This window comes from Sulfurovum sp. (assembly GCF_041562805.1).
GTDB lineage: Bacteria > Campylobacterota > Campylobacteria > Campylobacterales > Sulfurovaceae > Sulfurovum.
In genome coordinates, this window is record NZ_JBFFOH010000001.1 from 1 (window position 1) to 57,671 (window position 57,671).

62 protein-coding genes (1 of these 62 running past the window's edge) are annotated in these 57,671 nt (G+C 36.0%); 24 read left to right on the forward strand and 38 right to left on the reverse strand.

The genetic code is table 11. The annotated features are described in order from the left end of the window. Window positions 1-904 precede the first annotated feature (904 nt). The 3 genes from ABYK33_RS00005 to ABYK33_RS00015 are packed head-to-tail and all read left to right on the forward strand — an operon-like array spanning window position 905 to window position 2,834. Window positions 905-1,558 carry a TetR/AcrR family transcriptional regulator gene (locus ABYK33_RS00005; protein ID WP_373030841.1) on the forward strand — a complete coding sequence of 218 codons (654 nt, stop codon included), beginning with the start codon at window positions 905-907 and terminating at the stop codon, window positions 1,556-1,558. 29 nt (window positions 1,559-1,587) lie between these two features. Next, entirely contained in the window at window positions 1,588-2,196 is a 609-nt protein-coding gene (locus ABYK33_RS00010; RefSeq protein WP_373030842.1) for a class I SAM-dependent methyltransferase, read from the forward strand. A gap of 35 nt (window positions 2,197-2,231) precedes the next feature. Next, window positions 2,232-2,834 carry a DUF2238 domain-containing protein gene (locus tag ABYK33_RS00015; RefSeq protein ID WP_373030843.1) on the forward strand — a complete coding sequence of 201 codons (603 nt, stop codon included), beginning with the start codon at window positions 2,232-2,234 and terminating at the stop codon, window positions 2,832-2,834. 45 nt (window positions 2,835-2,879) lie between these two features. Here ABYK33_RS00015 and ABYK33_RS00020 read toward each other — a convergent pair whose 3' ends face one another. The 4 genes from ABYK33_RS00020 to ABYK33_RS00035 form a co-directional block, all read right to left on the reverse strand. Then, the gene (locus ABYK33_RS00020; RefSeq protein WP_373030844.1) at window positions 2,880-3,158 is read right to left on the reverse strand and encodes a hypothetical protein; all 279 of its coding nucleotides are present in this window, start codon (window positions 3,156-3,158) and stop codon (window positions 2,880-2,882) included. A gap of 37 nt (window positions 3,159-3,195) precedes the next feature. Further along, the gene (locus ABYK33_RS00025) at window positions 3,196-3,474 is read right to left on the reverse strand and encodes a hypothetical protein (protein WP_373030845.1); all 279 of its coding nucleotides are present in this window, start codon (window positions 3,472-3,474) and stop codon (window positions 3,196-3,198) included. A 383-nt stretch (window positions 3,475-3,857) separates the two neighbouring features. Then, complete coding sequence (locus ABYK33_RS00030; protein WP_373030846.1) at window positions 3,858-3,980, reverse strand: hypothetical protein; 123 nt, start codon at window positions 3,978-3,980, stop codon at window positions 3,858-3,860. 75 nt (window positions 3,981-4,055) lie between these two features. Beyond that, window positions 4,056-4,274: a hypothetical protein gene (locus tag ABYK33_RS00035; RefSeq protein ID WP_373030847.1), complete on the reverse strand. Its 219-nt coding sequence runs from the start codon at window positions 4,272-4,274 to the stop codon at window positions 4,056-4,058. 185 nt (window positions 4,275-4,459) lie between these two features. Here ABYK33_RS00035 and ABYK33_RS00040 point away from each other — a divergent pair, with 185 nt between their 5' ends. Further along, a complete protein-coding gene (locus tag ABYK33_RS00040) occupies window positions 4,460-4,900 on the forward strand; it encodes a hypothetical protein (RefSeq protein ID WP_373030848.1) in 441 nt (146 codons plus the stop codon). A 95-nt stretch (window positions 4,901-4,995) separates the two neighbouring features. Here ABYK33_RS00040 and ABYK33_RS00045 read toward each other — a convergent pair whose 3' ends face one another. The 3 genes from ABYK33_RS00045 to ABYK33_RS00055 all read right to left on the reverse strand — a co-directional run bounded on the left by ABYK33_RS00045 (window position 4,996) and on the right by ABYK33_RS00055 (window position 7,345). Further along, complete coding sequence (locus tag ABYK33_RS00045; RefSeq protein ID WP_373030849.1) at window positions 4,996-5,463, reverse strand: tetratricopeptide repeat protein; 468 nt, start codon at window positions 5,461-5,463, stop codon at window positions 4,996-4,998. A gap of 84 nt (window positions 5,464-5,547) precedes the next feature. After that, the gene (locus tag ABYK33_RS00050; protein ID WP_373030850.1) at window positions 5,548-6,483 is read right to left on the reverse strand and encodes a methyltransferase domain-containing protein; all 936 of its coding nucleotides are present in this window, start codon (window positions 6,481-6,483) and stop codon (window positions 5,548-5,550) included. A 175-nt stretch (window positions 6,484-6,658) separates the two neighbouring features. Further along, entirely contained in the window at window positions 6,659-7,345 is a 687-nt protein-coding gene (locus tag ABYK33_RS00055; protein WP_373030851.1) for an EF-hand domain-containing protein, read from the reverse strand. 193 nt (window positions 7,346-7,538) lie between these two features. On the opposite strand from ABYK33_RS00055, the gene ABYK33_RS00060 reads away from it, so the two are divergent. The 4 genes from ABYK33_RS00060 (at window position 7,539) to ABYK33_RS00075 (ending at window position 11,296) form a co-directional block, all read left to right on the forward strand. After that, window positions 7,539-8,015, forward strand: a complete 477-nt coding sequence (locus ABYK33_RS00060; protein ID WP_373030852.1) for an LptA/OstA family protein — start codon at window positions 7,539-7,541, stop codon at window positions 8,013-8,015. Between the two features lie 95 nt (window positions 8,016-8,110). After that, on the forward strand, window positions 8,111-9,343 hold the full coding sequence (locus ABYK33_RS00065) for an NAD(P)/FAD-dependent oxidoreductase (RefSeq protein WP_373030853.1): 1,233 nt from the start codon (window positions 8,111-8,113) through the stop codon (window positions 9,341-9,343). Between the two features lie 102 nt (window positions 9,344-9,445). After that, on the forward strand, window positions 9,446-9,928 hold the full coding sequence (locus tag ABYK33_RS00070; RefSeq protein ID WP_373030854.1) for a DsrE family protein: 483 nt from the start codon (window positions 9,446-9,448) through the stop codon (window positions 9,926-9,928). Window positions 9,929-10,057: 129 nt separating this feature from the next. After that, the gene (locus tag ABYK33_RS00075) at window positions 10,058-11,296 is read left to right on the forward strand and encodes a DEAD/DEAH box helicase (protein ID WP_373030855.1); all 1,239 of its coding nucleotides are present in this window, start codon (window positions 10,058-10,060) and stop codon (window positions 11,294-11,296) included. Between the two features lie 25 nt (window positions 11,297-11,321). Here the strand turns inward: ABYK33_RS00075 and ABYK33_RS00080 are convergent, their stop codons facing one another. From ABYK33_RS00080 to ABYK33_RS00100, 5 genes are all read right to left on the reverse strand, one after another. After that, on the reverse strand, window positions 11,322-11,957 hold the full coding sequence (locus ABYK33_RS00080) for a tetratricopeptide repeat protein (protein WP_373030856.1): 636 nt from the start codon (window positions 11,955-11,957) through the stop codon (window positions 11,322-11,324). A gap of 467 nt (window positions 11,958-12,424) precedes the next feature. After that, entirely contained in the window at window positions 12,425-13,438 is a 1,014-nt protein-coding gene (locus ABYK33_RS00085) for a ribonucleotide-diphosphate reductase subunit beta (RefSeq protein WP_373030857.1), read from the reverse strand. Between the two features lie 139 nt (window positions 13,439-13,577). Beyond that, a complete protein-coding gene (locus tag ABYK33_RS00090; protein WP_373030858.1) occupies window positions 13,578-13,961 on the reverse strand; it encodes a hypothetical protein in 384 nt (127 codons plus the stop codon). A 47-nt stretch (window positions 13,962-14,008) separates the two neighbouring features. Further along, window positions 14,009-14,563 (reverse strand): hypothetical protein, encoded by a 555-nt coding sequence (locus ABYK33_RS00095; RefSeq protein ID WP_373030859.1) that lies wholly within the window; start codon window positions 14,561-14,563, stop codon window positions 14,009-14,011. A gap of 51 nt (window positions 14,564-14,614) precedes the next feature. Continuing rightward, entirely contained in the window at window positions 14,615-14,881 is a 267-nt protein-coding gene (locus ABYK33_RS00100) for a hypothetical protein (RefSeq protein ID WP_373030860.1), read from the reverse strand. 161 nt (window positions 14,882-15,042) lie between these two features. Here ABYK33_RS00100 and ABYK33_RS00105 point away from each other — a divergent pair, with 161 nt between their 5' ends. The 7 genes from ABYK33_RS00105 to ABYK33_RS00135 are packed head-to-tail and all read left to right on the forward strand — an operon-like array spanning window position 15,043 to window position 23,354. Next, the gene (locus ABYK33_RS00105; RefSeq protein ID WP_373030861.1) at window positions 15,043-16,122 is read left to right on the forward strand and encodes an AI-2E family transporter; all 1,080 of its coding nucleotides are present in this window, start codon (window positions 15,043-15,045) and stop codon (window positions 16,120-16,122) included. 27 nt (window positions 16,123-16,149) lie between these two features. Next, on the forward strand, window positions 16,150-16,821 hold the full coding sequence (locus tag ABYK33_RS00110) for a potassium channel family protein (protein WP_373030862.1): 672 nt from the start codon (window positions 16,150-16,152) through the stop codon (window positions 16,819-16,821). After that, on the forward strand, window positions 16,822-18,990 hold the full coding sequence (locus ABYK33_RS00115) for an FUSC family protein (protein ID WP_373030863.1): 2,169 nt from the start codon (window positions 16,822-16,824) through the stop codon (window positions 18,988-18,990). It begins immediately after the preceding gene. Next, a complete protein-coding gene (locus ABYK33_RS00120) occupies window positions 18,990-20,618 on the forward strand; it encodes a TolC family protein (protein ID WP_373030864.1) in 1,629 nt (542 codons plus the stop codon). Before ABYK33_RS00115 ends, ABYK33_RS00120 begins: the two co-directional genes overlap by 1 nt. Next, a complete protein-coding gene (locus tag ABYK33_RS00125) occupies window positions 20,611-20,826 on the forward strand; it encodes a DUF1656 domain-containing protein (RefSeq protein WP_373030865.1) in 216 nt (71 codons plus the stop codon). Before ABYK33_RS00120 ends, ABYK33_RS00125 begins: the two co-directional genes overlap by 8 nt. A 9-nt stretch (window positions 20,827-20,835) precedes the next feature. Continuing rightward, on the forward strand, window positions 20,836-21,720 hold the full coding sequence (locus tag ABYK33_RS00130; protein WP_373030866.1) for an HlyD family secretion protein: 885 nt from the start codon (window positions 20,836-20,838) through the stop codon (window positions 21,718-21,720). A 53-nt stretch (window positions 21,721-21,773) separates the two neighbouring features. Then, on the forward strand, window positions 21,774-23,354 hold the full coding sequence (locus tag ABYK33_RS00135; RefSeq protein ID WP_373030867.1) for a SulP family inorganic anion transporter: 1,581 nt from the start codon (window positions 21,774-21,776) through the stop codon (window positions 23,352-23,354). 20 nt (window positions 23,355-23,374) lie between these two features. Here the strand turns inward: ABYK33_RS00135 and ABYK33_RS00140 are convergent, their stop codons facing one another. Continuing rightward, the gene (locus ABYK33_RS00140) at window positions 23,375-24,100 is read right to left on the reverse strand and encodes an NAD-dependent deacetylase (protein ID WP_373030868.1); all 726 of its coding nucleotides are present in this window, start codon (window positions 24,098-24,100) and stop codon (window positions 23,375-23,377) included. A 200-nt stretch (window positions 24,101-24,300) separates the two neighbouring features. Between ABYK33_RS00140 and ABYK33_RS00145 the strand changes: the two genes are divergently transcribed. From ABYK33_RS00145 to ABYK33_RS00155, 3 genes are all read left to right on the forward strand, one after another. Beyond that, entirely contained in the window at window positions 24,301-24,993 is a 693-nt protein-coding gene (locus tag ABYK33_RS00145) for a rhodanese-like domain-containing protein (RefSeq protein WP_373030869.1), read from the forward strand. An 81-nt stretch (window positions 24,994-25,074) separates the two neighbouring features. Then, entirely contained in the window at window positions 25,075-25,761 is a 687-nt protein-coding gene (locus tag ABYK33_RS00150; protein ID WP_373030870.1) for a rhodanese-like domain-containing protein, read from the forward strand. 126 nt (window positions 25,762-25,887) lie between these two features. Beyond that, window positions 25,888-26,580, forward strand: coding sequence for a rhodanese-like domain-containing protein (locus tag ABYK33_RS00155; protein WP_373030871.1), 693 nt, complete (start codon window positions 25,888-25,890; stop codon window positions 26,578-26,580). Window positions 26,581-26,641: 61 nt separating this feature from the next. Here ABYK33_RS00155 and ABYK33_RS00160 read toward each other — a convergent pair whose 3' ends face one another. From ABYK33_RS00160 to ABYK33_RS00220, 13 genes are all read right to left on the reverse strand, one after another. After that, a complete protein-coding gene (locus ABYK33_RS00160) occupies window positions 26,642-27,388 on the reverse strand; it encodes a carbonic anhydrase (RefSeq protein ID WP_373030872.1) in 747 nt (248 codons plus the stop codon). A gap of 318 nt (window positions 27,389-27,706) precedes the next feature. Then, complete coding sequence (locus ABYK33_RS00165) at window positions 27,707-27,916, reverse strand: hypothetical protein (protein ID WP_373030873.1); 210 nt, start codon at window positions 27,914-27,916, stop codon at window positions 27,707-27,709. Between the two features lie 25 nt (window positions 27,917-27,941). Beyond that, window positions 27,942-28,475: a molybdopterin adenylyltransferase gene (mog, locus tag ABYK33_RS00170; RefSeq protein ID WP_373030917.1), complete on the reverse strand. Its 534-nt coding sequence runs from the start codon at window positions 28,473-28,475 to the stop codon at window positions 27,942-27,944. A gap of 65 nt (window positions 28,476-28,540) precedes the next feature. Continuing rightward, window positions 28,541-30,250, reverse strand: a complete 1,710-nt coding sequence (locus ABYK33_RS00175; protein ID WP_373030874.1) for an EAL domain-containing protein — start codon at window positions 30,248-30,250, stop codon at window positions 28,541-28,543. After that, the gene (locus tag ABYK33_RS00180) at window positions 30,243-31,634 is read right to left on the reverse strand and encodes a sensor histidine kinase (protein ID WP_373030875.1); all 1,392 of its coding nucleotides are present in this window, start codon (window positions 31,632-31,634) and stop codon (window positions 30,243-30,245) included. The genes ABYK33_RS00175 and ABYK33_RS00180 overlap by 8 nt, the downstream gene beginning before the upstream one ends. Before the next feature lie 99 nt (window positions 31,635-31,733). Next, entirely contained in the window at window positions 31,734-32,552 is an 819-nt protein-coding gene (locus ABYK33_RS00185) for an SDR family NAD(P)-dependent oxidoreductase (protein ID WP_373030876.1), read from the reverse strand. Window positions 32,553-32,669: 117 nt separating this feature from the next. Continuing rightward, window positions 32,670-33,587 carry an MBL fold metallo-hydrolase gene (locus ABYK33_RS00190; RefSeq protein WP_373030877.1) on the reverse strand — a complete coding sequence of 306 codons (918 nt, stop codon included), beginning with the start codon at window positions 33,585-33,587 and terminating at the stop codon, window positions 32,670-32,672. Beyond that, window positions 33,587-34,039 (reverse strand): hypothetical protein, encoded by a 453-nt coding sequence (locus ABYK33_RS00195; protein ID WP_373030878.1) that lies wholly within the window; start codon window positions 34,037-34,039, stop codon window positions 33,587-33,589. Before ABYK33_RS00195 ends, ABYK33_RS00190 begins: the two co-directional genes overlap by 1 nt. Then, window positions 34,017-35,597: a hypothetical protein gene (locus ABYK33_RS00200; RefSeq protein WP_373030879.1), complete on the reverse strand. Its 1,581-nt coding sequence runs from the start codon at window positions 35,595-35,597 to the stop codon at window positions 34,017-34,019. Before ABYK33_RS00200 ends, ABYK33_RS00195 begins: the two co-directional genes overlap by 23 nt. Next, window positions 35,591-36,202, reverse strand: coding sequence for an ABC transporter ATP-binding protein (locus tag ABYK33_RS00205; RefSeq protein ID WP_373030880.1), 612 nt, complete (start codon window positions 36,200-36,202; stop codon window positions 35,591-35,593). The genes ABYK33_RS00200 and ABYK33_RS00205 overlap by 7 nt, the downstream gene beginning before the upstream one ends. Further along, complete coding sequence (locus ABYK33_RS00210) at window positions 36,203-37,273, reverse strand: ABC transporter permease (RefSeq protein WP_373030881.1); 1,071 nt, start codon at window positions 37,271-37,273, stop codon at window positions 36,203-36,205. It abuts the gene before it with no gap. Between the two features lie 9 nt (window positions 37,274-37,282). Next, the gene (locus ABYK33_RS00215) at window positions 37,283-37,810 is read right to left on the reverse strand and encodes a YceI family protein (protein WP_373030882.1); all 528 of its coding nucleotides are present in this window, start codon (window positions 37,808-37,810) and stop codon (window positions 37,283-37,285) included. Window positions 37,811-37,905: 95 nt separating this feature from the next. Beyond that, window positions 37,906-38,937: a hypothetical protein gene (locus ABYK33_RS00220; protein WP_373030883.1), complete on the reverse strand. Its 1,032-nt coding sequence runs from the start codon at window positions 38,935-38,937 to the stop codon at window positions 37,906-37,908. A gap of 149 nt (window positions 38,938-39,086) precedes the next feature. On the opposite strand from ABYK33_RS00220, the gene ABYK33_RS00225 reads away from it, so the two are divergent. Then, window positions 39,087-39,749 carry a response regulator transcription factor gene (locus ABYK33_RS00225; protein ID WP_373030884.1) on the forward strand — a complete coding sequence of 221 codons (663 nt, stop codon included), beginning with the start codon at window positions 39,087-39,089 and terminating at the stop codon, window positions 39,747-39,749. Window positions 39,750-39,754: 5 nt separating this feature from the next. Here the strand turns inward: ABYK33_RS00225 and ABYK33_RS00230 are convergent, their stop codons facing one another. From ABYK33_RS00230 to ABYK33_RS00270, 9 genes are all read right to left on the reverse strand, one after another. Continuing rightward, a complete protein-coding gene (locus ABYK33_RS00230; protein ID WP_373030885.1) occupies window positions 39,755-41,842 on the reverse strand; it encodes an ATP-binding protein in 2,088 nt (695 codons plus the stop codon). Next, complete coding sequence (locus tag ABYK33_RS00235; RefSeq protein ID WP_373030886.1) at window positions 41,839-42,252, reverse strand: hypothetical protein; 414 nt, start codon at window positions 42,250-42,252, stop codon at window positions 41,839-41,841. The genes ABYK33_RS00230 and ABYK33_RS00235 overlap by 4 nt, the downstream gene beginning before the upstream one ends. Window positions 42,253-42,263: 11 nt before the next feature. Next, window positions 42,264-43,262, reverse strand: a complete 999-nt coding sequence (locus ABYK33_RS00240) for a hypothetical protein (protein ID WP_373030887.1) — start codon at window positions 43,260-43,262, stop codon at window positions 42,264-42,266. Between the two features lie 52 nt (window positions 43,263-43,314). Continuing rightward, window positions 43,315-43,860: a pimelyl-ACP methyl ester esterase BioV gene (gene bioV, locus ABYK33_RS00245; protein WP_373030888.1), complete on the reverse strand. Its 546-nt coding sequence runs from the start codon at window positions 43,858-43,860 to the stop codon at window positions 43,315-43,317. Window positions 43,861-43,876: 16 nt separating this feature from the next. Continuing rightward, window positions 43,877-45,553, reverse strand: coding sequence for an AAA family ATPase (locus tag ABYK33_RS00250; protein ID WP_373030889.1), 1,677 nt, complete (start codon window positions 45,551-45,553; stop codon window positions 43,877-43,879). Further along, window positions 45,528-46,775, reverse strand: coding sequence for a tRNA (N(6)-L-threonylcarbamoyladenosine(37)-C(2))-methylthiotransferase MtaB (gene mtaB, locus ABYK33_RS00255; protein ID WP_373030890.1), 1,248 nt, complete (start codon window positions 46,773-46,775; stop codon window positions 45,528-45,530). Before mtaB ends, ABYK33_RS00250 begins: the two co-directional genes overlap by 26 nt. A 2-nt stretch (window positions 46,776-46,777) precedes the next feature. Beyond that, window positions 46,778-48,475, reverse strand: a complete 1,698-nt coding sequence (locus ABYK33_RS00260; RefSeq protein WP_373030891.1) for a mechanosensitive ion channel domain-containing protein — start codon at window positions 48,473-48,475, stop codon at window positions 46,778-46,780. Beyond that, window positions 48,472-49,524 (reverse strand): 3-dehydroquinate synthase, encoded by a 1,053-nt coding sequence (aroB, locus tag ABYK33_RS00265; RefSeq protein WP_373030892.1) that lies wholly within the window; start codon window positions 49,522-49,524, stop codon window positions 48,472-48,474. Before aroB ends, ABYK33_RS00260 begins: the two co-directional genes overlap by 4 nt. Before the next feature lie 94 nt (window positions 49,525-49,618). Then, window positions 49,619-50,857, reverse strand: coding sequence for a COG3400 family protein (locus ABYK33_RS00270; protein WP_373030893.1), 1,239 nt, complete (start codon window positions 50,855-50,857; stop codon window positions 49,619-49,621). Between the two features lie 357 nt (window positions 50,858-51,214). On the opposite strand from ABYK33_RS00270, the gene tgt reads away from it, so the two are divergent. Beyond that, window positions 51,215-52,333, forward strand: coding sequence for a tRNA guanosine(34) transglycosylase Tgt (gene tgt, locus ABYK33_RS00275; RefSeq protein WP_373030894.1), 1,119 nt, complete (start codon window positions 51,215-51,217; stop codon window positions 52,331-52,333). Between the two features lie 19 nt (window positions 52,334-52,352). Here the strand turns inward: tgt and ABYK33_RS00280 are convergent, their stop codons facing one another. Next, on the reverse strand, window positions 52,353-52,955 hold the full coding sequence (locus ABYK33_RS00280; protein WP_373030895.1) for a hypothetical protein: 603 nt from the start codon (window positions 52,953-52,955) through the stop codon (window positions 52,353-52,355). Window positions 52,956-53,074: 119 nt separating this feature from the next. Continuing rightward, window positions 53,075-53,965: a 5'-nucleotidase gene (locus ABYK33_RS00285; RefSeq protein WP_373030896.1), complete on the reverse strand. Its 891-nt coding sequence runs from the start codon at window positions 53,963-53,965 to the stop codon at window positions 53,075-53,077. Between the two features lie 88 nt (window positions 53,966-54,053). On the opposite strand from ABYK33_RS00285, the gene ABYK33_RS00290 reads away from it, so the two are divergent. From ABYK33_RS00290 to ABYK33_RS00300, 3 genes are read left to right on the forward strand one after another with little or no spacing between them, the layout of a single operon-like run. Further along, window positions 54,054-54,404 (forward strand): gamma-glutamylcyclotransferase, encoded by a 351-nt coding sequence (locus tag ABYK33_RS00290; RefSeq protein ID WP_373030897.1) that lies wholly within the window; start codon window positions 54,054-54,056, stop codon window positions 54,402-54,404. A 44-nt stretch (window positions 54,405-54,448) separates the two neighbouring features. Beyond that, window positions 54,449-55,012 carry a LemA family protein gene (locus tag ABYK33_RS00295; protein WP_373030898.1) on the forward strand — a complete coding sequence of 188 codons (564 nt, stop codon included), beginning with the start codon at window positions 54,449-54,451 and terminating at the stop codon, window positions 55,010-55,012. Between the two features lie 3 nt (window positions 55,013-55,015). After that, window positions 55,016-56,881, forward strand: coding sequence for a DUF2207 domain-containing protein (locus ABYK33_RS00300; protein WP_373030899.1), 1,866 nt, complete (start codon window positions 55,016-55,018; stop codon window positions 56,879-56,881). Window positions 56,882-56,916: 35 nt separating this feature from the next. Here the strand turns inward: ABYK33_RS00300 and ABYK33_RS00305 are convergent, their stop codons facing one another. Further along, complete coding sequence (locus tag ABYK33_RS00305; RefSeq protein ID WP_373030900.1) at window positions 56,917-57,150, reverse strand: hypothetical protein; 234 nt, start codon at window positions 57,148-57,150, stop codon at window positions 56,917-56,919. 302 nt (window positions 57,151-57,452) lie between these two features. Between ABYK33_RS00305 and ABYK33_RS00310 the strand changes: the two genes are divergently transcribed. Further along, window positions 57,453-57,671: the 5' portion of a hypothetical protein gene (locus ABYK33_RS00310; protein WP_373030901.1), read on the forward strand. Its footprint extends 30 nt past the window's final position; only the first 219 of its 249 coding nucleotides appear in the window; it begins with the start codon at window positions 57,453-57,455; its stop codon lies beyond the right edge, outside the window.

Sequence of the window (57,671 nt, forward strand, 5' to 3'; positions counted from 1 at the left end):
ATTTTACATTGACAAAATTACATCAACTTCCACAGATGGGTATTTCAAATAATACATCCAATAATGAGAATGATGTTGAAGTGGTAGATACTGACATTGTGGAAAAAGATACTTAACAATACAGGATTCTGTCATTGCTTAACAAAGGGTATTGTAATTATATACTTTGGTTAACATAATATAAATTCTATCAAAAAAGTAAATCTATCCTCCTTCATGTATTTGTATCTACGTTAAGTGAATTTTGAAAATGTAAAAAATGTCAAAATGAAGGTAAATATTGAAAATGAAATAAAATCTTTTAACCGTTGTTTTTTGCTAAAAAGTTAGAAATCTACAAAAAACAATAAAATCTATAAATCTCACTATTCTACATAAAGTCTATATTGTCAAAAAAAGTGCAGTTTAAAATTTAGCCTCTTTCTGTAAGCACATTTTTAAAATTAATTTAGGCGATCAAAAAATAAAAAATCTCATTTGGTGTTTGATCAATATGTAAAAGAATATTTATTTTAAAATAGCTAATTAGCTTCTCAGTTTATAGACCTAAATAGTCTACATATTTTTTGTTGTATTGAGTTTATAAGACTTTGGATTAAAAATAGCAGAAAAATAGGCAAAATATAATATTTATTAGTATTAGTTTAGTAGCTCTTCTCAGTATTTCTCTTTGTTTGACTACTTGAAATATACAATGCTCCACTAGGGCCCTTAAAAAGGTGACATATAGCAGTATGAATGAACAAGTGTTCTTTAAATAAATATACTTCAAGAGATAAAGTGAACAAGTGTTCTTTTAACTTGGGTGGTAAAATATAATAAGAGAACAAGTGTTCATAATATTGAAAAGGATAGACTTGACAAAAGAACACTTGTTCACTATAATATCATCAAAGGAGCTTCTATGAACGAGCAGAGCGTTACTTCTTCCCTATCCAAAGGAAGTAAAACCAAAGACAAAATACTTAAATATGCCCTTAAACTCTTTGCAACCAAAGGATATAAGGCAACTACAGTAAGAGACATAGCAGGAGCCATAGGTATCAAGCAAAGTGCCCTCTATAACCACTTTAAGAACAAAGATGAGATACTTGAAACGCTAGTAAGTGAACTTACCTCCTCTGCAATAGTGACTATATTTGATGATAAGGAGGCCTCAGAGCTCCATAAACAAGGAAAGTCACTGCTTATGTCCATTGCCACTACTTTTAAGCTTATAGGCTTTGACGGGCAAAATGAAGCACTTTTAAAGCTACTGATGCAAGAGATATACAAAAATGAGAGAATAAGAGAGATCTATAATGAGTATTTCTACCAGGAGAACTTTAAAAAGCTTTCAAGCCTCTTCTTTATGATGATGCAGGATGAGATGATAAAGTCTTCTGACCCGCTATTATTGGCAAATGAGTTCTTTTCACCCCTATTTTTCTATCAAATGCAGGTTTCTTTGCTAAAATTAGATAAAAAATCGACCTCTTCAGTTGTTTCTATGTTTGAAAAGCATGTAGATTTCTTCTGGGATAATATAAAACTAGATAAACAAGAGACGCTATTTTAGGAACATACTAAATAATATTAAGGAATATAATGGAAACAAAAGTAGATCATTTTGCAGATAGATCAAAATCTTGGGACATGAACAGTAAGCGCGTACAAAATGCTAAAGGGATAGCTGAGTTAATAGTAAATAATATAAAACTAAACAAATCCATGGAAATTATGGATTTTGGTGCGGGTACAGGTCTTTTGAGCTATTTTGTTGCACCCTATGTAGAGAAAATAGTTGCGGTAGACAATTCTCCTTCTATGCTTCTGGAGTTTCAAAATAAGTGTGGACAGTTCTCATGTAATACTGAAGTGATAGAGAAAGACCTGAGCACAGATACCCTTGATAGAAAGTTTGATGGCATTATTTCTTCTATGACAATTCACCATCTGGAAGATATCCCCGCCCTCTTTTCAAAATTCTATCATATGCTAGATGATCATGGATTTATTGCTATTGCTGATCTAGACAGTGAAGATGGTACTTTCCATAGTGATAATACTGGAGTATTTCATTATGGTTTTGACCGTGAAATGCTTGCCAGGCATGCTATGGAGGCGGGATTTAGGGATGTAAACTTCATTTTTGCCAATAAAATCTCTAAACCTCATGCTGAATTTACTGTCTTTTTGATGACAGCGATTAAATAATATTAGAGAATATTAATATGAGGCAACTATGGTTCATGGCTATCTTTATTCCCGTACTTATATGGTCTTTTGTTTTTCCTAAGGACCAATTTACATGGTTTTTAGAAGTATTGCCAGTATTTATAGCATTATTCATTATGGCACTTACCTATAAAAAGTTTCCATTGACTCCCCTGCTTTACACCCTGATTTTAATTCATATGATTATATTGATGGTGGGTGGTCATTATACCTATGCAGAAGTTCCACTGTTTGACTGGATCAAAGAAGTTTTTGAACATAGTAGGAATAACTATGATAAAGTAGGTCATTTTGCACAAGGTTTCATCCCTGCCATACTTGCGAGAGAGATTCTCATACGTAAGCACATTGTACAAGGTACAAAAATATGGTTAAATTATATCATTTTGAGTATTATTTTGGCATTTTCTGCATTTTATGAACTTCTAGAGTGGTGGGTGGCTCTAGTTGTAGGCGAAGATGCTGAAGCCTTTCTTGGCACACAAGGTTATATCTGGGATACACAATCAGATATGGGATATGCACTGGCTGGGGGCATAGTGGCATTATTACTACTTTCAAAACTGCACGATAAGCAACTATCACAGGTACTTCCTGAGGATGTTAATACACTGTAGGAGTTAAAATCTAATACGATAAGCAACATATGCTGCACTAAGAAATTACTCTACCCTTACACACTTCTCAGTTCGTTCTCCATCAGAAGTGGTCCAGGTGAATGTATCGCCATTCTTCTGAAGGCAAATAGATATATTTTTATCTTTATCCTCATAGTCATAGCAGAAGGCACCAAAGCCTCTATCAGCGTGGAAAGTCTCACCGTCTGCAGTTATAACTGTAATACTATGTGATTCTACACTCAAGAAAGCATTCTTGCACTCATATAGCTCTGCAGACAATAATGATGATGATAGAAGCAGAATGATCAGTAATGTTTTCATATGTGAATTATACCGTATTTACTAGATAGTTCTAAAGCTATTTACATTTGAAATACAGGGAAACCTCTGTTGAATCAGCTGCAGTTCTTACTGGTTTAACTCTTTGACTTACAAATACATATTTCTTTCCTTTTTTAGTACAATAATTATGAGCCTCATTTAGGGCTTTATTTTGCATTTCACTTAATGAGTCAAAACCATTATCATCTATTAGTAATATTTCATATGTTCCATGATTATATTTTTTCATTGTACTTTTGCTACTACATCCAAGAAGAAATAAGCTAAAACCCAACATAATTAAAAAACTTCTCATAACAACCCCTATATTGTTTCATTAAAGTAGTTTATAAACTATTAACTCCGAAAAATCACCATCACCACCCTAGTACCTACTAACAAGTCCCTAAATTAGGATTGCTAGTATATTATATGGGATATACGTTATTTGGAGGGTGATTATAATTGTTGTTACTTGCTAAATTACACGATAAGCAGAAAATTCACTACTTAATGGAGATGATATGTAGAGTTTATTTATTTTGGTATAGCCACCATGCAGAGACCATGATAAAAATGGATGTAATTATTATAAATTTCATTTTTCCCATGAAAGTGAGATCTTCTCCACACCTGTAACACGTTTTACTTTCTGGTATGACTTTGGCACCATAGTCACATCTCTGTTTTTTCATTTATTTACTTGGTTATCAAAACAATAGAAAGGTTTATGATACTCATTATGATCACAGCCAAGACAATGGTTTTATCTTCTTTATTCCAATCAAGCACATTCATCAGTTTTGGTAGTATTCTTCTCATTACCTACGACCCTTTTTGTTTGAATATAACACTATAGCATTATGGATGTCACATTTCTGTAACATCTAACTCCCTTTAGGCAATATTTTCGTCAGAGCCCAAGAGATTTCGTGCTCTCATAACATCTTCGAGTGAGCCTTTTTGCAATACTTCACTAAATTGAAAATCAGTTACATAGCACTCACCATAGGCTTCTCTTTCTCTAGTACAACTGCTTATATATAGACTTTCATCTTTTGATATACAGTCATTCTGTAGGCTTTCTATAGCTGATATTTTTGATATTTTTTTCACACAATATCCCTTTCTTTTGAAAAGAAGTATAACACTGTGTGTGTCATATTTCTGTCACATTAAAACTTTAAACAAATGAGATATCTTTTATAGTAGCGTAGATCAAGAAAATATTCTTCACAATTACTTCACACTTCATGTATATAATTGTGCTACAATTAATTACATTCAAATAAGGATCTAACATGAAAAAAACACTATTAACATTAGGTACATTGGCACTTATGACTTCTCCTTCATTATTTGCAGTTGAAGCTACGCAAACGAATTTAAACACACAACTTCAAACACAACAAAGATTACAAAATGGTACTGGCGCAGGTACGGGAAAGAAACAATACAAACATCAGTACAAATACCAGAATAAATACCAAGGGACAAACGGTAATAAGATGCAAGGTAATGGAAATGCAATAGGTACAGGACAAGGTAAGGGGCAAGGAAATGGTCAGGGCAAAGGTCAAGGTAATATGTCAGGAAATGGGCAAGGTAAAGGCCAAGGAAACATGTCTGGAAAAGGTCAAGGCGGTGGAAAAGGTAACGGCGGCGGTATGAAAAGCGGCGGTGGTAACAAAGGCGGTGGCGGAATGAAAGGTGGTAGAGGTGGTGGTGGAAGTAAGAGATAATCGTACCATCCAAATACTTCAAAGGGTATTTATTTTAAGTACCCTTTCTAACGCTTCTTACTCCTTTTAAATAAACATTTTTACGTATATATTAATTACTTCATGAGTATATCATAGTTATCACAAGCAGTTTTGTGTCCATCATCACAAGCTTTCTTCCAAAGTGCTTTTGCTTTTGAATAACTTCGCTTTACGCCCAGACCTTTTGCATACATCAGACCTAGGTTAGAACATCCTTTAACATATTTTCCATCACAGGCTTTTGTATAGAACTTTACAGCATTGGCATAATTCTTCTTTATACCTTGTCCTTCTGCATACATTAACCCCACATTATAACAGCCGCCGGCATAACCTTTATCACAGGATATTTTATAAAACTTCAAAGCTTCATTATAGTCTTGTTTGACGCTTTGTCCGTTCTCATATACAATGCCGACATAGGAGCAGCTTGTAGCATCTCCGGCAGCACAAGATTTTTTTAAATCGTCAAATTCACTTGCACTCAAACTTGTACTCAGGACAGGTAGTAGCATGAGCATTGTTAGTAGTATGTTTCTCATTGCTTGTCTCTCCACTTGTTCAATAGTAAATTATACTTTTAATTCTTTAAGAGTTAGTGTGCATAGTTGTTTTAAGAAATTATTTTAAACTATCTTAGTGGCTGTAAGAAAGATGTACTGTTTACCCGTAAGTGTGACTCTGTACTTATGTTGCTGTAGGTACTTTTTACAGAAAATAACATCATTAAAAAGTAGTGACATTTCACTCATCGCATAATTGGGTGCTTTGGCTCCGTAGATCATCTCACCTCCTACCCACCTACTGTTTGGAAAACCCAAAATAATGGCAGAATCTTTTTCCAGGTAGTTTTGTACTAATGACATAAAAAAAGGTTTGAAGTTGATACTCGGACTTTGAAGCGTGCCTATACTAACAAGAAGGTCAAACACTCCAAGGTTTAAACGATCCAAGTCATTGATATCATGTGTATAAAATATTACATTTTCTTCAGGAAAGCTTGTCTCAGCACAGGATATGGCTGTTTTAGAATGGTCTATACCTATCAGATTCATGTTTTGATATTTATCAATATCTAAACTGTTTCTAATAACACTAAACTCATCACCAGTATTGATGCCAAGATTTAGGACACGTGTTCTTTTGTCTAGTTTGGCATTCTGTAAGGCTTGGCTATAGTAGTAAAGAAAGGCTGGTTCTTCCATCTTGTTTATTTGTGAAAAGTGAGAGTCTATACCATACTTTTCCTCTTTTGAACTCTGAAATTCTGTATGAAAAGAACTATGTGTCTCCAGTTTTTCAAAACGAAGTTTTATCAGTGGGTAAGTACTTTTTTCAGGTGTCATCATTTTGCACATCAAAAGTTCTGCCAGGTCAACCCATGATTTGTAGCTTCGGTAAAGATAGCTTGTGCCATTTATGTCTGCTTTCTCCCCTGCATACCCCTTTCCAAGATCTGGATCAAGTACTTCAAAGCTGATGCACTTTCCTGCTTCACACTCATTTACCTGTGTAGTCAGTGATATGATGATATCTTGCATGGATTGAGTAGTAAATATCAAAAGTGAACTCCGTATCTATATATAATATTATTTAGTATAATACTAATGTGTGTCTTGGTAAGAAGTATTTTATCATAGATGTTTAAAATGGGAGTTTGTAGGAGACAGACAGTATTCCCACGATTATGTGGGAAATACCGTAGTATGAACCAATATGTATACTGGTTTTAACAGCTTAGGGACAATTCCCTGATGGACAATTACCTTTGTTTTGCATTCTCTGGTTTTGATGTGCACTGAATTCCTCTTGACTTATGACACCATCCTTATTCGTATCTATATCTGAAAAGGTAGGTGCATTTCCTGCATTTCTCATCATACCATTACCTTGACCCTTACCTGGACTTGGACAATTTCCTATTGCACAATTTCCTTTGTTCCATTTCTTCATCTGCTCTGTTTGATGTAAACGGAATTCTTCCTGGTTTAATGATCCATCATTGTTTTTATCCATCTCTGTAAATGCTGGCGCGTTTCCTGCATTTCTCAGCATTTTACCCTCTTTGGCTTTCTGATTCATACGTTTTGCTCGTGCTTCTTCCAATTCACTTTGTGTGATCTTACCGTCATTGTTAAGGTCATATTGCTCAAACGTAGGTAGGTTCTTCATACAGTTTTGTCCCCCACCCCTCATGCCTTGACCCTGACCCATACCTTTACCCATACCTCGCGTATTCATATATTTTTGTCGTTCGTCCGGACTCATAGTTTGTATACGCTTTTGCATCTCTTGTTGAAAATCTGGACGATCATCTACGGGAACACTTCCTCGCATATTCATCATATCTTCTGTGCTCATTTGAGAAAAATCAGCAGCCCATGCAGCAGAAGCTAACAGCCCTATAATTAATAATCTTTTCATCGTTTGTTCCTGTAATTCATTGGATTCATTCCTCTATGGAGGAAAGTTGGATTATTTTACTCTAAGTATGTGTAGTGAATGTGTAGAGTAAATATAATAATTCTTATGAATTTATATAATTTTTTGATATTATATAAAATATCTTTAGCTGAACGATACAATCTGTCCAGTTAAGGAACTATAAAAGGTTTCTATGAAGTTTTCAAAAATAATACTTTTTTTCACACTGACACAGGTTCTATTCGCAGAGAGAATGGAAATTACCTCTGCCTCCATGGAGGCAGAGGATCAAGAAGTACGCTTTATAGGTAATGCCAAAGTACAAATAGATGACAGTTGGTTACATGCAGATAAAGTTATCGTTTATCTTGATGAGAACAATGAAACAAAAATGTATGAAGCTACAGGATTAGTGAGATTTAAGATTAAAAATGAAAAACATTCTTTTAACGGCCGTGCAAATAAAGTGATCTATGATAAGTGGAAATCACTCTATGTGTTAAGAGGTAAAGCAGTTATAGATAGTAGTGATTTTGTGATTAAACGTCATGTTAAGGGTGATGAGATCACACTTAATGTGATGACCGGTAGGATGAATGTAAAGGGTGGTCCTATTGATACGAAATTTTTTATAAAACTACATGACTTCAAACGCGCGTTTGGGTTATAGATTGTACTTTTCATACAGTATGCATTAATGTGTAGATGATGGGTTTATACAACTTTTTGATATGATGTTGATTATCTTTACAGAAGGAATCTCTAGTGTCAAAGCATGATCTCATAGTAGTTGGTTCCGGAGCAGCGGGTATGATGGCTGCCATTACTGCTGCACGTGTGGGCAAGTCTGTGCTTCTTCTAGAAAAACTCTCCAAAATAGGGGCAAAACTTAAAGCCACAGGCGGTGGACGCTGTAACCTGACCAATACACTCTCAAATGAAGACTTTATGGCTCGTTTTGGTCGTGATGGACGTTTCATGACCCCTGCTTTAGAAGCCTTGGATCATAAAGAACTTATGTCATTCTTTAACGAGCTCGGTGTGGAGAGTCATGCACCCGATGGTTACCGTGTTTTTCCCATTACTCACAGCTCTTCGACTATCATTAATGCTATGGAACAGGAGATGCAAAATCTTGGTGTGAAAGTATTGTGTTCTCAAAAAGTAGAATCATTAGAACATGATGGTGTAAAAGTTACGGGTGTACATACACATACTGATACTTTTAATAGTGATGCTGTAGTCATCGCTTCTGGTGGCATGGGGTATCCTGTACTTGGCGCTGAAGGTGACGGCTACCCAATGGCAGAGTCCGTTGGACATAAAGTGACAGATCTTTATCCTGCGATGATGCCACTTAAAACCAAGGATAAATGGGTAGGAAACTGTAGAGCAGACACCATTGCAAAGGTCGCTATGCACGTTAATATGAAAAAATATAAAAAACTTTCTGCCAAAGGGGATCTCATCTTTACTAAAGATGGGATACGAGGTCCTGTGGTTTTGGATTTCTCCAGAGAGATCACCCCACTTTTGAGTAAGTTTGATGAAGTACCTGTACTTGCTAATCTTACAAAAGGGTTGAACGAGGAAGAGATACGTGAACATTTTAAACAAGAGTTGGCAAATGATCCTCACCGTAATACACTTCAACTGCTTCAAACTCTGCTTCCTGAGTCTGTAAGTATAGAACTTTGTCAACTTGCTGAAGCAGACCCTGCCTTAGCCTTGAGTAAACAAGTGGGAGCAACCAGGGACAAACTTATCAAACTTCTTGTTTGGACACCGCTTACTATAAACGGACACGACGGCTTCAAAATGGCTATGATCACAAGAGGAGGCATACATCTCAAGGAGATAGACCCCTACACGATGCAAAGTAAAAAAATAAATGGACTATACTTCTGTGGTGAAGTCATGAATATCGATGGTCCCTGCGGTGGGTATAATTTACAATGGTCATTTGCCAGCGGCTATTTAGCAGGTAAATTGGGATGATCGATACTTATATCTTTATCTTATAGTAATTATAAGTATGTTTGGTTATAATTTAATCCATATAGGAATACCTCTCTGGAAAATTTAATTATAGGAACAGTCATGAAATTAAGAACAATAGCGACAATGGTATTTCTGCCAATGTTTTGTACGGCACAAATATCGCAGATAGATTTAGCACCGGTTGTAGAGAAAGCAGTTAAAACGCAAAATGTAGTATTTGACTGTTCAAGCGCAGATAAAAAGTATGTAGCTTCCAGACTAAGGCTTATAGATATGAGCATTAAAGAGTATGTTGCCAATGGAACTCCTTATAATGTTGTAGTAACTATTCACTCTGGCTGTACAGACATTGTTTCAAAAAAGATTGCTGATGATGACAAAATGATGAAGAATGTATATAAAAAATTAGAGATAGTCTCAAAACATGAAAATGTTTCTATAGAAGCCTGTCAGATAGCTGTAGACAGATTTGGCATAGAGCATAATGAACTGCATCCTTTCATTTCACTGGTACCAAACTCCATTACCAGGGTGATATCTCTTCAGAATGACGGTTATGCTTTTATACCGTTTAGTAAATAGTAGTATTGTTTTTTCTCATTTCCATTCGATAGATGGATGTGCGAGAAAATGATAGTTTAAACATCTTCCTCAAATCTCCTCTGAAGCCTAAACTCTTTAAAATGTATGTAAATTATAAGAGGATACTTTATGCCATTTACTGATCTCCAACTTTCATCTCCTATTATTCAGGCACTTCAAGATAATAACTATATAGAACCTACACCCATACAAGAGAAGGTTATCCCTCTTGTCATTGACCAGCATGATGTGATGGCAAGGGCTCAGACGGGAAGCGGGAAAAGTGCAAGTTTTGTTTTGCCTGTTTTGGAGCTTTGGTCTAAGAATGTAAGTGAAGGAAAGTCAAAGATAAAAGTTTTAGTGTTAACCCCTACCCGTGAGCTTACACTTCAGGTGGCGGAGTATTTTTCTACTTTTGGGGTACATTTACCTAGAAAACCCAAGGTGGTTTCTATTATAGGTGGGGAAAGTATAGGTGATCAACTTTTTGCCATACAGAAAGGGTGTGACATTCTTGTGGCAACCTCCGGAAGATTTTTGGATGTACTACGTAAAAAACAGATGAATCTCTCACATCTTGAGTTTTTAGTACTTGATGAAGCAGACAAGATGTTGAATCTTGGCTTTTCTGAAGAGCTGGATCTCATTTTGGAAGCCATACCTACACAGCGTCAAAACCTTTTGTTTTCAGCAACCTACCCTCAAAAGATGCTTGATATCGCTTCAAAGATCACACAAAATCCTGTTGAAGTAAGTTTTGAAGATGAATCCCCTACTGTAGAGAAGATAGTCCAAAGGGTCATAGAAGTAAATCCCGAAAACCGTGGACCGGTACTCAGACTGCTTATGAAGCAGGAAAAATGGAAATCAGTGCTTGTTTTCATGACAAACAAAAGAGCTACAGATAACATTGCTGAGAAGTTTAAAAAACGCGGGTACTTAGCAGAGTCTTTTCACGGTGACTTGACGCAGGAAGACCGTAACTATACGTTAGAACAGTTCAAGGCCAAGAAGATACAAATCTTGTTTGCCACCGATCTAGTTTCAAGAGGATTAGACATTGATGACATCAGTTGTGTTATAAACTATGATCTTCCGCGTTCTCCTGCTGACTATATACATCGTATAGGTAGAACAGGAAGAGCTGGGAAGGATGGATTGGCAGTGACATTCATAGGGCATGAAGAGAAAGAGCATTTTAAATTGATTGAGAAGCGTAGCAATATCAAGCTTGAAAGAGAGCAGATAAAAGGATTTGAACTTAAAGGGGAAGCACCTATCAAAGAGAAAGGCAAAGCCCCTGTCAAAGGCAAAAGAAAAAGTAAAAAAGACAAGTTAAGAGAACAGGCACTCAAAGATACAAAATAAAGAATAAGTTAATATGCTATGATCTCTAGCGTACAGAAAAGTTCTGTAACGCTTTTAACTTTTCCTCATACATCGCACTCTTAGCTGTGTCACATATCTTTTTAGTGTAATAGACCAATCCTGAAACAATTTGCATATCTCCTGTATGTTTTGCATAGCTCTCTTCAAGAACCTTTATGGCCTCTTTAGGGTTTTCTTCTCCTATAGATACAGCATAGACATAGCTGAAAAGTGGATTATCTTTATCTAGCTCTACAGATTTTTTAAGTTCTGGGATGGCTTTTTCTGTCTCTTTATTACGCACATACAATAATCCTAATGCGTGATGAAAAATGGCTATATTAGGCACATTGTCTAAACCTTTTTGTAAGATCTCAAATGCTTTTTTGTTTTCCCCTTGTTGGACTAGAAAATTACTGTAATTGATGTAAGCTGGAACAAACTGTGGTTGAAGACGCATCGCTTCTACATATGCTTTATCTGCCTTTTCAGGCATTTTGAGATTGACATAGAACATTGCTAATGATAACTGTGTTTCAGGACGTTCTGCAGTAAATAAAAGTACTTTCTCATATTCATCAAATGCTTTTTTAACTACCTTCTTCTTTTCTGCGTCTAATTGTCCTAAAGGGAAAGCAGACAGTTGTCGTGCTGCTTCCATTCTAACTGTTTATACAGGATCAGACAGCATCTCAAAAGTCTTTGATAATGTCCCATGTTGTATGGTAACTTTTCGTCTCCACATCATAATTCTTTTTTAGGTTGGTACTGTGACAGTCTGCACACATGTAGTTCCAGTTAAAGTTTTGTCCTGTCCAGTACATCCCCAGCTGTAACGTTATCATCTACATGAATGTGGAACCAGCGTTGTCCACCCTCATCTTTACTGCGGCTATCCCAAGCGATGTCCATGACCTGTATATTTCCTTTTGGAAATTTGATCATATACTGCTGAAGAGGATAGATGCCAAAGGTATCACTTTTATGGAATTAATAGATTCTATTTTATCAAATAGATGATGTTAGTCAGCACAATTTTTATTTATAAATAAGAATTTGCCGAAAATCGATACTGAGAAGTACAGATAAATTCATAATATAGGGTAAAGATCCTGCTGTTTCCATCAACTAAAAATCATTTAAGTCAATGCTGGATTTTGCATAGTTTGAAACATTGCTTTCAAAGAAATTACTTTTTACTTCATTCATTTCAAGATGTTTTGTGACAAGCTTTTGCAAGTAAGTTGTATTGCTTTGTTCAAAGATGGGGGTAAGTCCTATTTTTTGAAGCCTGTCATTAGCATAGTTATAAACAGTTTGTTCCATAAGTTCAGGAGTGATTCCCATAATAGGAAATTGTGCTAAGAGATATTGTCCATACTCTAACTCTATTTTAACGGCATCTTCTATCATAGTGTAGGCAGCATCTATGGTACTGGTTTGAATCTTGTTTTCTTTTTGGATGGTTTTGAAAATGTTCGCAAAAAGAGGCAGATGGGTATTGAGTTCATCTCTAGCGATGAACTTGATCATGTCTCTAGCACCTGGTACTTTATCTCCAAGCAGATAAATGTAAGAAAAACCTAAAAGAAAGTAGATGCCTTCTAAGTTAACACTTGCCATGGCAGAGAGTAACATCTTGTCTACTGAACCACCTTCTATATATTGGGCGAATTGTTCTGCTACTTGTTGATTTTTTCGGTTAAGGGCATCATCATATTTGTAGAGGTTAAAGACTTCATCGGAGTTACCACAGGCATCAAGTAAAACGGCATAACTCTTAGAGTGGTTCACCTCCTGCATAATTTGAAGAGAGAGTACAGACTTGACTAGACGGTTGTTTGCTAAACGTCTAAAGTCACTAAGGTACTCTTCTTGGGCAGAGTCATTGAAACTTAACTGTGCGAAGGTCATTTTATAGATGGATTTTTCATTATCGGTGAGTTTATCAAAGTTTTTTTTCTCAGAGCTAGTATTGACTTCCGAAGGAAACCAGGTATTGGCATTCATAAGGTCATAGATGTTAGTGTCCCATCTGTATTTGGAGCGGTTGAAGTCTACAAATCCGGTGGGTGAACCACCAAATATTTTTTCATCAAGTATCTCTTCTCCGTTGGGATTATAGTAGTGATTTACATTCATGATATACTCTCCTAGATAAGGTAGAATATTATATCTTTTTACTTATACTAATGACTTGAGATGTATCAACTAAAGCTGAAAGTTAAAATGCAATTTTTTAAGGTTTTTATTTTCAATGCATCAGCTTATGTAATTTACCTTACTTCCCTCTATCCTCAAATTTTTGCATCTCTTTATCATATTCTTTTTTGAGACGTTCTTGTAAATTTGCTTGCGCTGCTTCTTTTAGCCGAGCGTTCTCTTTTAGCAATGCTTCGATCTTTACATCTTTTTCTTTGATAATCTCAATATATTCATGACAATCTGATTCTACTATGGTCTCATAATAAGTGTGATGATGAACACCATACAAATTATTAGGCCTTACGATCGGTTTGGGTCTTATTGGCTTTTCTGTCTCTATTGGTGGTTTAACAATTGGTCTTTGATCTAGAGATGGGATCAATTTGATACCTGCATCGTATGCATTAAGACTAACATTAATTCCTACGAGTAATATGGCTATTAATAATATTTTCTTCATTTTCCCTTCTTTATGTTTTAAGATCTGTTCATACAGCTATAGAGGGTTTATATTTTTTGGTAAACCTTGTTATTATCCTCCTGCGCTTTCAACAGTGTTTTTCTTAACTGTTTAAGTTCACTTATAAAAGCTATTGTATCAAATGTTTTTTGTTGGCTTGACAATAGCGTTTCTAATTCACGCAGTGATTTTAAAAATGATGGTTGGACTTCCTCTATACCCCGAAATCCAAGTCTTGATAATTTGGGGGAAGAAACTTGAAGCCAGAAGTAGAAGTTATCATAAAGTGTATTTACATCACCCTCCTCACATGCATCAAGCAGACTTTTAAAACGTCCCTCTTCACTCTGTATATAAGCAAGTTCTTGCTTCTCTCTCCATCTTTTGATATATGGGTATATTATATAGAGTGCAATGTGAAGTATAAACGCAAAAAGTATAACAAATCCCCAAGGTTTATCATTTTTTACTTCATTTGAAAGTGTGTAAGAGTCAGCAGATCTGGGATTGTGTAGAGCCTGAGTCTTTTCTCTATGTAAGGTCTCACCTAACCAAATAAATGTTTGAGAAGGGATACTTGCATTTCCCTCTTTTATAGCCACAAATGTAAAAGAGTCTGTAGGTGTAGCGATCGAGAGTAATAACTTTTTATATCAATCCACCATTTTCGCATTCAAAAAACCAGGATAATCTTGAACATTTAGCTGATCCATATTCGCTGGATGCGCAATGATTTTTCGAATATTGATGATAGGTATAAGTACAATCTGCACACCTTCTATGACAAGCTTTAGCATATCATCTTCTATAATCTCTTTATATCGTTTCATTCCCGTCATGGCACTTGGTACATTTGTCGGTTCGATGATGTTGTACTGTTCTTGCTGACCGTCTGTATAGACAATGGTGAGTTTAGTCATGTAAAATCCTTTTTAAAATTTGAGTTTAATTTTCTACCGGATATTTCAATGATACTATTTTTTAGCTTTAGTTAGAAAAGTATGTTAGTGGTACTTATCTTGCAGATACTTCTGTTATAATATTTTTTTTACTACATCACATATTTTGACAAGGATATATTATGGATAAGATGACACAAAGAGAAGAAAAAGTAAATCTTGCAATAGAGATCGCTATTAAAGTGGGTCTTTTGGCTCTAGTTATCTATATTTCCTATTTGATTGCTAAACCTTTTATGGCGATAGTGGTTTGGGGTATTATTATTGCTGTAGCACTCTCTCCCGTGATTGACGGTTTGGAAAAACGTTTTGCACATCGTAAGAAGATCATTATAGGGCTTACTGTAGTCATTATCGCTGTATTGTTGATACCGACGTATATGCTTTCAGAAAAGACGATCGAGTCTTCTCAAACACTTGTCCATGCATTGAAAGATGGGAATGTAACGATTCCTCCACCAACTGAAAAAGTAAAAGAGTGGCCACTTATAGGTGAAAAGGCATATACATTCTGGGATTCAGCATCAAAGAATTTGAAAGAAACATTAGCACCTTTCAATGAAAGAATTAAAAAGCTGGCTGAATCTGTTTTCACTTCAATGATGAGTGGTCTTAGTACGATTTTGATGTTTGTCGGTTCTATGATCATCGCAGCAGTATTTCTTATAGGCAGTGAAGGGGCTACAAAGTTTTATACTGATCTTTTACGTCGTTTAGTGGGAGATAAAGGTCCAGAATGGGCAAATCTATCTACACTGACTGTACGTAGTGTTGTTACAGGGGTACTCGGTGTGGCATTGATACAAGCGGCATTTGCTTTGATCGGTTTAATGCTGATGGATGTGCCTTTGGCTATGGTTTGGGCAGTAGGTATTATGTTCTTGACAATCATTCAGCTACCTGCCCTGATTATTATTGGTCCTATTGTTGCTTATGTCTTTTCTCAAGGAACTGGTACAGCAGAAGTGGTTTTTACCGTTTATATGCTCATAGTAGGAGCCAGTGATGGTGTGTTGAAACCGATGCTGATGGGTAGAGGTGTAGATATACCTATGCTTGTCATTCTTATAGGTGCGATCGGCGGTATGATACTGATGGGGATGATAGGACTCTTTATAGGGGCTGTTATCTTTGCTTTAGCGTACAAACTTTTTGGGCTCTGGATGGATGGGGTACAAGACGCACCAGATAATGCAAAATAAAATTTAGTATAGTATTGGTGCCCTTGTATGAAAAAAATTACTTATGAGAATAATTTTATCTATCTTTGTATTTCTTTAATAGCTTTACTCTTTTCTGCTGCTTTGATCCACGAGTTTCCTGGAACTTGGGGAGAGGAGTTTTTTTCTATAGTGACTATACTCATGTTTATAGTAAGTATTAAAAGTTTAAATACTGAGATGAAATGGAAAAAATTAGTATATATTTTAATTGCACTACTTGTACTTATCACTGTGCTTAGTAAGATATTTGTATTGAAATATATAGTCTATCTCAATCTCTTTATACTTTTATTCTTTTTTATCGGATCATTTGAATCTGCATATAAACAGATACTTTTTGTAGGAAAAAAAATAGATAGAAATAAAATCATAGGTTCACTTTCTCTTTATATCCTCTTAGGATTGATTTGGACAGTTGTCTATCTTCTTCTTTTAGTGATGGATCCAAATGCATTTAGTGGGATAGAACCTGGTACCTGGCATCAGACTTTTTCAAGAGCAGCTTACTATAGTTTTGTGACTTTGACTACGCTCGGGTATGGTGATATCTTACCAACAAAACCTATTGCTGAGTTTTTTGTTTATATGGAAGCCATTATTGGTGTGTTCTATATGGCGATCATCGTGTCCAGTCTTGTGAGTGTCGCACTTTCCAATTATGTTAAAAAAGATAACTAGTTGCAGACAGTTATAGAAAAGAAATGTACATTATGGGAATCCTTCTCAGGTATACTTCTTTTTTCACTCTCAGATAAACTAAAGTTCTCCATAAAAGCTTCTTTAAGTATGGCTTTGGCATATCTGATCCCTCTTTCTCAAGGATGGTCACAAGCATCTACTGCGGCTATTACAGTGATGCTAATCGCTGCGATGGGTTCAGTGAGTGAGTCAGTACTTAAAGGTGCAATGCGTGCACTTGGTACGATAATTGGAGCGATTATAGGTATGACACTCATCGCATATTTCCCACAAGATAGAATGTTATTTCTTATTAGCTTGTCTATTATCGTTGCAATTCCTCTTTATTTGGTACGTGCTTATAAAGGTGATCCTAGTATTTTTATGCTGACTGCTATGACTATGATGATGGTGTTTAAAAATGGTGAAGTCGATGATGTTTTTATCTATGGATTAGACAAAACCTATATGACGATTTTTGGTATTATGGTTTATATGGTAGTGGGTGTATTCCTTTGGCCTATAAACGTTGAAGATACAACATCAGACAATGCACTTAAACTTTCTGAAGTACAGTTGCAACTCTTTTTGGATAGAAATGCTTCTAAAGAAGAACGAGAAAAATCTTTAGCTTTGCTCTTCGAAAATGAATCTTCATTGGAGCAGTCCACTATGGATACAGGCACGGCTTCTATAGATATGAAACAGTGGCATAGTATGATATACAATTATAAAAATATAAATGGATATCTTACCCTACTCTCTATGCATGATAGAGAAGAGTATACAGACAGCTTGGAAACATATATTCCTAATTATAAAATTTTAGAGAATGAGATCTCTTTACTGTTTAAAGGGATCTCACTTGCATGGGGAGATCAACAGGAGATCACTATTCCTGAAGAGATAAAACCTGAATATCAGACAGAGATGATTAAAGATTTATCTCATCTAGATAGAGCATCTCTTATTACGACTATTCAAGATATGCAAAAACTTCATGAAGAGTTACGGACATTGGCAAGAAAGTTAAATCGTATACATAGTCCTCTTCCTACCTTTTTTGATAGTGAAGTAATACCTGAAAATAGACGTTTTCTTTGGGGTGATATAGAACACTTGAAAGGTGCTTTAGTAACGTTCATCATTTTTTGGGCAGCAACTTTTTTTTGGATACAGATAAACCCTCCGGGAGGATTTATGATTGTAGCCTTAGCTACAGGGCTTAGCGTATTAACTACCTTTACTCCTATCAAGCCCTCCATGCTTATAGTGGTGTTTACTTTTTCTTTTATATTTGCCACCTTTATGTATATAGTTGTCTTACCTAACTTACACTATGGATGGGAGTTGGGACTCTTTATTTTTGTATATAGTTTTATCTCTTTCCATCTTATCAATCCTAAAATGACTATCTTCTTTTTGTTGGGTTTATTTACCTTAGGTATTGCCAATACAATGTACTATGATTTTGGCATATTTCTTTTGGTCCTATTGACGTTTTACCTTTTTCTTATGCTTCTTCATATTTTTTACTATATACCGTTTTCAACGAGACCGGAGCATCTATTTATTGAGATGAAAAATCGTTTTTTTAGATGTACTCAAATGATGCTGGAAAGAGGACGAAAGGGACAAGAAGGCCAAGAGTCCTGGCTTGTTAACCTGTTTGCAAAGTACAGTGAAATACATCTTATGAGTACGGTAAAAAAAATGCAACTTTGGGCTAATGATGTGGATACAACATATTTTGACACTATTGATAAAGAAAAGCTTTTGGCATTTACAAAAGAGGCTGAAAAATTTGCTTATTTAGTTGAGCTATTGTATCATAGAGACTTAATGAGGAAAAACAATCCTTTGATACAAATATTGATAAAAAATTATACACTACCCTACTTATCTGATCTATTGGGTGAATATGCCAAAGGAAAAGAGCTCAAAGATGTTGATACCTTTTGGAAAGATAAACAACAGATAGTACATGTTGTTGAAGAGAGTTTGTCCAAAGTATTAGAAAATATTGATTTTGAATTATATAGTCGAAAAGATATTGCAGAGCTATATGAAAATATCTCTTTACGCAAAAATGTATGGTTATCACTTTTTCATTCTCAAGAGTTGATGGAAGAACTTAATCTTAGTGTACTCAAACAAAGTAGGTTTTAATGGATAAAATAAAAAAAGTAAATATGATATATAAAATACCAAAAATCGGGCTTTCTGCCCTCACTCTAATGATGCTAAGTGGTTGTGTAAAACTTGGACCGGATTTTACAGGTGTAGATGCTCCCCCGCTTCCTCAAAATTGGACACATGGCAGTAAAAAAGAAAACTCTGATGCTATGGCACAGTGGTGGAAAACTTTTGATGATCCCACACTTAATACTTTGGTACAAAAAGCCTATGCACAAAACCTTGATATAAAGAGTGCCGGGTTACGCATTCTACAATCTCGTGCTGCATTGGGGATAATCAAAGGACTAACCTACCCTCAACTGCAAACACTCTCAGGAAACGCAGCGACAACACGTAACAATGGGAATAGCTTTGAAGTGGCTGGTCTTAATTTTGATCTAGGCTGGGAGATGGATATTTGGGGCAAATATGCAAGAGGCATAGAGTCTTCAGAAGCAAACCTCTATGCAACAGTCTCTTCATATAATGATATTATGGTCTCTGTTATTGCAGAAGTGGCACGTAATTACATCAACTATCGTACTTCAGAAGAGCGTTTGGCATACGCTAGACGAAACGTGGCTATACAAGAACGTGTGACAAGAATGACTGAGGTACAATTCAATTCAGGTAATGTATCTGAACTCGATATGCAGCAGGCAAGAACCCAACTCTATAATACACGTTCAGCACTTCCTTCTTTAGAACTTTCCAAAGTCAAAGCACGTAATGCTATTGCTCTTTTGTTGGCTATGAATTCAAACGAAGTAACCAGATTACTTTCATCTGGACGTAAAAAGTATGCTGATACCACAAGTAAATATATTGACCAGAATAAAAGAGGTGCTATCCAACTCAAAGAAGGCAGTAATGATCTACTGAATGTTAGGATGATTCCTAGTGCGCGTTTAAACCCGCATAACAAGATAGATGCAGATTTGATTACAAGAAGACCTGATATAAAAGTAGCAGAATATAAAGTGCACTCGAATAGTGCTCTCATAGGTTCAAAAATGGCAGAACTCTACCCAAGTTTCTCTTTGTTTGGAAATATTGGATATAACACCAATGATGCTACTGGTTCATGGATATCTGGAAGTGATGCTTTAGGTGTTGCCATTGGGCCTGCTTTTTCGTGGAATATTTTTCAGTATGACCGTATAAAAAATCAGATACGTTTACAAGATGCTGTATTTGAAGAGAGTCTAGTAAATTACAATAAAGAAGTACTCTCTGCAGTCTCTGAAGTCTCTGATGCACTGAATGGTTATATATTGACAAAGAAACAGCAAGATGAAAACAGAAAAGCAGTGGATGCGACAGTACGTGCATTTAATATATCAGTCATTCAATACAATGATGGATTGGTCAATTATCAGCGACTCCTTACGACCGTTGAAAAACTTACCTCTACACAAGATAGATATGCAACCATCAAAGGAAACCTAGCTATCAATGCTATTTCACTCTATAAAGCATTGGGTGGAGGATGGCAGATGAGTAAAGGAAAATCGTATCTTTCTGCTGATACTGCAGCAAAAATGAAAAAGACGGTAGATTGGGGTAAATATCTCGATGACAATATGACACGACTTCCTGAAGGAATGAATAATGACTAACAATTACCCTCATGAACTTTCAGTTGGTGATGTCTATTTCTCTCCTATGTTGCTGGTCATTATTTTAGCTTTTTTAGCAGCAGGTCTTACAGTACTTGTTTTAAATAAATTAAAAGTCTCACGTTCCATCGTTGCACCATCTTATGTATTTATAGCTATTATGGCACTCTATATGGTCTTAATAGATGCATTTTGGATTAAATTTTAAAGGTTATTCATGACAAAAATTATAAAAATATTACTTACATTATCTATTATTGGAATTGCTGCATTTTTTTCGTACAATAAATATAAAGAATATATAGAGAATCCATGGACTAGAGATGGACAGGTACGTACACAAGTCATTCAAGTAACACCACGTGTGAATGGTATGGTCACTAAGATCCATGTAGTAGATAATCAAAAAGTGAAAACAGGTGATCTGCTTTTTGAGATCGATCCTTCTCAATATCAAGTCAAGGTAGATCAATCCAAAGCTAGACTCCAGCGTACACTTGAAGGAGCAAAGGGAACGAAAATAGAGTATGAACGTGTTAAAAATATCTATGCCAAAGATAAGGGTGCGGTTTCTCAGAAGGATTTAGTACGTAATGAAACCAACTATTATAAATCTTTAGCAGACATAGATTCATCTACAGAAGCACTAAACACTGCAAAACTAAACCTTTCCTATACAAAAGTGTATGCAGAAGTAGATGGGTATGTCTCAAATATCAACTTTCAAATAGGTTCACAGGCTTCAGCTAATAAACCAATATTGGCATTGGTAGATGAAAATGCTTACTGGGTCTTTGGCTTCTTCCGAGAAGATGCAATACCGGAAGTAGAAGTAGGAGATAACGCAATGGTTACACTCCTCGCATATCCGGATACCCCACTTAGTGGAAAAGTAGAATCTATAGCTTGGGGTATCGCACATTCTGACGGTAACCCTGGAAACAATCTACTCCCAAGTGTGAAGCCGGTATTTCAATGGATACGTCTTGCACAAAGAATCCCTGTACGTATTAAGTTGGATACATTACCGGATAATGTGAAGCTACGCTTTGGACTGACTGCCTCAGTAATGGTTATGAAGCGTACAGAAGAGAAGAAGTAGCTTGTAAAACAATTATGGTAAAATTCCGACCATAAACAAAGTAAGGAATTGATGTGTTTAATATTCAAAACTATTCGAACCAAAACATTAAAAATGACATTCTATCTGGAGCACTGGTCTCAGTCGCTCTTGTCCCTGAAGCTATAGCCTTTTCATTTATCGCAGGGGTTTCTCCTGTCGTTGGACTGTATGGTGCATTTATCATCGGACTTATCACTGCCCTACTTGGTGGTAAACCGGGAATGATATCGGGAGCTACAGGTTCTGTAGCTGTTGTATTTGTCTCTCTTGGACTTTCAGTGAAACATATGTACCCGGATCTTTCTACGGAAGATCTTTCTATGATGATACTCCACTATATTCTACTGGCGTCTATCATTGCAGGATTGATACAGATAGCGATCGGAGCTATGAAGATGGGTAAGTTTATCCGTTTAGTGCCCCAACCTGCCCTTTTTGGATTCGTAAATGGACTTGCCATTGTCATAGCTATAGCTCAACTTCCCTTCCTTGCGCCTGCAAACATAGAACAATACAGCACATGGATAGACATTATAAAAGCCAGTTTCTCTGAGAACTATATTATGTATATTATTATTATGGTAACGATGGCTACAATGCAGTATTTACCTAAGATAAGTAAGGCCGTACCTGCCGGTCTTGTAGCGATCATTGTAGTAACACTAGTGGTGTATTTTGCTAATATCGATACTCGAACGGTTGGTGATCTTGCAGATCTTTCCAATGTATCCATGCCAAGTTTTATACTTCCTGATCTCTCTTTGTTCTCATGGGCTTCTATGGCTATCATATTGCCTACAGCTATAATTGTTGCACTGGTTGGGCTTATAGAATCTTTACTGACACTTTCTGTACTTGATGAGATGGGTGGAGAACGTGGTTCTGGAAACAAAGAGTGTATTGCTCTTGGTGTGGGAAATACCACTTCTGGACTCTTTGGAGGTATGGCAGGATGTGCAATGATAGGTCAATCTGTTATTAACTTTACCTCTGGTGGTCTAGGGCGCCTTTCATCTTTTACGGCAGCTGTTTTACTCATTATCCTTGTGGTAAGTTTTTCAAGTGTTATTGCCGCTATTCCTGTGGCTGTCCTTGTGGGTATCATGTTTATGGTAAGTATCGGTACATTTGAGTTTTCTTCACTCAAACGTATCAAACATATGCCACGTTCAGATGCGTTTGTTTTGGTGGTTGTTACTATCATTACAGTACTTGAAGACCTTGCCGTAGCTGTGATAGCAGGTATCATCATCTCTGCACTTGTTTTTGCATGGGAACATGCAAAGATCTTTGCTCGTACAAAAGAAGAAGATAATAAAAAGATATATGAGCTGGACGGACCTCTTTTCTTCGGTTCTGTTACCTCATTTAATGAACAGTTTGATGTGGAAAATGATCCATCAGAAGTAATTATCGACTTCAAGCAAGCTAGAGTAATGGACTCGTCAGGTGCTGAGGCTATCGATGGCATTACTGAAAAGTATAAACAAGCAGGTAAGAAACTTTCACTTAGACACCTTTCAGAAGATTGCAAGCAGACACTCAAGTCAGCTGGTCCTTTCTGTACATATGAAGAAGATGATCCTACCTATAAAGTGGCACATAACGTATAATTCTTATATGGCGGTAGTTATCATCGATCATCCATATGTTCTTTGATAATTGCCATCATATCATCCATTGACTCACCTGCTTTTTTCTGAATAAAATGCTCAAAGTATTCATCAACGTAAGACTTAGGATCAAATTTACTTGCAGTCTCCTGACGTTTTGGATCAATCAGGATGGAGTGTTTAAACTCTTTTGAAATAGGAACAATGTCGATCACCGCACCGCTTGTGCCTATAGCGATGAAAAGCGTGCAATGGCGTATAGCTTCTTGTATGTGACTGTACTCCGGCGCCGCTTCACCAAACATGACGACATTGTGACGAACCCTTTTATTTCCACAATGTGGACAGTGTTCATTACCCTCTTGATGTGCATATCCAACATGAAACGTCTCTGTACATGCCTCACAGCGTAGATCAGTTAGCGTACCATGAAGATGTATCACATCTTTAGCACCCGCTTTCTCCATAAGGTTATCAATATTTTGGGTCAGATGAATAACTCTTCCCCGATAATCGTGTTCAAGTTGGGCCAACATCTTATGCGCATGATTAGGCTCTTTAAATTCAAGATCACGTCTTCTGTCGTTGTAAAAACGGGTTACATATTGGCGGTCTGCAATCCAGCCTTGCGTAGAGCAGACCTTCATGACATCATGGTTTTCCCAAAGACCGTCATGGTCTCTAAAGGTACGGATACCACTCTCGGCAGAGAGTCCGGCACCGCTTAGTATCATAATTTTTTTCATTATTGCACCTGTGATATATGCATCCAAATCACTGCCAGAACGTTTAACTGCTAAAGTGATCGATGTAAACTGTTGTATGTTTATATTTGTATTTTAGCAGAACTGACATTTAAAATGCCAGATTCTTCCAGTATCTATAATTTAGCATTACATATCTTTTCTATACCCATTATGCTACTATATAGTATAAAAGGATAAGAATGTTTTATAAATACATTACTATTGCACTACTTCTCACATCTTATACATTTTGTCAAGAAGCAGGATTGGAGTATGATGGTATACCTGTAAAAACCACTGATACAAAGGGTCATAGTGTATATACAGTTGTAAAACGGGATATCCCAAAAGAATGTAAAAAAATACTTAGTAATAATACTATGCTATGGACAGGAAACTATGCGCATGCTAAAGTACCCGAATCATGTAAGTCTACTTATGTACATACAGTAGGTGGTCATATTTTACCAATGTTCATAGATGAGGACATTAATACCTATGGTGAACTTGAGGTCTTGGCTTTTATAAAAAAGATGCAAACAGATGATTCTATGATGCTCATAGATGTATGTAGAGAAGAATTTTATAATTATCGGACTATACCAGGTGCAGTGAATATGCCTTTTTATCATTTTAAAGAGCGTGAGAGTTTTGAATTTGAATTTGAACAGAATATGAGAGATCTTGGAGTATACATTAATACCCGTGATGATAGTTTGGACTTTACGAAAGCCAAAACAATAACTATATTTTGTAATGGACCTTGGTGCAGTCTCTCTGTGACGATGATAGAAGCTTTGCTAGACATAGGGTATCCTGCAGAAAAGATAAACTGGTATCGTGGAGGTATGCAGGAATGGTTGGCCTCAGGTATGACTTCTACTAGAAAATGACATTAGGCAGAGTGTAGTTTTATTCTTACTACACACACTTTCTACAGTTAATATGTTAATATAATGCATAAAGGATGTTCCATGTTTTATAAAACGATCACTACTTCATTACTTTTAGCTTCTTTGACATTGTCTGCAAACACAGGTTTTGAATATGATGGTATCACTATAAAGACCATTGACGCAAGCGGTAAAATAAAACCTATAATTGTAAAACGTGACATTCCAGAAGAGTGTAAGAAAGTACCTATCAATAATACTATGGTTTGGACAGGAAATTACGCTCATCTAAAAGTACCAGATGCATGTAAGTCTACCTATGTTCATACTACAGGGAAACTACTGCCTATGCATTTACATGAAGATATAAGTACCTATGGAGAGCTCGAAGTCTTGGCTTTTATGAAAGAAATGCAGAGTGATGACTCTATGCTGCTGATAGATGGACGTAAGCAAGATTGGTATGATTATCGTACGATACCAGGTGCGGTGAATCTACCTTTTCATCATTTTAAAGAGCGTGAAAGTTTTGAGTTTGAGTTTGAACATGCATTAAGGACACTTGGTGTAGTTATAGATGAAGATGATACATTTGATTTTACAAAAGCTAAAACCATAGCTATCTTCTGTAATGGGCCATGGTGTAGTCAGTCAGTGGCTATGATAGAAGCACTACTGGAGATAGGTTATCCACCTGAAAAGATAAACTGGTATCGTGGAGGTATTCAGACCTGGTTGGCTGCAGGAATGACCTGTACACGGGATTAGAGGTCACAATAGTTCCTTATAAATAAAACCATACAAGTTATTCATACAGACTAATATTCTTCTCTTCAATGCATTACACATATTCTGCACGCTCCTCCCTTATACTAAAGAAAAAAGGAGCATATGATGTTTAAAATTATTTTTTTATGTATCATCTTTATCTCTTTTTCTAAAGGAGATAATACTTCATCACATATGAGCAGTGTAGGAACTGATCATATTAACAGTTCAGGTGAGATACAACATATCACCATAAAGCGTGAGATCGATCCGTTATGTAAGAATATCCATATCACCAATGAAATGTTTTGGCAGAGTAAGTATGCCAGCAAATCTGTCCCTGATGTTTGTAAATCGACTTTTATAACGAGTGCTGGTAAAACAATTTATCCTATGCAGCTACACAAAGGTGTGGAAACGTATGGAGAAGTAGAAGTGTTGGCATTTATCAAACAAATGCAAGAGGACAATACCATGCTGATGATAGACACACGGGATGAAGAATGGTATGAGTATCGTACCATACCTGGTGCAATGAATATACATTATGTCTATATAATGATGACCATAGTATTTGAAGAGGAATATAAAGTTTCATTAGAGAAGCTAGGCATTATCGGTAATAAAAAGTCTTATGATTTTTCTCAAGCTAAAACCATTTTAGTATTTTGTAATGGTGCCTGGTGCAGCCAATCTCCAAAAATGGTTAAAGCCCTACTCACTTTGGGTTACCCACCTGAAAAGATAAAATGGTACAGAGGCGGAATGGATGACTGGCTTGGTTTGAGTATGACCACTACCAAGAAGTATCAATTGTAAGATATAGCTACACAGTTATGACTTCTACATAAAGCAGAAGTCATCATTTCAAAAAAAAGGATTATTCTACAACAACCCTTGCATTTACCTTTTGGATAGGTCTGTTATTAGGATGATGCATTGTATGAAGAAATGACTCTACTTGCTCCTTAGAAATGCTCACAGGTGTTTTAAGTACAAACCAGCGTACACCTTCTGTACATGGTGGTGTAGTCAATGAACCGTTAAATCTATAATAGTCTTTATTATCAGGCAAAAGTGAAGATGCAATATCTGACAAGACTAACTCATTTGTGTCTCCACCATTTTTTGGCATCTTTTCCCATACTTTTGACAGTTCAGCATTTTCAGTACCCTCTTCAAACATAAGTGCAAGTACAGCGATATTCCCATCTTTATCTAAATGGACAAAATGTGCCTCAAGTGGAAATGATTTACCATCTATGTTGTTTTCACTTGGTGTATGAAAGTGAAATTGTTTAAGTTCAAAGATAACATCGTCTACAACCAATGTGTTTCCAGCTTCAAAATTGACTTGAACCGTATGGCCATTATTGAGTATATCTTTAGATGCGTTAGTATAAGAAATCTTAAGTGCTTCAAGATCCGCATCCATGGAACTTCTTACATTGATTGGAGACTGGTTTTTTCCTTCGCTGCAAGTATGATATTTAGGTGAAAGTGTACCCCATGTATCTGGTGAATTGTGTCCCGTATAACCCCAATGTGCGTTCTCACTTTTTGGTGCTGTATTGTTTGCCAATAACATCATGGTAGATGCTAAAAGTATTGATGTAGCCTTTTTCATAAATGATCCTTTTTAAATTGTGGATAAAGTATAAAATTAATTGAATAAAAAAAGAGGGAAAAAGGTGAAAAAAGAGTTAAAAGAGTTAAAAATATCAGTAAATCTGTCAAGTGTATGAATATCATTCAATTAAACTGTTTATGGATAGCAAAACTATTGTACTTGTACTAAATAAAAAACATTCCAACGATAAGAAGTATAAAGGGACCAGATGCTAACAAATAGATCTTTTTTTGTGTTTTTGCGGTTTTATGTATACCCCAAAAGAACAAGATCACACTCAAAATAAAGAGTATTAGGATCATAGCATTTGTCATCTTACTTCTCCAACTCTTCTTTACCTATTTTATCGACCATTTTAATACTCTCAAGTGCGTTATTGAGTATTTTCTTTGTTGAGGTAAGAGGTTTCATATGTAGGTTGGTCTGTTTTTTGTCAAGACTTTCATCCATGAGTACAGACATGACTTCCATTTCAAGTTCTTTGATGATCTCATTCATTTTATCTTCTATAAAATCTATATTCATATTAATTAGTATGTCCTTATTTTACTTACTTTGACTTAGGTCTAAATATTTTAATAACCTCTTCGTTTGCTTCCATGAAATTTCCACCTATAAGGTCGATACAGTACGGAACAGCAGGGAAAACAGCATCTAAACATTCACGTATTGACTTTGGTTTTCCAGGAAGATTGATGATAAGTGAGCCATTACAGATACCAGCTGTTTGACGTGATAGAATGGCTGTTGGTACATACTGTAGACTTACTGCCCTCATCTGCTCTCCAAAGCCTGGAAGAAGCTTTTGACATACATTTTCTGTTGCTTCAGTTGTAACATCTCTTGGTGCAGGACCTGTTCCGCCAGTGGTGACTATAAGGTCACAATTTTCATCACGTGAAAGCTTTATAAGCGTTGTTTCTATAAGACTTTGTTCATCTGGTATACATCTATACTCATATTCACACTCATTGAGTAAATACTCTTTCATTGTATCCATAATGGCTATACCGGAGATATCTTCGTAAATCCCTTGTGAAGCTCTGTCGCTTGTGGTGATAACACCTATCTTGATCTTCTCCATCAGTAACATTTCCTTCTTGATGTATTATAATTTTACGCATTATATCGTAATAATATTTTAGGGTCTTAAACGTTAAGATCATCTAAGGGAATAGGCTCTGCAAGATAGTATCCTTGTCCATATTCAATGCCAAGTTCCCTGATTTCATCATAAATCTCTTTATTACAAACAAACTCAGCAATAAGTTTTAATCCTTTTTCTTTTGCAAAAGTTTGAATTGTTTTAACAATGATCTTGCTGTCTTTAGACTCAAGTATATTTTCAATAAAAGAACCGTCGATCTTCAATGTAGTGATCGGTAAAAACTCTGTTTGTGCAAAGTTGGAACATTCTACACCAAAGTCATCAACAATTAATTCAAGACCTATTTTATGTAGAGATAAAATCAGGTCCTGTATTTCAGCAGACTGAGTGATCGCATGGGATTCCAAGATCTCCAATGAAAGTAATTTTGGGTCTACCGAATAATGATCAATGGTCTTTTGAATAAATTCAATAAGTCCTTCATAATGAAATTCAGAATCACTAATATTAATACTGAATTTTTTTCCGGTTTTAGCAGCATAGTTACATCCCAGATCAAACATAAATTTAAAGATATTATAAAGGTGCCCACCGTGTCTTGCTGCCTGAATAAACTGACTTGGAGTGAATACTTCTTCTTTATATTTAATACGGACTAAGAGTTCATACTTATCAATGCTTTGATCATTTAAATTGAAAATAGGCTGAGCATATGCCATGATATCACTATGCTCAAATGCATGTTTTATAATCGGTGCCCAGTGATTTGTGTCGTTTATCTGCTGAATGACTTTTAAATCACTTGAATAGAATTTAATTTGATTTCTGCCCAAATTACGCGCTTCTTTTAATGCTAATTCAGCTTTTTTTAACACATCATCTTCAGTTTGATAAGCAACACCTATTGTCGTTTCGATATGTATATTAAAGTTCTCGGTCACTATAGAGAATTTAGAAATATCTTCTTTGATCTTTTTAACATTATGCTGAAGGCTCTCTAGATGTTCTTTACTTGTGACAAGGGCAAATATGTCATTATTTAAATGGTAAACTTTATAGATTTTACTATACTTGGAAGCAAGAAAATCACCTAGCTCTTTGAGAACATAATCACCTACATCATATCCATTGGTCTCATTAATATGGCTAAAATCAATGATATCTATAAGGATAAGGGTTTGATGTGATTGTTTTGAAAAATCTTCAATCAATTTGATACGATTTGGTAATAAGGTTAATGAATCAGTTGTCATTTGCTTGTACGTATCTTCATATTTATTCTGAAGTTCTATCAATTGTCCATACTGCTTAATGGATGTTCTAATAGTGGTATAAAGTCGTTCACGGGTAAGCTCTGTTTTTTCCTTGAAATCATTAATGTCATAATGCTGAATAACATGCATGGGAGGAAAATCATTGGCCTGCCCTGTGCGGATGATCAACCTGATAAAATCGTTTTGTAGTTCTTTTCTAATATAATCTACAAGGTCTAACCCCGCTTCTGGCGTTTCCATGACGACATCAATGAGGGAAAGTGCAATGTTATCGTGTTCACTGAGAATTATTTTTGCTTCTTCTGAACTGTAGGCTGTTAATATCTCAAGATCAAAATCAGAAAAGTTCATTGATTCTAATGCAATGTTTGTTATATCATGAACTGCCTGGTCATCATCTACAATTAAGATCTTTTGTGTATTTTTCTTGCTTGGTGTTTGAGATTTTTGTTCTTTTGCAAAAACTAAATTAGCCATGTTTTACCTTTATAATTGATGGGTCAAGTGTGATACTGAAACCTAAACCATGAGGGGATACTCTGATAAGTTTTAATGTCCCACCAAGTTGTTGTGTAATCAGATTATATGTAATATGTAGGCCAAGTCCACTTCCACCTTGCCCTCGTTTCGTGGTAAAGAAAGGATCAAAGATCTTTTTCTCATGCTCACTCTTGATACCTTTTCCGTTATCTTGGTAGTGAATAATGAATTGATCAGTTAATTCCATAGATATATGGATTATATTATCTTCATCTTCATCAAAAGCATGCTTAATAGAGTTCAAAATTAGATTTGAAAAGATCTGTGAAAAAATTCCTGGGTAACTGTCAAGAACAATACTGTCATCTATAGTATTGTTAACTTTTATCTGTTTATCATTTAACTGAGCTTGAAAACTAAAAACAATACTATCTACATATTCTTTTAAATTAAATTCACGTTGGTCTTCAGCGTGTTGGTCAACAGAGATATGTTTAAATGATTTGACTAGCGTTACAGCATTATTTAACCTGTCACGAATAGTTGGAATTAATTTATTCATAATACTCATATACGCTTTGAGTGCTTCTTCAGTCAGCATATCTTCTTTGTAATTTGATTCTAATTTTTTAAGTTCATGATCCATTTGTGAAATACCGGTAAGTCCTACACTCAATGGTGTATTGAGCTCATGTGCTATACCAGATACCAAAGACCCTAAAGATGCCATTTTTTCTGACTCTATGAGTATCTTTTGCGTTTCTTCAAGTTTTTCCAAACTTTCTTGAAGCTCAAGTCTTAATTTCTCTTCAGTGCTTACAAAGTAGTAATAAAGACTAAAAATAATGCCAATAACGAAAATGAAATTGATAACAAAAAAGCTAACGATATATGACTGTGGCATACGAATATCGTATGGTTGGGCATAGTTATCCACAAAGCCACTAAAAACCATTAATGCAAAAAATAATAAAAGCCATAAGAAAGACTTTCTTTTATCGCCTATAGTGAAGCTACCAAATACAGCTATGACTGACCAAAGGACATTCCCCCCACTGGCAATGAAGCCTCCAAGAAAAAACTGAAAGAAAAAAGGAAGCAACAATGAAATAATGATCTGTATATTTTGGGAAATTTGAAAATTCTTCGTAAAATATAAATAAGTAAAGTTTAGGATTGTAATCAGGATGTACGCATAGGGTACTATCGCTGCAATATAAATGTCATGGTACAAACAAAGTGTACCCCACAATAGGCCACCCGTACTCATAAGTAATCCCATATAAATAAGAAAACTATGCTGACGTTTTTCTGCTTCTGTATTGCTTGAAATATCTGCAATAGAAAGTAGTGGCAATATATAATTTAGGTACTTATTCATTGTATACTTTCAAGTTTGATTATATATTGTAATATAAAGTTTTTAAATAAGACAATGATATTTGTACAAAAAGTACTATTATGACTATAACGATACTATCTAAGTTATTTTTATCAGTATTTTGTCAAGAAGCGTAGTACTTAATACTCTCTTTAAATATCCCAGTAAGTAAGTAGCTTTGGTAATATAGTAACGAGGTTTTGGTTTGTCAGCCAACATTATCTTGTGTACTACAGCGGCAACAGAACTGGCATCTTCTTTGAATGGTACTTTTTGTTGTGTTCTTTCTTTAATACTACTAAGATATTTTTCTTTAAATACAGAGTGTTCTATGTCAATATTTTCTTTGAGCTTTTCTACAGCAGTTTGTCTAAAATGGCTAGCAATGGGACCAGTATTAAGAAGTACAGGATAGATATTGGTATCTTTTAGTTCCAGTCTAAGGGTATCCGTAAGCCCTTCTACTGCGTATTTACTTGCATTGTAGGCACTTCGCCCAAAAAGTGAAATAATACCAAGCACAGAACTATGCTGAATGATCTTACCATACCCCTGTTCTCTCATCACAGGTATGATCTGCTTTGTACATTCATGTAATCCAAAAACATTGGTTTCAAACTGTTCACGCAGTACGGTCGTTGTGATGTCCTCCAGAGCACCAGGCTGGCCATAACCTGCATTGTTAAACCATGCATCTATGGTTCCGTCCAGTTCTAAGACTTTTGCTATCACGGCAGTGATCATTTCGGGTTTAGTCACATCAAGTAGCATAGCATGTTCAAAGCCTAACTCTTTAAGCATCTCAACATCTTTTGGATCTCGTGCAGTAGGATAGACTTTTATAAACTTATCATTTAAGTAGTTCGCCGTTTCGAAACCTATCCCGGTAGAACAGCCTGTAATGATGATATTTGTCATGAAGTACTCCATATGCTTTATGATGGTATTTTATCAGAAATAGTATGGAAATATATTGTATTAGTGTTATAGGGAGAAAAGATAAAGTCCAAGTGCGTAAAACATTTGAGAAAAAGTTTATAGTGCCAACACTTCTCCCACATTTAAAAAAGATATTTTGTCAGGGTGCTTTTTGTTAATTTCTTGCATCCATTGTAGAGGTTCATCTAGTGGTTCGTCACTGAGATTGAATGTGCCATAGTGCATGGGTATCATTCTTTTAGCTTGAAGTTGAGTGAAAGCATCGAAAGCTTCTTGTGGATTTAAGTGATTCTCTTTCATAATAAATTCTGGTTTATAGGCCCCAATAGGTAGCAAAGCAATATCAATCTCGTATCGTTTACCAATCTCTTCAAAGTGTGATCCAGAAGCACTATCCCCAGCAAAATATATACTTTGATCTTTATAAGTAATAAGAAATCCGCCCCATAAAACACTGTTCTTGTCAAATAAACTGCGACGTCCCCAATGTCTCGCAGGTACAAGAGTAATGCTAAGGTCTTCCTCTTGATAACTCTCATACCAGTCAAGCTCCTGAGAGGAGATATCGGGGGCTATCTTGTGGATCAATTTAGTCATTTTCAGAGGTACAATGGCTGTGGGGTGCATCGCCTCAACAGTACGTATAGAGGCTTTGTCAAAATGATCATAATGTGTATGAGAGATAAGCAGATAGTCAATATTTCCTAAGTTATCTACACTATATGGCGCTTTGATTTGGCGTTTATAAAAAGGAATATCATCAAATACAGGATCAATGAGGATACGTTTTCCTCCTAACTGGATAAGAAAAGATGCATGAGAGAGCCAACAGATAAAATCCTCTTTTTGAGTCAATCCTTTAACATCAGGTTTTACAGCTAAAGGAATGATGGGGCGTGACGATAGGGAAAATTTTGGATATTTAAAAATTTTCCATCGTAGGACATGCCAAAGGTTGATATTTGTTGAACTATCGAGTGCACCACCAAATTGCCCGCGATGATACGTTTTCATTACTGCTCAAAGAAAAGTGGAAACTCATCTGGTGTGAAGAAATCTATTGATTTAATCTTATGGTTTTTGAGGGTATAAATGGTGATCTTACCTTCTTGACGATTAAACTGATTTCCGAAATCATCATTGATAAGCATCACAGAAAATGGATACTTCTTCATTTTCGGTAGAGCGAACATTGACGTTATGATGGAAGGCATAGTACTGATATCAGAGATATATTTGGCGTGATGTGTTTCCAAAAATGACGCAGGTTGTGTTTTGAGGAACTCATTGACTACGACAGAAATGTCTTTTTCAAATGCCATAATGAGGAGTGTATCTTTGGCTTCAACCGTGAATTCTTTATCGAACTGATCCATGAGCGTGATGGTGGGGAGTTTATCTCCAACTTTGAAGTCGGCGAAGAGCGTTCCTGTTAATAACAGACTAATTAGAAGTAAGTGTTTCATGTGATTCCTTTTGTAAGTAAAGTAAATAGACCAGTACGAAAACCAGGTCAATGATAGCGATAGCAAGTGCAGACCATCCTAAAATGTCTGCTTTATAGAGTGCAAAAAATCCTCCTGCTGTGAGGGTACGGACGATGACGGTTGCCATTGCCAATGGCTGTGCATAGCTGTGAAGAAGAAAGCCCATCAAATGAATGAGTCCGATACCCGTCACAAAGCCAAAGACGATCTGCTGATATCCTCCCACAAACTCTTGGCCTATCAAGCCATAGAGTGTGCTTGCAAAAAAGAGAAGTATCAGACCACCTAAACCATCTGAGATAAAGGCAAATAAATGATACAATCGTAAAGGTGTCAAGCCCTTGAAAACGGAAATCGATTTTGAAAAATTTAAAAACTTGCTAGAAAAGAGTAAACCAAAGAGAAATAATGCACCAAAAACAGTACGCCATTGCCATATGGTCACTGTGTCAACTTTAGCAAACCCTGCCTGCGAAAACCCATTAATACTTAAAACCAATGTCATAAGCACTAACATTGAAGTCAAGAAAAAGATCCTACGTCGTGAGGATTTGATAAACGGTTCAATGATCGCCAGTGCAAGAAAAAGTAATCCTATGCCTACTGCAACATGTGAGTGCCCTACTACCAGATCGTTGCGGTGAAAGAGTGCACGTAATTCAGGAACAAAAAGTATATTGCCCTGAACATCTACAAACAGAAATGCAAAAATGGATATAAACAATGTTATGTTTACAGAAACAGAGAGACCAGCATCTTTCCACCATCGGTAGAGTATTGGTATATAGAGTAATGTGAGGTATTGTAAAAACCACTCTGATTCATAACTTAAAGAACCTATAAATGCTCGATAGAGAACAGAAAGTATATAAAAAACCAATGGAATTTGCCATAAGATATGCCATCTTGTAACAAAAGAGACATGAGGGGAAGCAAGTTTAATAGCCAAATAATAGATAGCGAGCAATGCAAAGCTCATACCTAGAGTATTGTCTCCATGTGGCCCCATATGCATCTGTTCTACCTGACCATAATCAGGATTCATTAAAAGTAAAAGAGCAAAAGGACTGATAATCACGGCAGCCAGAGAGACGTTGACCCAACGCGGTTTAACATCGTAACCTTTGATCGTATCGAGAATTGCCAGAAGATAAAAGAGACCGGCAAATGCAAGTAATCCGTTGAGTTCATAAGGAAAATCATAAAAAGGAAGAGAACGTGTGACTGCTGAAAGCAGAGAAAGTATTGTAAAGACCAAAAAGATATACCAAAGCATAAAGAAACGCTCAAGATGATCTATGCCTTTTTTTCTCATAAGGCCCTCTTTGTCAAACAGTGCAAAAGGCAAAAGTGAAAGCATTAAAGGGATAAAACCATAAAGCATTAAAGTAAGATGCAAGCTTCGAGCAATGTCCGCTCTGATAAGATCTTGTCCTATACCGATTAGCTGTAAAGCATAGACTAGACCAAATACTGCTCCGAGTATTAAAAAGAAATAGCTAAAATAAATATGTGGCAGAAGACGTGTTTTTAACATAGTTGTCCATCCTTTAGGGAAATTACTTGATCACCAGGGTGTATTTGTGAAAGATCATGTGTCGCGACGATTACGGTAGAATCAAGGTTGCGCAGGAGATCAAAAACCATTTTTGAGTTTTTAGAGTCAAGGTTACCTGTGGGCTCATCGGCAAAGATATATTTGGGACGGTTGATCATCGCACGGGCTATGGCAACACGTTGGCGTTGCCCTCCTGAAATCTGCTCCGGGTATTTATTGCTGAGTTCAGCAATATCAAGTTTTGCAAGCAACTCTTCTACTTCAACTTTTGGCCGTTTGGTCACCATGGCGATATTTTCATATACACTCAAATGAGCGATGAGATAATGAAATTGAAATATAAAACCTACTTCCTGGTTACGAAAGTGGTTGATATCTGAGATATCCTGGATAGATCTACCATCGAAATAGATTTCTCCTTTTGTGGGTTTGAGCAAAGTAGAAATGATGGATAAAAGTGTTGATTTACCACTTCCACTCTCTCCTGTAATGACAACAAATGCATTAGTTTTAATCATGAAATTAATATCGTGTAATATGGTCTCATTATCATAATTGTGTGAAATATGTTTAACTTCTAACATCTATTGTCCTCTGTTTATTAAGATAATAGGGTCGATTCGTGCAGCAATTAATGCAGGAATCAACGCCCCAATTACGGCCATGGTTATCGAACCGACAAGTAACTGAACAAAGAGTATTAGGTCTATTTCACCACTTAGATAGCCTTGAAACTTTTCAATATGTTGTAACTGATCCAAAAGTATAAGACTGATACCATACGCCAATATAAAGGCGAGTAACGTAATTGCCATGACTTCTATGACGATATGAAAAATAATCGTTGTTTTAGAGATGCCTACAGCACGTTTGATACCAAACTCATAACGTCTATCATTGATCATGATACTCATCAAACTTACAATTGCCAAGAAGCCCATAAAAAAGGATATAGAGGCAATAACTCCGCTGGATATACGTATGATCTTGAATTGATTGTAGTTGTCTATAAATTCACTCGTAGACTTGACCTCTATATTGTCATTCAATCGTTTGATACTTTTTATAATATCATTGCTCTCTTTTTGAATATTAGAGAGGGAGACAAGAAGAAAAGAGGCACTTTTATGAAAAAGTTTTTCAGCATCATTGATAGGTATGACCACTCCTCCATTTTCAAATCCAATCTCACTTTGATACATACCGGAAACTTGAAAAGAACTCCCTAAGAGTTCAATGGATTTTGGATGATTCAATAAAGATGCGATCGTATCTCCTAAAATGACTTCACCGTCATGAGGGTAAGTGCCCTTCATCAAAGTATATGTTGACATACGGTTCTGTGTCACACCATAGATACCTGCGATAGGAACCACATCGATAGCCCCTGCTCCGACAATAACCCCCTGAGCTGAAGCCACACCTTCTATTGCTGCAATAGGTTCAAGTAACGAACGGTTGACATCAGAAAAAAAGGTATCTGCTACACCACGTTGCATTACGATAATATCTCCTTCTGTTTTGAGCATATTGGCATACATAGTAATGATACCGTTGCCCAATGCCGTGATCAAAAAGATAGAGGCAATGGCAGAAGTGGCAGAGATCAATATAAGTGCCGTCTTGTACTTGTAACGCAGGAATGATTTAAACATCTACACCTCTTAACGTTTTTTGAATTTAACATCAATCGTTAGATCAATTTGGTCACGTACCGTTAAAAAAAGCATTTTAGGTGGTACTACATTATAGTTTGACATTAAGAAAGAGGCTGTACCTTTAAAGGTGATACCCCCATTTATCTTCTGTATTTCTGCATGGATAACGAGTGGTTTCTTGACACCATGAAAGTTTAGTATCCCATTAACCGTATAACCTTCAGCAGATTTTTTTACTTCTTTAAAGGTATAGGTGGCAAGAGTGTATTTGGCACTTTCAATAGACTCCGCCATATTTTTATCTCTGTCAGCCTTGTCACTTTTAAGGTCTAGCATGGAGATATCGATCTCACCTCTCATGGATTCAATATTTTTCCCCATCGTCAAGTGTGATGTTAAATTCGTGGTTGTGGGATTGATAGTAGAATCTCCAAATACATCTGTGTGGGCTTGAACATCAGCATGTGTAATTACGAGATTACCCGCAAACAATGGTGAAGAAGTGAAAAGTAAGACTAGAAGAAAAGTTTTCAAGTTATGTCCTTTAGAATATAAGATCATAGGTTAGCCTCTTTGAGGCAAAAGCAATAATAGTTTTATAACTGTTGTGATCTTAGTACGTTTCATTGTTATAAACTCCTTGAAGAAGGAGGAAAAAGTAATGAAAAAATATTCCCCACTGTCTTGAGAGAAGGAACTTCAACAGTTTTACCTATATGTATCATGGCAAGGAGAGTCAGTATCGCCCAAGCTATAACAAACGATCCACTTAGAGAAACCAGTAGTCCCAAACCTGATGCAGCCCACAAGCTTAATGCCATCACGGCAAGTAACACATAAGGCAAACGTATCAACACCCGAAGAATGATGACATTGTAGTAAGAGATGACAAAAGGGTAAACAATACTAAGTCCCCATTGCCATTCTAGTGTGTAGAGTGTATATGTGAGTACAAAAAGAGAAAGAAGAAGCGTATTATTATGTTTCCAGTCTCTGGCTTTGTATGCAACAATCAAACCGATCAGATGAGAAATAATTATGACCCATGTAAAAGTATTATCTCCCCAAAGAAGCATTGCACTATCACGTGAAAGTGTCTCAAACAGGGCAGCATCTAAAAGCAGCCAGAGAAAAATACTTCCCGCGCTATAAAGTGAGATACTATATGCAGTGTTTCTCTTTATTCTATGTATTTGAGAAAAGAATGAAGCACTCAATGCAACTGCTGATAAGAAGAGAGCGATATCTGTTCTCTGGTAAGCAGGAACATCAAAGTAGTAAGTTCCATAAGTATATGAGAGAGCCAAGGCCACTACCACTACCCAAAATCTGTCAATACGAGCGATAAGCATGGGAGCAGTCAACCCACTTATGAGTCCGAGTAGAAAAAGCTCAATACCATTGGCATGTGCATAATTCAGCGACAGAACAAGTTGAGAAAAAAGAAGAAGAGGAATCAACCATTGACGTTCTTTATGGATAAAGATAGACGCGACTATCCCTAGTACACCACCTACAGGAACCATCCATATTTCAGCCATAACAGAATGATGATATTCAACAATACCTGTTTGTAAGATCAATAGATAAAAAGTAAACTCAGAAGCAAAGAGGAAGAAAAAAGCAATATTGGGTATTTGTATCTTTGTGATATCTCTCATAGAGTGCTTCCTTTCGGTTAAGATAGGGAAGTATAAAATAGAATAATGAAGATTTGATGAAGAAATGTTTATTTTCTCCAATTAACGTTTTGAAAGGTAAAAAAATCTATAATGAATGATAAAAGTGAGACAACACATAAGGAAATTTCGTGAATCTACTTGTAGTTGAAGATGAACGTACTATTGCTAATCAGTTGAAGCAGTTACTAGAGAAGGAACGATATCGTTGTGATGTATCATATACCTATCATGATGCAACAAAGTTGATCGATGAGAAGAGGTATGATCTGATTTTATTGGATTGGAATTTACCTGATGGAGATGGTTTGACTCTGCTCTCTTTGCTGCGCAAGGAAGGGATAGCAACTCCAGTGCTGATGCTTTCTGCCAATACTGAGATTGATGATAGAGTGAAAGTTTTAGATGCAGGTGGAGATGATTACCTCTGTAAACCTTATTCAAATATCGAACTGCTTGCACGAATCCGTGCACTACTGCGTCGTGAGACACCACAAAAAAACACTATACTTACTTGTGCGGGCTTAAAACTTGATACAAGTAGCCGTGAAGTTTCTGTAGATGGTAAACCTATTAAATTAAGTCTATCAGAGTTTGATTTACTTGAAATACTACTCCAAAACAAAAACATCGTTTTAACACGTTATCAGCTTAATGAACATCTCTCTCAAGATTACAATAGTCTTAAGTTTAGTAACATTGTTGATGTTCATATCAAAAATCTAAGAAAAAAGATCGGGTTGGATGATTGTATTACGACAGTACGTGGTGTAGGATATAGTATCAAAGATTAACTTTTTCAAGATGATACACGTAATTTAACTATAGCCCTTGTTCCTTGACCTATACCCTCACTCTCAAGAATGATATCTGCATTAAATAAATGCGCAAGTTTTCGACTGATCGCCAGTCCCAATCCACTTCCTTTTTGATGATTCTCACTTTTCCGTTTGGCTTGCGTAAAGTCATCAAAGAGTAAAGTAAGATCATCATGATCGATTCCTATACCACTATCTTGAATGACAATGCATAAACTCTCATCACACATTTTAAGAATAAAATCTATAGATCCTTCATCAGTAAATTTGACAGCATTTGAAAGAAGATTAATGAGTATCTGTTTGAGAAATCGATAATCTATGATAACTTCTAACGGTTTGGTCATAGCATTGGTTAGAGTGATCTTTACATCTTTTTGTTCTGCCAGTACATCAAGCATTGTGATGACCTCTTGAGTAAGCATTTCAATCTCATCACTTGTTTTTCTGACAGGGGTTATAGTGACTTTACCTGCTTCGATCTGTACAAGATCAAGGATATCATTGATCATACCTAGCAGATGATCTGCCGAAGATTCCATGGTTGCAATAATCTCTTGCTGATCTGCTGTAAGATTTTCATAGCTTATGAGGTACTGTGTTGAACTAAGTATCGTATGTAGCGGTGTACGTAATTCATGAGACATATGTGAGATAAAAGTTGATTTGGCATGAGAGACTGCTTGTGTTTGTGCAATAAGACGAATCTGATCTAACTGAAGCATGATCATTGTTGCAATAGAACGATAAAACTTTTCTTCATGCGGGTCTGTTTTCTGATTTGTTTGCGTAAAAGAAATTACGCCGTAAAAATCAGAAGTCTGTTTATCAAAATCTTTGACATATAGCATCATATACTGTGTCATTGGAGTCTTTTCTTCAAGGTCAGGATACTCTGATGAAAAAGAAAAGTACTGATGAGGCATTAACGTCTGTAGTTCATCGATGGCCAGTGCTATACATGACTCTTCAGTTTGGGTTTGTATAAGACGGTTAAAAATATTAATAAGCTGCACAAAACGAAGTAAACGAAGTTTATTTTCTTCTTCAAGGATATTAAAAGCATGATTTATTTCACGTATCATAGCATTAAAGTCATTGGCAAGTTCAGAGATCTCACCTTGCGATGCAATGGATACCTGCGTAGTATAATCCTTAGTCGAAATGATAGATTTAGTGGCGTTGTTAAGTTTGGATATCGGTTCTAAAATACGCTTGCTGAACCAAAATGAGATAATTGCGATAACTATAAAACCAAATACAAAAAGTCCCCAAACAAAAAGAATAAATTCATCTAAAAAAGCTAATGCAACCGACTTTTGAATCATATAGACGATGGTCCATTGTGATAAAACGCCTTCAAACTCTTCGTATAGGATTAAATATTTATCACTAACATAATCACTACGATGTACTGAAAGATATAGTAATTCATCCTCATACACATTACCTATCTTTATCGTATCCTCCGGGTTAAAGAGCATAGAACGTATACCTTTGTCATGTACGGTAAACATACTAAGATTGGAGAAGGAGTACTCCATAAAAAGATAACCTAATAACTGATCCTTATCAAGCGTTGATCTGATAGGTGTAAACATTACGATATTTTTATCTGTAAAAAAATAGTCTTTTTTCTGCTTTATTGCCTCATGAAATGCATCAATATCAATAAAGTTGTGTTGGAGATTTTCGTCCGAAGATGCGATGACCTTATGATCAAGTGTCAGTGTAAATAGATGCATTTTAAGCGCTAGATCTTTTTGTTTTTGAATGAGAAGCTGTGTAATCCGTTTGTCAACATCTCCTACAATCATATCATTCATCATATCCAAAGAGGCAAGAAAACGCATTTCTTTTTCCAAAGAGAGCAGTTGCTCTTCAATCCTATCTCTAACTTGATTCATTTGGCTATGGTAGGTGACTATAGCATCATCTAAAATTTTCTTCTCACCAAGATTGTGACTATATATCAAGATAAAGAGATAAGGGAAAAATCCAATAACAAAAAGTGCTATACGCAGTTTGCTCTTGAGTGTTTTTGGCATTAATTTTTTCAATAGAGTCATAGTTGATCTTCCTCATAGATAACTTTTACCCCTGTATCTATTTTACTAACAGGGATGTATCCTATTGCACCTTCTACTTTTTTGACAAAGAGAAGCATACTCTCAACGGATTCTACTCTATAAGGTGGGCGATGTCCCTTATAGTGCTCTCTTACCCAATAGTTATCAAGCTCATTATAGCTCATCTTCAAAACTTCGTTTTCAAAAGTTAGTCGCAGGTTACTTGTTGGAGGAAGATTAAGTGCGACGAGTTTGGTGTCACCCCAAAAGCGGCTCTTTTTGAGATAGATCATACGCAATTGAGATTTGGTAAGTGTATCAATAGGATTATTAGGATGCGTTATGACTACAAATTTCTCTGCGCTTAGACATATGCTTGCAGCAATAAATATCCAAACTAATCGTAGCATATTTTACACACCTAGAATAGTACTGAAATGGAGATAAGCAGTTTATTCTCTTCGTGAAGAGAATGCCACTGATACTCACCTTTAAGTGCAATAGGATAGAGTGGTCTGTAAGTATATCCCATTACTGCAAAACTATCTTTAATGTCTATTTCTTGATTATGATAACTCTCTATCCTTAGAATTGCTTCATGATGTTCTTGTATGATACGTGAGTACTGTATATACCCGATATAAGGCATAGTGCTTTCTTCGTCATTAAACTGTGCACCTACTTCAGCTTGGAGTTTAAAGTCTGAATGCTCATATTTGAATGCTCCTAGTAGATAGTAGTAAGGTTCATCTGAGGTCAAACGAAAGTAGCCCGTATTGAATTGATAGCTTAATTCTTCATCTTGAAGTGTAATGCCAATACCATAGTGACGATCAATATCAAAGTTGTTGTAGATATCGTTATTCATTATCTTGTCGAGATCTTCTCCTTCTTGTATCATAGTATCTATAGAGAGAGAATAGTCAATTTGAGATTGGTAGAGAAGATCTGCTCCACTTGTAAATTTGGGGAATAGAAGTGTTGAAATCATTGGGTTAGAGCTGGTATCTCGTAAAACATTAATAGGGATACGATTCCAGAATCCAATTGGCGAATTATATTTTCCTAATTTAAGGGCATAGTTCTCATTAAAATCATAGTTTAGGTAGAGCCGTTCGATATGAAAATCTTCATGTACTTCTTCACTTTCTTCATCCCCGAATACCTCACTGTAAACATCCTCTGCTTCAAGTTCAACCATATAGGAGAATTGATGATGCTCTCCGTAAGCCATTACTGCCAGTTCGTCAAGTTTTAGTGAACGGTTTTTCCCATAAGCATGTTTATATTCTAATGAGAAATAGCCTCCTATGTAGAGAGGAAGATCTCCTACCTGAACGCCACGACCAAGCTCATATTTTAACGATTCACTATAAAGTGATGTATACAGAAAGAAAAAACTTATAAGGACGCGGATCATTATGGTTATTAACCTTTCTTGTATAATATGATTCGATTAGAGTATAGCATCATTATAATGACTTCACTACCCTATGATGTGGCGTTTTACTTTCCAAAATATGTCCAACATCTTTCATGAAGTAAGTTGTAACTAATGGTGAGAAAAAAGTAAAAGCTTTTTGAGCATCTATGATTTTATCTTTGTTTCCTAGAAATACTTCTATAGTAGTACCTCTGGCAAGGACTTCTTGTACCTTCGTACTATCCCACTGGTATGTTAAAAGAGATTCAAGTTCTTCTTTAGTCCCTACTTTAAGATAGTTGGATAAGTCAAGGTTTGAGGGGTAAGTTACATTAGCTAGGAATTGTTTAACATAAGCTTCCTGCCCTGCCTCAAAGTAACGCAGTTGTGTACGGATAAAGCTTTGCTTTTGTGTTTGGAAAAATGCAGGAGAGAGAAGGATGAGTCTATCTATACGTTTTTTACTATAATAGACATACTCAAATGCTTGTTGTGCCCCGCATGAAAAACCTGCAACGCAATAATCACTGTTCAAAAGATATGGGCTAAACAATTCTTCCTCATTCTGAAGTGAAAAGCCATTAAAGTATTTCATTAGAATGCTCTCATATTTAAAAGATCTTACGTAAAATGACTCTACATTCTTCAGCTGTAATGTTCTCATGGGCTAAGAGAAAGCTGGAGATCTCAGTCAGTGCTTTATCCAGTGTTTTTAAGAGTGTTGTGACTTCTGAGACTGATTCTCGTAAAAGTTCTTCTTCCTGTTGTGGCGTTACTATGAAGTTTTCACTCATAACATACTCATAGACCACTTTTCTCACTATCTCTTTTGCCTGGGCTATATCGGTACTCGCATTGGTGAACTGTTCATTATAATGCATCTTTGTTGCTATGCTACCTGCAAGATAGACTTTAATACGTGAGAGCAATTGACTTTTAGAGAGTATCTCATGTTCCTGACTGAGCAATCTGGTATTTACAATACCAATTTTTTCAAATTCAACATCCAGCCATGTAGCTATAACAGCTTTTGCCGCTTGATAAATGGCTTGAATTTCTCTCTCTTCTTCTGTAAATGTGAGTATCTTACGTTTTCCCAGCAAGACTTTTTCTTTTACCGCCTCAAAATCAGAAGTTTCAACCACACTACGCCCTTCTCTCATGGCATAAATAGCAGCTTCATTTGTAAGCGTGTCGAGTGCTGCAGAGTTAAATCCTACAGTCATTCGTGCTACAAGGGCTGTATCTACATTATTTGGTTTATGTGCAAGATAGAGTTCAAGTGTTTTACTTCTATCTTCTAGATCAGGTAATGAAATATGTATACGTCTATCGAAACGTCCTGCTCTAAGTAGTGCTTCATCCAGCATCTCTATTTTATTGGTAGCACCAATGACTATAACACCAGAACTGTCTTCAAAACCATCCATTTCAGTCAGAAGTTGATTCAGTGTAGCTTCTCTTTCATCATTTCTAAATTCACCACGGCTTTTACCTACAGCATCTATCTCATCTATAAAAACAATACTTGGTGCCATCTGTTTTGCTTTTTTAAAGAGTTCAGAAACTCTTTTAGCACCCATTCCTACATAAATATGTACAAAAGAAGCACCACTTTGGTAAAAGAAAGGTACATTTGCCTCACCTGCAACCGCTTTGGAAATGAGTGTTTTACCTACACCAGGAGGACCTACAAGAAGTACACCTTTAGGTAAACGGATATCCAGATCTCGATATTTTTGTGGTTCTTTAAGAAAGTCGATGATCTCTTCAAGCTCTTCTTTAACATCTTTTATTCCAGCTACATCAGAAAATGTTACATTAGAAGTAAGTGCTTGTACAGGTTCATTTGCAGGCTCATTATCTGTTTTTGAAGCTGATCTGATGTATTTAAGTTGCTGCAGTCTGTTTTGTTTCATCAGTCTATATAGAAATCCAAATGCAGCGATGATGATAAGCAATGAAAAAAGATCATAAAGATAGCTGTTGTCTTCACGTACCTCTACCGGATATTTTGTAAAGAATGCCGTTTTATTGACAGCATCTTTATAGATCTTATAGCTGAGCTCATCAGTTTTTAGGCGTAAGAAATCACCATCTATGATGACTTTTTCTATCTTGCCTTCAGTATAAAGTCTATTTGCCTGATCATGTGTAATGAGGCTATCTGTATCTCTAAAGGTTGCAAAAGAAAGCAGTATGAGTAATACTATAAGCAACCCTGCAATGATCTTGATATTTGAGGGATTAAGGGCTAATGGATTAAATTTTGGCTTTATTGCCTTCATTGGCTACCTCCACGTTATTTAAAAAGACCCAGTTTGCACTTAGGTCTTCATCACTTGTAACAGATACTTTATTGAAGTATTGGTCAAATCCATGATAGATACCATCCTTACCACTTTCAAGTAAGACTTCAAGATCCTTAGTATGATCACGTCTAAAAGCAAAGTTTTTAGCCTTAATAATATCTGTGAGTTCTCGGTGACGCTCTTTTGCGATGTTACCTCTTATTTCAGGTTTCATCGTTGCAGAAGGAGTGTTGTCTCTCTTAGAGTATGAGAAAGCGTGAACATGTGTCAGTGGTAACTCTTTGACTCTGGAGATAGCTTCAGCCCACTCTTTATCATCTTCACCTGGGTGCCCAACAATGTAGTCAGTACCCAAAGCATAACCTTGATCAGCAATTTTTCTAAAAAGTTCAAGATCTGTTTTATACTCATTGCGTCTGTTCATCAGTTTTAGCATTTTGTCACTGGTATGCTGTAAGGCAATGTGCATATGTCTGGCCATCCAAGGTTCACTTAGGAGTTCCATAAATTCATCATCTATCTGTATGGGTTCTAAACTTCCTATACGTATACGCCTTACACCACGTATCATACTCATTTTCTTAAGTAACTTTGCCATGGAAGTATTGTGGTCTTGACCGTAGCTTCCTACATTTGTACCGGTGAGGATAAATTCTCCAAATCCATTTGCTGCAAGCTTAGATATTTGCTCAAGAATGGTCTCTTCTTTATGAGAACGTGCATTACCGCGCACTGCTGGTATGATACAGTAAGAACATCTGAAGTCACACCCTTCCTGTATCTTGATGAATGCCCTGCTTTTCCCTACGAACTCTTCAACAATAGTTGAATCTATATGTTCAAGATCACCTATTTGATAAAAAGGTGTTTCGTTTTTAAGTACGGCATTGATGTTTTCTTTTTCAGAATGACCTATCACACCAAATACTTTTTTATCCTCAAATAAAGACTCACCTTTTGAGTGGGATCCACAGCCTGCCAGTACTACTTTGGCATCAGGATTTTTACGTTTCATGGAAGCAATGTAGTTACGGACAGAAGAGTCAGCACCATTGGTTACGGTACATGAGTTTACTACAATATAATCTGAGTGTAGTTCATTATCTGTTAGTTCATAGTCTTTGAGTTTAGACATCATTACTTGTGTATCAAACTGGTTTGTACGACATCCAAAGGTTTTAAAATAGACTTTTTGCATTGTTAAAGCCTTATATCTGGATTTGTCTCATCCAATTGAGTTATCGGTTTAGGTACATTTTTATCCATGTATATAGATTGTGTAGGAAATGCAAGTTGTATATTTTCCTCTGCTTGTAAGCGTGCGATCAACTCAATGGAAATAGTACTTCTAAGCGTCATGGTTGCATAGGAGTTCGTAAGATACCATGCTGATATTTTGAAGCCATACGGTTCAATATGTGTAAAGATACGAGGCTCAACATTGGTGTTTCTCATACCGTATTTACTTCTTAATTTATTGAGCTGTTTTCTTGTTATCTCTGTATACCCTTTTGAGTATTTTTTTGTGATCTCTTTAGCAATTTGTGTGGCCCTGTGTGCATCAGAATCAAAAGTAATGACAAAGTCTATTCCATCCCATACTGTTTTTAGTCCAGAATGAGAGTAGTTCGCGATCATATCTGTAAATATGTAGTTGTTTGGGATGAATATCATCCGTCCTGCTCTTCTGTTTGTCATGTAGGACGTTAGATTGATATCTTCATGCATGGTCATACGAAGCATTGAGATATCTACGATATCCCCTACATACTCTACACCCTCTCGTACAAATCGAACCCTGTCCCCTACATGGATAGAACCCCCAATTACAATTGTGGCCCATCCCATAAGAGACATGAACCAGTCTTTCATAGCAATAGCAATACCGGCTGAGGCAAAACCAAGGATCGTAACAAGGTAACTTACATTTTCTATATAGGCAAGGAGTAAGGTTAAAATTAAAATACTTACAAAAGAGATATTGAGCGCTTTGTTAACAGCATAAAAATTTTCATTGTCTGACATATATTTTTTAACAAAATATTTAATAAAAAGTAAAAGGAAAATAAAGAATAGAATGACCGCTCCAATAGTAACCGTTCTTATTATCTCTCTTTGAATATCATTTTTGAGATTGAGTTCAATTTCATCAATTTTTTTACTATATACATTTTTGGTTGTTTTAAATATTTCTATGACAGGTATAAATGTCTTGAGCTGGTCTTCTGTATCTTCTAGTTCATTAATTAATTCTACATTGAGAGAATCCAGCTTTAGAAGTTTTTTGAGGATACTTTGTTTCTCTTTAAACTTTCCTACAATATGTTCTAGAGAGTCATATCTACTGTTATATTCCTCCATGTCAGATTGGAGCTTTTCCCTATATGAAATGGCAGCAATGACAGCAAAGGGGTTTTCTACACTAGGTACAGTACCGATAGTAGGAGGTGTTAGAAACTTTTCAAAAGGGTCTTTTTCATACTCCTTTAGCAGTTGAAGCTTTCCTAGAAGTGTGACTTTATTGTCTTGTGCACTTTCTAACTCTTCATTTTCTGTTCTTGTTCGCTTTATGATGTTTTCTAAACGGTCAATAGTTGCTTCCAGTGTAATTTGTTGTTTTTTGAGTACTTTGTAGGTATGGAAGTTACTGTAAATTTTTGACCAGATATTATTCTCCATCAGTTCTTGGTCCAAATTCTCCTTCTTAATAAGAAGTTGATTTATCTTTTGAATGTCAAGAGGGCTTTTTTCTTCAAGTATTTGCTGAGATGCATTTTGTTCTACAATTGACTTGGCAAAGGTTACTTCGGAGACAGAAGGATCATCAATTGTTTGCTCCGAAAATGACGAAGTTGCAGATAAAAGAGAAAGGACTACAATTATATGTTTAAAATTCATATGTTCTCTCCAAAGCTGCGAAGTACTTTTTTGACAATACTTTCATCAATGTCCGATACCATTTCATAGTTGCCCATACCTTGAGGTAAAATAAATTTAATACTACCTCTTGCGCTCTTTTTATCTAAAAAGAAATGTTCATAGAAATCATCTACATCTTCGATGACATACTCTGTAGGTAGTGAGGCCTTTTCTAAAAGTACTTTGACTTCTGCAGCTTCTTCCTGCGTGAAAAGCCCAAGTTCTATTGCCAGTGCATTAGCCATTATCATACCTATGGCTACCGCTTCACCATGCAGGTATGTCGTATACTGGGTCTCATTTTCAACTACGTGTCCAAAAGTATGCCCATAGTTAAGTACAGCACGTATACCCGCTTCTTTCTCGTCTTGATTCACTACCCATGCTTTAAGTTCTACACTCTTTTTGATCACTTCTTTAAGTGTTTCAGGATCTCTAAAGTCAGCTTTCTGAAGAAATTCAAAGTATGACTTATCAAACATTACAGCCATTTTGACTATCTCAGCGATACCTGCAGCAAACTCTCTTGGAGGTAATGTCTTTAAAAATGCTGGATCTATGTAAACGGCTTTGGGCTGATAGAAGGCACCTATGAGATTTTTACCATATTTGTTGTTGACCCCTGTTTTTCCACCTACACTGGCATCAACCTGACTAAGCAGTGTTGTAGGTATCTGTATAAAGTCTATACCTCTCTGATAAAGGCTTGCGGTAAATCCTGTCATGTCCCCTATCACACCCCCACCAAAGGCAATAAGTAAAGATTTTCTATCAAGCTTATGTTCAAAACATTGATTCAGTATATTTTCTACTGTCTCTAAGGTCTTGTATCCTTCCCCGTCAGGAATTGTTACAACATTAAGTTTTGTAGCCTTCAGGTGAGAAAGAAGCGTTTCTAGATGAAAGCCAGCTACTGTCGGGTTCGTAACTACAACGACATTGGTGTCAAAAGTAAGTTGTGGTAATGCATCAATCGTGATGTCATAAGTAATGTTCTGAGTGTGTGCTAATTCGATAGGAACGATCATCTGGTAAAACCTTGCGTTATTATTGGCTTTATTTTATCTTATTTGTGATTAAGTATCGTTGTAAGGGTGCTTAATGCCCTTCTTGAGTCCTTATTTAGGACTCAGTGATGGCAAAAGGAACGAGTAGCTTTGGGTGCCTGTTCGTGGTAAGAATAAAGTCTTGAATTCTGTTAGAGATGAGTTTTCTGATACTGTCTGTATTGAGACTCTTTTCAAAAGGTGCTATTTGGAGTATATCTTCCATATTTGAAAGTTCTCGTATAGGATTGGCTATTTTTTGTTCGATCTTCATTTCCATATTAAAGATATGTGTGAGAGTCTCATAATGTTCAATGATCATTTTTTTACTCTCAAAGTCTCCTTCTGGATCAAAGTCACCAAGTGTAAGCCCTAAGCCCAGCGTCTCAGAAATATCAAAGGCTGTAGATGAAATGGATTCCATTTTTTCTTTTTCACTCATAAGGACTACAGATCTTTTGATGTTATAGAGCAGTTTGTCACCAAAAAGGAAAACCAACTTTTTTAGATCATAGATAGTATCTTTAAGGCCACCAGCCTCAAAAGTTGGAATACTGTTCATCACAAGTCCTACATTAAACTCATGTATATCATTTTCCACTGAGGATTTTACATTTTCGTTATCATAAGAGATAGAAATTGTGACATGTTCGGACTCTAAAGTTTTAAGTTCCTCTATCAATTTAAAATCATTTGGATATAAAACACGTACATAGAGGTCTTTATCTTCTAATTTCTCAACAAGATAAATACTCTGTTTAAGGTAAAGTAGTGCATCTTTGTGGTCATGTCTAAGATCCAGGATAAGATAAATATTTTTACCAAATGGTTCAGGAAAAAGACCTATTCTTTTGTTGATGGTCTTGTATACACCATTGAGCACTATAGGTTTTCCCAGTATGAGTAAGGTGTCATTAGGACGTATCATGGTCGAGTTTGTCGGAAGGATCTGTTGCTCATCTCTGTAGAGTGCAGCGATCTTCCATTGATTTTGAACTATAGTACCTATGTGTCTATAGGCATATGAACTTCCAAAAGGTACATGTACTTCCATGATCTCACCTTGCCCAAGTCCAACATTCTGAGCGACCAAGGGGACATTGGGAAGTTGGTCATAAAGATGGGCGGCTATAAGTTGATCAGTGTGTACTATCGTAATGTTTTCCTGATCTTTTCCTATCTCATTATCATCCCATTGATTTACAAGTGCTATACGCATTTTAGTGTTGATAAGCGCAACATTTTTAAGCGCATATTTTGCATCTTCTATATCTTCCATAACAATAAAAAGATTAGAGAATTTAGTAGCATCCATGATATTCTTAAGTTTAGAAAAACTTGTAGGGTCAGCATCAATGACTGTGATGTTCTTGCCTATTTTATCAGGTGTTGTGTGTGCTTTATAGCATGTTACATAGTATTGGTTCTCTGCAACTCTGTTCGTGCTGACCCAGTCTATAAAATGCTTCGCAATACTACCACTAGCTAATATAAGTATGTTTTTGATGGAAATCCTTTACATAGTGCCAAATGAGCAAAGCCCAGCTTGACTACGCGAATACTCGCTTTAAAATTACATGACAAAACTTCTTTAATTATGAGTTGTTTTTGTCTTATTCTATTAAAATATAGATATACTTTCGTAATTATTTTTGAGGGATATTATAACACAATGGAATTTCAGATAGATAAAACAGACGGTAAAGCAAGATCATGTACGATAAAAACAGCCCATTCCACCATTCAAACTCCAGTATTTATGCCTGTGGGTACTGTAGGTGCAGTCAAAGCACTTGATGCAACTGACCTTGCTACATTCATCAAACCAGAGATCATTTTGGGGAATACCTATCATTTATATATTCGTCCAGGAGATGAGACTATTAAAACTATGGGGAAATTACACGGTTTTACAAAGTATCCTAAGAGTTTCCTCACAGACAGTGGTGGATTTCAGGCTTTTTCACTCTCAGACAATGTTAAAATAGATGAAGGGGGTATCACCTTTAGAAGCCACGTTGATGGGAGTAAACACTATTTTACACCTAAGAAAGTGATAGACATCCAACATAACTTAGGTTCAGATATTATGATGATCCTTGATGATCTTGTTGCCCTACCCGCAACACAAGAACGTATTAAAGCAAGTATTGAGCGTACAACACGTTGGGCGCAGGAGTCTATTGACTATTTTAGAGCCAAACAGGATGAAGGTATAGGCGTTGATCAAAACATCTTTGCTATTATCCAAGGTGGTACAGATAATGCTTTCCGTGAGAAGTCAGCTAAAGAACTGTGTGCGATGGATTATGACGGTTTTGCCATTGGTGGACTGAGTGTAGGAGAGGCCAACCAGGATATGTATGATACTGTAGAATGGACCACACAGTTTATGCCTGAAAACAAACCACGTTATCTTATGGGTGTTGGAACACCTGAAGATCTGGTAGAAAACGTTTCACGTGGTGTAGATATGTTCGATTGTGTCATGCCAACAAGAAATGCACGTAATGGTACGCTATTTACAAGTTTTGGAAAGGTAAATATCAAAAAGGCCCAGTATACGACTGATGCAGGTCCTCTTGACCCGGAGTGTGGTTGCATGGTATGTCAAACCTATTCAAGGTCTTATTTGCGCCACCTCTTCCGTGCCAGAGAGATCACATATTTTAGATTAGGAACGATTCACAACCTTTACTACTATCTTGACCTTATGAAGCAGATGAGAGAGGCAATATTAGAGAATAGATTTGATGCCTTTAAAGCTGAATTTTATGAGAAGCGAAAATAGTATATTAAAAAACGTACTATTATCTTTTTATAGATAGTCTTGCGAACATATTGTTGTTTTTATCCATTTCCTCAAAGACTTTTGCATCTAATGAAGGTCTGCCTGTGATGAGTGCGCCTTTAATAGTGTTTAAAACATGAAAAAAGTTTTTATTAAAAGGTGTGATGATCTCTTTTATTTTTTTATGTTTTATTACCTCTGTTATGTCTTTTATACAATGCATATAATATATTTTATTAATGGCTCTTTGTATTCTGTAATCTTTCATAAGTTCAATGTTTTTTATCCATACTTCCTTGTCAATATCTGCTAGATAGGGTTGATTTTGTATGAACTCTATCTCATGTTTCATCTTTTCTTTATATTTTTCACACTCTTCTGTAACACATTCTTCAATATCATTTTCATAGTATTTCAATATAGTATGTAAATCTTTTTCGTCAAGTAATTTGTTTTCAAACGGATGGCTATAATATGGTTTTTTATCATAGTCATTGTCAATATCTTTGAGGATTTCTAAAGCTACCATGAGATAAATATATTTATCTTCTTTAGAGAGTTTATAAACGATGCCATGATTAGATATCTCTACTCGTGGCCCTACATAATGTATTTCAGACATAAAATTACCTTACTAACTGTAAAATCTAAAAGTATAAGACTATCAAAGACTTAAACTATAATTTATTATAACAATTTTTAATAAATTATAAGAATTAATTATTCTATATTAATAAATATTTAACGTTTGTACGGTACCTTCGCAGAGGGTGTCTTTTTAGATGTTTTATCTAAATGCACATCTTGATCATCAAAGAATATATCTGCTTTGAAGGACTTTACTACCCTTCTTTTTTCTACACCTCCAAGGAAAAAAGCTTCATCAACACGTACATCCCATGCATCAAAAGTACGGATAACTCTTTCAAATGTGGCAAAGTCTCGTGCAGTAATAAGTGAAGTTTTGATAGGTGCTTTTTCCATAGGAAATTTTTTTTGTATTTTTGATATTACCTTGAGTAATTTTGCAAATGGTCCTTTGGGTAAAGGGTTTTTGGCATTTTTCTTTTCATGTTTTACAAAAGCCTCTAGTCCATGCTTTTTGTATATCTTCTCTGACTGATCTGAAAATAGTACAGCATCACCATCAAAAGCAATGTGTACATCTTTTCTTTTAGCGTCTTTTTTATACTTTTTAGGAATGATTCTTGCTGCTGCAATACCTACATTAATAGCTTCTTGTACATCTTCCTCATGAGCAGAAAGAAACAAGTCCACATCAAAGGCTTTGAGGTAGTTAGAAATAGGTGTACCTGCTGTCCACCCTGCTCTTTCAACATTTAATTTATATTTGTCTATAGAGTTTTTGATACGTAGACCTGTGGCCGCATTATTGCGTGAAAGAACGATGACTTCTATAAGTTTGTCATCAAAGTGTTTGTTGATGTGTAGTATATTCTTTACGAAATCAAAGGCGGCCCCACGTTTAAGTAACTTGTTCTCATTTTTGATTTGATATTTATAATATTTTTTTAAACCTTTTTTTTCAAACATCTTGTTTTCATCTTCCAAATCAAATAATGCACGAGAAGAGATAGCAATCACAAGTTTCTTTTTTAAATCGTAAGACATAAGTTTCCTTTTGATATTTGTTGTATTGTAGTCAATTTTACTTTATGCCATACTATAGTAAAATTCTTTTTTTATAAAGGTCAATTTAATGGAAACAATTTTTGTATACGGTACACTCATGCCAAACTGCCCCAATGGTCATGTACTTGAAAATATCGTTGGTAAGTTTGTCCCCGCAACAGTAACAGGTGAGCTTGTTGCAGCAGGATGGTCTGCATCTATGGGGTACCCTGGTATAAAACTAGATTCTGATAAAGATACAGTACACGGTTTTTTGTTTTATTCACATAATCTTGAAGATAATTGGGAGTATCTTGATACATTTGAAGGTGAAGAGTTTGTCCGTACAGAGGTAACGGTAGAACGGTATGATGAACTTGATGTAGATACTTTTATATATGTTCTAAAACATGACAAAGAAGAACTTGAAGATGAATAAAATTATTTTGATATAATTGATTTATAAAAAATAAAGGAAGAAGAATGAGTTTTGGAAATATAGTATTGATCATTATTGCTGTTGTTGTTGTATATCTAATTGCTATTTACAATAAATTTGTATCATTGAGAGCAGGTATAGATGCTTCATGGTCAGACATCGATGTTCAGTTAAAGCGTCGTTATGACCTCATACCCGCACTTGTCGATACAGTACGAGGATATAAAGAGTATGAAGCAGAGACACTTGAAAAAGTAATACAGGCACGTCAACAAGGGCTAAGTGCCGGCACTGTAGACGAAAAAGCAGCTGCGGCCAATATGTTAAGTGGTGCATTAGGTAAATTATTTGCTTTGGCAGAAGCATATCCAGATCTCAAAGCCAACACAAACTTTCTAGATCTTCAAAATCAACTTTCTAATCTTGAAGATGCCATTCAGAATGCAAGACGTTACTATAACGCTATCGTAAGAGACTACAATGCAAAAACAGAGTCTTTCCCAGATCTATTTATCGCACAAAAGTATAATTTTACTGCACGTGATTATTTTGAGCTAGATGAAAGTGAATCTGCGTCTGTTAAAAAGATGCCTAAAATCGATCTTTAATCTATGATAAGACTACTTGCAATCACCCTCTTCTTCTTAGTATGGGTGTCATCCGCTTATGCTGAAAAGATATCAAATTTTAAGGTAGATATTACTGTCGAACAAAGTGGAGAACTTTCCATTGTAGAGTTCATCGAGTATGACTTTGAACAACAGAGTAAACATGGTATATTTCGCGATATTCCTTTTACTGTTAAAAGAGAAGGTCTCATTAAAGATCTTGGACTCTATGCGTTATCAGTACTGCTTGATGGTGGCATAGTTGAATGGCAACAGTCTACACAACCTACTGCAAATGCTGGTGATGCTATACGTTTGAAGATAGGCTCTGCAGGCAAATATGTGACAGGAAAACATCTTTACACAATTGCTTACCGAGTTAAAAAAGGTGTACTTCCTGCTGTACAAAATGAAGAAAATGATGCCATACGTTGGAACATCATCGGTACAGGATGGCAGATACCTATTCAAAAGGTTGAAGCAAACTTCTTCCTGCCTCCTTCACTTACACAACATGACATAGCAGTCTCAAGTTATACTGGCCGTTATGGTACGAAAAGTTCTACAGCAATAAGTACATGGATAAACACAAGACAACTACAGGTAAAAGTCCCTGTACTTAACCCAGAGGAAGGTGCTACTGTTGAGATGGCATATTCTGCTGATATCCTGGATCAAAATGGACTTGAAAATGTCAAAGCAACATTTATGGATTGGATGTTAGCAAATTTTCATTGGGCGGCATTAGTTGGATTTTTACTTTATTTTCGTGAGATGTATACGAAGTACTCAGGTTTTGAAGATAAACGATCTATAGCTGTACAGTATGAAGCTCCCAAAGGATTAAGCCTATTACAGTCAGGCCTTGTACTTGACAAATTTGCAGATACGAAGGACTTTGCCGCAGCAGTACTGGAACTTGCACATTTAGGACATTTGGAAATAGAGCAAAAAGAGAAAAAACTTGACCCTATTTTGATACGTAAAGAAAAAAGTACAGAAAACCTAACTATGGATCAAAAATATTTGCTTAACCATGTTCTCTTTAAAGGCAGAACAACTTTTGTCATGTCAGCTGGCTCAAAAACAAAAGCTTCAGCCTTAAAAGAAGGATTTGGACAGATCAATGATAATCTTTATACTTGGTCTGTGTCGGATGGATTTATGGCAGATAATCCACAAAGAATACGTAAAAGCTTTATAATGAAGAGTCTCTTGTTTTTATTGCCTGTTGCAGGGCTGGTACTTTACAGCTTGTATTTACAGCTTGGAGAAGCGGCTATCTTTCTTCTTGTATTTCCTATGATATTTGCGGCTGTAGGTATCAGTATCATGACTTCAAATAAAAACTGGTTCTCTAAAATAACCGGTTTTCTTTTTGGATCTGTAGGGATGATACCTTTTGTTGGCATTATGAATGAAGGGATGGATCTAAGTGAACTAGCCGTAGGTCCAGTAGCTGTACTTATAGTGCTGGCACTGGCTTTAGGATTCACCTATAAAAAAATAGGAAGATTTACACAAAAAGGTGCTTATGCTTCTAAACATTTATTAGGTTTAAAAGAGTTTGTTAAACGGGTAAAAGAGGATGAAATAAAAAGACGTTTGGAAATGGATCCCCTTTACTTAGAGAAGATGCTTCCCTACGCTGTTCTGTTTAATGAAACAGACCATTGGCTCTCCTTCTATCAAGTATTAAATGTTGAAGAACCTCATTGGTATCATGGAAATGTTTCAAACATGGGACGATTCACCTCTTCTGTGAACGCTGCATCTACCACTCCTGCAGGAAGTGGTGGTGGTGGCTTCTCTGGAGGAGGTGGTTTTTCCGGTGGTGGCGGTGGAGGAGGTGGTGGTGGCTCTTGGTGATATTCTAGTTATATAGATAGTATATGTATGTCTACCTATAGCGTAATTGGATTCAGAGACAATATAGTTACCCCATCTTCTGATGTGAGAAAAATGATCGTATCTTTATATACAATAAACCCGCAATCCACAACAGGAAAATAGCGAGTATCTAAATCTATGTTCTTCGCACATTCGATAAGTTCCTGAATAGAATGTAAAGAACAAATAGGAATATCCTTCTCCATCTTCTCTACCAATAGACTTATTTCTTTATCACATGTAATCATTTCACACCGTATCCTATTGACAACCAAGGAGAAGATCCATAGTTGTGACTCATAATTAATGACTTTTATTTATTCGCCAATTATAATGAACATGTATTAAGTAAGTGTTAATTATAATTATTGATAACTATTTCCTCAATATTTAGGAAATAATATGTCAATTTGACATATTATTTCCTGTTTTCTGATACTAACACTAAAATGTCACTATGTATAATAAAAAGAAAGAAAGATTTTATATCTGCGACCTACTAGAGACCCCGGCTGTACCCTATCCATCATATTATGTATTGAGTAGTTCTATGCATAAAAATGAGATGCTGCAATCTGCAATGATAGCCTTACATAGTTTTGATTTTTCCTATTATGAAAGAGCTCGTAATTATGAGGATATCTTTGCTATGTTTCACTCAGGTACATTTCCTATCTATAAAGAAAAATATATTGTAGGTTACTTTGGAAATAAAATGATGTATTTGGAATCAAATGGATGGAAAGGTATGCCCTCTACAGAGGACATT

Bases quoted from the DNA above. Each gene is read 5' to 3' on its own strand.
- ABYK33_RS00005 (WP_373030841.1), top strand. From the start codon at position 905: ATGAACGAGCAGAGCGTTACTTCTTCCCTATCCAAAGGAAGTAAAACC.
- ABYK33_RS00010 (WP_373030842.1), top strand. From the start codon at position 1,588: ATGGAAACAAAAGTAGATCATTTTGCAGATAGATCAAAATCTTGGGAC.
- ABYK33_RS00015 (WP_373030843.1), top strand. From the start codon at position 2,232: ATGGCTATCTTTATTCCCGTACTTATATGGTCTTTTGTTTTTCCTAAG.
- ABYK33_RS00020 (WP_373030844.1), bottom strand. From the start codon at position 3,158: ATGAAAACATTACTGATCATTCTGCTTCTATCATCATCATTATTGTCT.
- ABYK33_RS00025 (WP_373030845.1), bottom strand. From the start codon at position 3,474: ATGAGAAGTTTTTTAATTATGTTGGGTTTTAGCTTATTTCTTCTTGGA.
- ABYK33_RS00030 (WP_373030846.1), bottom strand. From the start codon at position 3,980: ATGAGAAGAATACTACCAAAACTGATGAATGTGCTTGATTGGAATAAA.
- ABYK33_RS00040 (WP_373030848.1), top strand. From the start codon at position 4,460: ATGAAAAAAACACTATTAACATTAGGTACATTGGCACTTATGACTTCT.
- ABYK33_RS00045 (WP_373030849.1), bottom strand. From the start codon at position 5,463: ATGAGAAACATACTACTAACAATGCTCATGCTACTACCTGTCCTGAGT.
- ABYK33_RS00055 (WP_373030851.1), bottom strand. From the start codon at position 7,345: ATGAAAAGATTATTAATTATAGGGCTGTTAGCTTCTGCTGCATGGGCT.
- ABYK33_RS00060 (WP_373030852.1), top strand. From the start codon at position 7,539: ATGAAGTTTTCAAAAATAATACTTTTTTTCACACTGACACAGGTTCTA.
- ABYK33_RS00070 (WP_373030854.1), top strand. From the start codon at position 9,446: ATGAAATTAAGAACAATAGCGACAATGGTATTTCTGCCAATGTTTTGT.
- ABYK33_RS00075 (WP_373030855.1), top strand. From the start codon at position 10,058: ATGCCATTTACTGATCTCCAACTTTCATCTCCTATTATTCAGGCACTT.
- ABYK33_RS00080 (WP_373030856.1), bottom strand. From the start codon at position 11,957: ATGGAAGCAGCACGACAACTGTCTGCTTTCCCTTTAGGACAATTAGAC.
- ABYK33_RS00085 (WP_373030857.1), bottom strand. From the start codon at position 13,438: ATGAATGTAAATCACTACTATAATCCCAACGGAGAAGAGATACTTGAT.
- ABYK33_RS00090 (WP_373030858.1), bottom strand. From the start codon at position 13,961: ATGAAGAAAATATTATTAATAGCCATATTACTCGTAGGAATTAATGTT.
- ABYK33_RS00100 (WP_373030860.1), bottom strand. From the start codon at position 14,881: ATGACTAAACTCACCATTGTCTATACAGACGGTCAGCAAGAACAGTAC.
- ABYK33_RS00105 (WP_373030861.1), top strand. From the start codon at position 15,043: ATGGATAAGATGACACAAAGAGAAGAAAAAGTAAATCTTGCAATAGAG.
- ABYK33_RS00110 (WP_373030862.1), top strand. From the start codon at position 16,150: ATGAAAAAAATTACTTATGAGAATAATTTTATCTATCTTTGTATTTCT.
- ABYK33_RS00120 (WP_373030864.1), top strand. From the start codon at position 18,990: ATGGATAAAATAAAAAAAGTAAATATGATATATAAAATACCAAAAATC.
- ABYK33_RS00125 (WP_373030865.1), top strand. From the start codon at position 20,611: ATGACTAACAATTACCCTCATGAACTTTCAGTTGGTGATGTCTATTTC.
- ABYK33_RS00130 (WP_373030866.1), top strand. From the start codon at position 20,836: ATGACAAAAATTATAAAAATATTACTTACATTATCTATTATTGGAATT.
- ABYK33_RS00140 (WP_373030868.1), bottom strand. From the start codon at position 24,100: ATGAAAAAAATTATGATACTAAGCGGTGCCGGACTCTCTGCCGAGAGT.
- ABYK33_RS00145 (WP_373030869.1), top strand. From the start codon at position 24,301: ATGTTTTATAAATACATTACTATTGCACTACTTCTCACATCTTATACA.
- ABYK33_RS00150 (WP_373030870.1), top strand. From the start codon at position 25,075: ATGTTTTATAAAACGATCACTACTTCATTACTTTTAGCTTCTTTGACA.
- ABYK33_RS00155 (WP_373030871.1), top strand. From the start codon at position 25,888: ATGTTTAAAATTATTTTTTTATGTATCATCTTTATCTCTTTTTCTAAA.
- ABYK33_RS00160 (WP_373030872.1), bottom strand. From the start codon at position 27,388: ATGAAAAAGGCTACATCAATACTTTTAGCATCTACCATGATGTTATTG.
- ABYK33_RS00165 (WP_373030873.1), bottom strand. From the start codon at position 27,916: ATGAATATAGATTTTATAGAAGATAAAATGAATGAGATCATCAAAGAA.
- mog (WP_373030917.1), bottom strand. From the start codon at position 28,475: ATGGAGAAGATCAAGATAGGTGTTATCACCACAAGCGACAGAGCTTCA.
- ABYK33_RS00175 (WP_373030874.1), bottom strand. From the start codon at position 30,250: ATGGCTAATTTAGTTTTTGCAAAAGAACAAAAATCTCAAACACCAAGC.
- ABYK33_RS00180 (WP_373030875.1), bottom strand. From the start codon at position 31,634: ATGAATAAGTACCTAAATTATATATTGCCACTACTTTCTATTGCAGAT.
- ABYK33_RS00185 (WP_373030876.1), bottom strand. From the start codon at position 32,552: ATGACAAATATCATCATTACAGGCTGTTCTACCGGGATAGGTTTCGAA.
- ABYK33_RS00190 (WP_373030877.1), bottom strand. From the start codon at position 33,587: ATGAAAACGTATCATCGCGGGCAATTTGGTGGTGCACTCGATAGTTCA.
- ABYK33_RS00195 (WP_373030878.1), bottom strand. From the start codon at position 34,039: ATGAAACACTTACTTCTAATTAGTCTGTTATTAACAGGAACGCTCTTC.
- ABYK33_RS00200 (WP_373030879.1), bottom strand. From the start codon at position 35,597: ATGTTAAAAACACGTCTTCTGCCACATATTTATTTTAGCTATTTCTTT.
- ABYK33_RS00205 (WP_373030880.1), bottom strand. From the start codon at position 36,202: ATGTTAGAAGTTAAACATATTTCACACAATTATGATAATGAGACCATA.
- ABYK33_RS00210 (WP_373030881.1), bottom strand. From the start codon at position 37,273: ATGTTTAAATCATTCCTGCGTTACAAGTACAAGACGGCACTTATATTG.
- ABYK33_RS00220 (WP_373030883.1), bottom strand. From the start codon at position 38,937: ATGAGAGATATCACAAAGATACAAATACCCAATATTGCTTTTTTCTTC.
- ABYK33_RS00230 (WP_373030885.1), bottom strand. From the start codon at position 41,842: ATGACTCTATTGAAAAAATTAATGCCAAAAACACTCAAGAGCAAACTG.
- ABYK33_RS00235 (WP_373030886.1), bottom strand. From the start codon at position 42,252: ATGCTACGATTAGTTTGGATATTTATTGCTGCAAGCATATGTCTAAGC.
- ABYK33_RS00240 (WP_373030887.1), bottom strand. From the start codon at position 43,262: ATGATCCGCGTCCTTATAAGTTTTTTCTTTCTGTATACATCACTTTAT.
- bioV (WP_373030888.1), bottom strand. From the start codon at position 43,860: ATGAAATACTTTAATGGCTTTTCACTTCAGAATGAGGAAGAATTGTTT.
- ABYK33_RS00250 (WP_373030889.1), bottom strand. From the start codon at position 45,553: ATGAAGGCAATAAAGCCAAAATTTAATCCATTAGCCCTTAATCCCTCA.
- mtaB (WP_373030890.1), bottom strand. From the start codon at position 46,775: ATGCAAAAAGTCTATTTTAAAACCTTTGGATGTCGTACAAACCAGTTT.
- ABYK33_RS00260 (WP_373030891.1), bottom strand. From the start codon at position 48,475: ATGAATTTTAAACATATAATTGTAGTCCTTTCTCTTTTATCTGCAACT.
- aroB (WP_373030892.1), bottom strand. From the start codon at position 49,524: ATGATCGTTCCTATCGAATTAGCACACACTCAGAACATTACTTATGAC.
- ABYK33_RS00270 (WP_373030893.1), bottom strand. From the start codon at position 50,857: ATGGATGCTACTAAATTCTCTAATCTTTTTATTGTTATGGAAGATATA.
- tgt (WP_373030894.1), top strand. From the start codon at position 51,215: ATGGAATTTCAGATAGATAAAACAGACGGTAAAGCAAGATCATGTACG.
- ABYK33_RS00280 (WP_373030895.1), bottom strand. From the start codon at position 52,955: ATGTCTGAAATACATTATGTAGGGCCACGAGTAGAGATATCTAATCAT.
- ABYK33_RS00285 (WP_373030896.1), bottom strand. From the start codon at position 53,965: ATGTCTTACGATTTAAAAAAGAAACTTGTGATTGCTATCTCTTCTCGT.
- ABYK33_RS00290 (WP_373030897.1), top strand. From the start codon at position 54,054: ATGGAAACAATTTTTGTATACGGTACACTCATGCCAAACTGCCCCAAT.
- ABYK33_RS00295 (WP_373030898.1), top strand. From the start codon at position 54,449: ATGAGTTTTGGAAATATAGTATTGATCATTATTGCTGTTGTTGTTGTA.
- ABYK33_RS00300 (WP_373030899.1), top strand. From the start codon at position 55,016: ATGATAAGACTACTTGCAATCACCCTCTTCTTCTTAGTATGGGTGTCA.
- ABYK33_RS00305 (WP_373030900.1), bottom strand. From the start codon at position 57,150: ATGATTACATGTGATAAAGAAATAAGTCTATTGGTAGAGAAGATGGAG.